Below are 57,380 nucleotides of genomic sequence, written 5' to 3' on the forward strand. Positions count from 1 at the left end.
CGCCCAGAACGGCATGATCGCCACCTCGCACCCGCAGGCCGCGCTGGCTGGGATCGAGGTGCTGCGCGCCGGCGGTACGGCTGCGGACGCGGCGGTGGCGGCCTGCGCCCTGCTCGGGGTGATCGAACCGCAATCGACCGGCATCGGCGGCGACTGCTTCGCGCTGGTGCAGCCCAAGGGCGAGGGCCGGATCATGGCCTATAACGGCTCCGGCCGGGCGCCCGCCGCGGCCACCGTCGACTGGTACCTCGAGCGCAAGATCCACTCGGTGCCGCTGACCTCCGCCCATGCGGTGTCCGTGCCCGGCGCGATCGACGCCTGGGATCGCATCCTGCGCGACCATGGCCGGCTTGGCCTCGACCGTCTGCTGCAGCCGGCGATCCGCGCCGCCGAGGACGGCTATGTGGTGGCGCCGCGCGTCGCCTTCGACTGGAACAACCAGTTCGAGAAGCTCAAGAACGGCACCAACACCGCGCGCCACTTCCTGCCGGGCGGCAAGGCGGCGGTGGCCGGCGACGTGATCCGCCAGCCGGAGCTGGCGCAGACCCTGCGCGTCATCGCCAAGGACGGACCGAAGGGCTTCTACACCGGGGCCGTCGCCGAGGACATGGTGCAGACCCTGCGCGGCATCGGCGGTCTTCATACGCTGGAGGATTTCGCCAACCACCAGACCGAGGTGACCGCCCCGATCGGCACCACCTACAAGGACCACGACGTCTGGCAGTGCCCGCCAAACGGTCCGGGCATCACCATGCTGGTCATGCTCAACATCCTCGCGCGCTTCGACCTCACGCGCATCGCGCCGCTCAGCATCGAGCGCTTCCATCTCGAGGCCGAGGCCGCGCGCATCGCCTACATGATGCGCGAGCAGCATATCGGCGATCCCGCGCACATGACCACCGAGGTTGCCAGCATCCTCGCCAAGGAATTCGCCGACGAGTACATCTCGCAGATCAGCCTCGACAAGCTGCTCGACCTGCCCAACGTCGCGCCGCCGATGAATCCCGAGACGGTCTACATCACGGTCGTCGACCGCGACCGCAACGTCTGCTCCTTCATCAACTCGATCGCGCATTCGTTCGGCTCCGCGATCGTCTCGAACGAGACCGGCGTGCTCCTGCAGAATCGCGCCGGCGGCTTCCGCATTCAGCCGGGTCATCCGAACTGCATCGGTCCGGGCAAGCGGCCGCTGCACACCATCATCCCGGCGCTGGCCACCAAGGCCGGTCGCGCCCAGATGTCGTTCGGCGTCATGGGCGGCCAGTATCAGCCCGTAGGCCAGACCCACGTGCTCACCAACATTCTCGACTATGGCTGCGACGTGCAGGAGGCCATCGATATGGCGCGCGGCCTGCACTACGAGGGCGTCTATCAGCTCGAGGACGGCGTCCCGGCCGAGGTCGTCGAGGGGCTGCAGAAGATCGGTCACAAGACTACCAAGGTGGTCTCGCCGCTCGGCGGCGGCCAGGGCATCTGGATCGACTGGGACAAGGGCACGCTCACCGGCGGCTCCGATCCGCGCAAGGACGGCTGCGCGCTGGGGTATTGAGGCGGACGCGTTCTCGCGAACTATCTCACCATCACCGCGCTTGGGCCCTGCCGTGTCCACACATTCCGCTGTCGTCCCGGCCTTGAGCCGGGACCCATACCCCCAAGGGAGTTGTTTGAGGCGCGTTTGTCATTGGCTTTTGTGCCCATCACCTCTGCTGCGGCGTATGGGTCCCGGATCGGCGCCATGCCGCGCTGTGCGCGTCATGGCTGTCCGGGACGACAGTTGTGAGTGGGCGCATTCACGGTTCAAACAGCTGCGAGAAGGATCGGGGACGTGTCATCGCGTTCTCGCAGCGCAACGCGCCCGAGCTCTGCTATCAGTTCGTCCCTCGCAAACATGCAGAGGGCGCAGGGAATGCCGGGTGAAGGCCTCACCCATGGCCCGCCTGCGGAAAAAAATGCAGGCGGCAGGTACCACAGGCAAAGCCGTTTCAACCGGCATTCCCTGCGCGACGGTCTTCACGCTTATACGCAGTCTCCCTGGTGCGCCGGGCTTGTTGGCCACCATCACCACGCGGCACGTCAGCGCCATCGCGGCTTGATACCAGCGTCGGGGTATCAGGACGCTGCGACTTCACGTCCGCAGCAAAGCCGTTCGTCGGCGCGCCCGAAGACACGCTGCGGCTTCATCGCGGCCATCGCATCCCCGCCTCGCGTGTCGTGACGATCGCGCGCAACGCCCCTCCGCAGTGAGGCGGGATGCCGGCAATCAATCATGAATTCCGATAAAGCGCAAGAGATTTATTTATTTCGGAAGTCGATGCCGGGCTGGTCACTTGCGCCGCCATGCGCTAAACCGCGGCTCCCGTGAACGAGCAGAGGCAGTCTGGAGCATGCAGCGTCCGATGAATCGAAGAGTTGCGCTGATGGCGGCGGCATCGGCCGCGGCCGGTGCCATGCTGGGCTTCCATCCGGTCTCGGCACAGACCAGTTCCGCCAAACCCACAGGAAAGACCATGACCACTCCCTCCGGATTGCAGATCATCGACACCAAGGAAGGCACCGGCGCGACGCCGTCGCGCGGTCAGACCTGCGTGATGCACTACACCGGCTGGCTCTACGAGAATGGCCAGAAGGGCAAGAAATTCGACTCCTCGGTCGACCGCAACGAACCGTTCGAATTCCCGATCGGCATGAAGCGCGTGATCGCCGGCTGGGACGAGGGGGTTGCCACCATGAAGGTCGGCGGCAAGCGCACGCTGATCATTCCGCCGGAGCTCGGCTATGGTGCTCGCGGCGCCGGCGGCGTCATCCCGCCGAACGCGACGCTGATGTTCGATGTGGAGTTGTTGGGCGTGAAGTAGGACGCCTGATCGCCAACTTCACACGTAGCACTGCGCATGGATGCGGTGCTGATGACTGCGCCCTCTCCCCTTGTGGGAGAGGGCATGTAGGACAGAGCAGCGTACTCGGTTGGGTGAGGGGTTTCTCTCCACGAGCGCATCCGGTTGAGAGAGACCCCTCACCCTTTCGTGGACGTGGATGAGCCGTACATGCCCTCTCCCACAAGGGGAGAGGGCGCTATATCAGGCAGCGCTAGGCTGTCGATCTTGCTGTCGCGTAGGGTGGGCAAGGCAGCACGCGTTCCCACCGCCGATCTGCGGGTGTGGTCAGAATGGCGGGTACGGCGCGTGAGCTTCGATGGAAGCAGCTCGGCGCCTTTGCCCACCCTACGGATCACAACTAACAAACAGGCAAAGCCGGCCCCGTCAGGAGCCGGCTTTGTGATCTCGATGTCGACGATCAGCAGCGCCGCGTCAGCGGCGCGCTGTCGCGCTTACCTCGATCAGAGGTTCTTGTTCGCCGCGCCGGCCGCAGTGTTCACGGCGTCCTTGGTGGCCTGCTTGGCATCGCCCAGCGCCTGCTGGCCCTTGCCCTTCACTTCCTGAACGGCGCCTTCGCCCTCCAGGCGGTCGTTGCCGGTGGCTTCGCCGATGCCCTGCTTGGCCTTGCCGACGGCTTCGTTGGTCGCGCCTTTGATCTTGTCCATGGTCGAACCCATAGTTCCTCTCCGTTGTTCGTGTGAACTGTGCGGGACCAACGCGGGCAGTACGAAAAGGTTCGCGGGGAACCGGAATGGCGCCGCTGCGGCATTTCGACTAGGATGCGTCGGTTCCTATCGACCATCACGAATTCGAGAAGAAGAAAAATGTCAGGTTCTCACGACCACGCGCACGGCCATTCCCACGATCACGACGACGAGCGCTGGAAGCACGACGGCGTGCGCGTCATTCCCGGCAATCAGCTCGACGGCAACGTGCCGTCGACTCCGGGCATGGACCGCAAGGCTGCGATCAACTTCGCGCGTGTCGGCGCGCAGAAGCTGTGGGCCGGGACGGTGACGATCAGGCCCGATGCCAAGACCGGCGCGCATCATCATGGCCATCTCGAGAGCGTGATCTACGTCGTGAAGGGCAAGGCGCGGATGCGCTGGGGTGAGCAGTTGCAATTCACCGCCGAAGCCGGACCGGGCGACTTCATCTTCGTGCCGCCCTATGTGCCGCATCAGGAAATCAATGCCAGCCCCGACGAGGTGCTCGAATGTGTGCTGGTGCGCAGCGACGGCGAGGCGGTCGCCATCAATATCGACATCGAGCCGGTCGAGAAGCCGGAGACGGTGCTGTGGATCGATCCGGTGCATCGCGACCCCGGTGAGACCCGATCCTAATGCCGGCGAAGATTGGCGGAGCCATCTCGCGATGGCTCCGCCGGGCAGGGAGCGGCTGTACCGCCTCTCCACACGCGAAGCAGGGGCGACTGTCGCGCGTGTGTCTCCTTGGTCGCCCGTCAGGCGGCCTCGTTGGCGCGGCGCCACACCGGAAACGGATCGGACAGCCGGGCCCAGGCGGCGACATCCATCGCCGGCTTGCCGGGCAACAGGCAGGCGTCGAGCCGTGCGCTCAATCCAGCCTCGTCCATGTTGCTGCCGATGAACACGATCTCCTGGCGGCGGTCGCCGTAAATATCGTCCCAGCGCTGCAGCATGCGGGCCTGCCAGTCCGGATTCTCGGGCCATAATTTCTGCGGCACCGAGGCCCACCAGAAGCCGAGCGCGCTGGTGCGCACGATGGCGCCCGCCTGGCTGATCTCGCCCAGCCATTGCGGCCGCGTCGCCAGCCAGAAATGACCCTTGGCGCGGATCACGCCCGGCCACGGCTCGCGCAGGAACTGATCGAAGCGGGCGGGAATGAACGGACGGCGGGCGCGATAGACGAAGCTCGTCACGCCATAGGTTTCGGTCTCGGGCGCGTGATCGGCAAAGCCGTAGAGCTCATTGTACCAGAGCGGATGCTGCTGGGCGCGTTCGAAGTCGAAACGCCCGGTTGCCAGCACGCGCTCCAACGGCACGACGCCGTGGCTGGCCTCGATCACGTCGGCATCCGGATTGAGCGACCGGATGATCTTGTGCGCGGTGTCGCGCTGGTCTGCGCTGGCATCATCGATCTTGTTCAGCACGATCACGTCGGCGAACTCGATCTGCTCGACCAGCAGATCGACCAGCGCGCGCTGGTCGCCGTCCAGCGCCTCGCCGCGCTGCGCCAGGAAATCGGACGACCCGTAGTCCTTCAGCAGGTTCACCGCGTCGACGACGGTGACCATCGTGTCGAGCCGTGCGACGTCCGACAGGCTCATGCCGTCCTCGTCGCGGAAGTCGAAGGTCGCGGCCACCGGCAGCGGCTCGGAGATGCCGGTGGACTCGATCACGAGATAATCGAAGCGGCCGCTCTCGGCGAGCGTGCGGACTTCCTTCAGCAGGTCGTCGCGCAGGGTGCAGCAGATGCAGCCATTGGTCATCTCCACCAGCTGCTCATCCGTCCGCGAAAGATTGGCGCCGCCATCGCGAACGAGATCCGCATCGATGTTCACCTCACTCATGTCGTTCACGATCACCGCCACCTTCAGAGCCTGGCGGTTGTTCAGGATGTGGTTGAGCAAAGTGGTCTTCCCAGCCCCGAGGAAGCCGGACAAGACCGTGACGGGGAGTTTGCGCATCGAGATCGAACAGCCTCTTCAGGGGGAGCGGTCGGTGCCGGCGGGCAGGCATGCGGCCTCTTTTGTGATGTTATAACATAACAATCATCCAGAACAACTCGTGCTGTCAAGGGGAGGCCGGTGACGAAGGTGTGAGCGGGTGGTTGGCCGGCGCCATCGCGCTCGGCGGCGCCGAGCCGGGGGAGGTGGATGCGATGACGGAAGCGTCGGCCGACCATGGCCCGGCCGACGGGGGGCTTCACGAACGATCAGCGAGAGACGACGCGCCTTCGCCTCGAGCGACGCTGCGCCCCCTCTCCCCGTTCTTCACGGGGAGAGGGTCGGGGTGAGGGGCAGCCGCACGAGCGGTCTCAATTCCATGGACGTGGAGCTGAAGCAGATCGCATCAAAGATGAAATCACGCGACGAACAGGTCTGATGGACTCATGAGATCTGCCGTGCATCATGGAAGGGTTGCCCGTGGGGCTGCCCCTCACCCCAGCCCTCTCCCCGTGAAGAACGGGGAGAGGGAGTGCACCGTCTGCGTGGCATCGCTTGGAGATCATGTCTCAAAGCAGCAAGCGGGAGCATGACTCCCGGCAGCAACTACTTCGACAGATAGGCCGTTCCCGCCGGGCCGTTGGCAACCGACATCGATAGTGCACCCGGGGCGATGGACCAGTTGGTGGCGTTCAGGATCAGGGTGTTGAACACCATGGTGACGCTGTTGCTGCTGACGTTGGAGACCGAGTTGATGGTGACGTTGCGGCTCGGCAGATACATCAGGCCGGTGTAGGAGGAGCCGCTGGTGCCGTTGATCGGCAGGTTGGTCGGCGACAGGCCGTTCGGCTCGTACATCAGGATGTTGGCATAGGTGCCGGTGGTCGGCGCCGACAGCGTCGCGCTGACGTTACCGTTGAAGGTGAGCGTGGCATTCTGATCGACGAGATAGAACGTCACGCCGTTGCCGGTGACGGTCCAGCCCGAGTTGAAGGTCATCGTGCCCTTGATGACGTACAGGCCCGGGTTGAGCGTCAGCGTGCCGGAGCCGTTGAAATTGGTCGAGCCGCAATAGACGCCCGGATTGAGCGTGACCGAGCCGGGATCGTACACCTTGTTGTTGGTGGTGCACGATCCGACCGTCACCGCTGGCAGCGTGCCGGCGAACGGATCGGAGATCGCCGCGCAATTGGTTTCGGCCGGCGGGGTGACGCCGCCGTTCTTGATGATGGTCGAGCCCTTGATGCAGATGCGCTTGGCGTTCAAGGTCGCGTTGAAGATGGCGGCCGGGCTCTGCGTCGACAGCACGTGCACCTCGCAGGTCGGCGCCTTGAGCTGAGCGCCGGAATTGACCAGCAGCGATTGCGAGTTGAGCGTGCTGACGAGCAGGATGCACACCGGCGTCTTGCTCTGCGCGCCTGCCTTGGCGGTCGCCGAGGCCGTGACCCCGAGCGACGAGGTGCCCATCACGTTCAGGAACGACGTCTTCACCGTGGCCGTCGCGGTGCCGGTGAGCGTGCCATCATTGTTCGAGGTGAAGGCGGCCGAGGCGGACGAGCCGAAGCGCCCGCCGAAATCGCCCTTGAACACCGCGGTCGCCGTCGAAATCTGCTGTGCGCTGGGCTGGATCACGCCGGCCAACACGGCCGCATCCACCGCCTTCTGCAGCTGGGTCTTGGTGTCGCTCGACTTGGAGAAGTCGACGGCGGCGCCGATCGAGATCACGATCGGAATGATGGCGATGGCGAAGATCATGCTGATCTGGCCGTCCCGGGCGCGCCAGAACCGGCGGCACCGGGCATGGAGACTCTCGGATGAAATCGATGCGGTCATCTACGACGTTTCCCCTGCTGGCTGCTCAGGGCTCGCCGCCGCCACATCGGAGCCCCCTCAGTCCACGACATGGGCCGGAGACATTACCGCGAGCTGAATCCGGTTCCCGAAACGGAACCTGTGTGCGGGGCGCGGGAACTCAGGGTTATCAGTCCATTGGAGCGATCGTCGACAGAAGGGTGATGTTACCTCTCGGGGGTGGTGATTGCACAGAACACCTGCTCTGGAGGGTGGTCTCCAAGTCTCGCTTGTTAGTTGTGAAACGGTGACGCTCGCTTGTTCGTCGACGTGCGGTTAGCGCCGGGCCGAGAGCCAGATCCGGTCCGACGGGAGGACCAGGCTGCAGACCAGCGCGTAGGCGACCAGCGATACCGCGACCGTTGCGGCGAGCGAGGCCATGCCGCCGCCCAGCGTCACGACGGCGATGGCGCCGCCGCCGGCGGCGATCAGGATGCGCAAAACGGAGCCGACGAAAGGCCACAGCACGTGCCCGGCGCCCTGGCCGGCAAAGGACAGCACGAAGCCGAAGCCGAGCGCGGCATAGGCCGGCGCCACGGTGCGCAGATAGATCGCGCCGTCCCGCAGCACGTCGGGGTCATGGCTGAACAGCGTCAGCCAGAGCGGCGGATGCAGCGCCACGACCAGCCCGATGGTGCCCACCAGCACCGCGCCGGTCAGCGCGCTGACCCAGGCGATGCGGCGGGCGCGTCCGCCCTGGCCGGCGCCGACATTGATGCCGACCATGGTCAAGGCCGCCGTGCACAGACCGAACAGGATCGGGATCATGATGTAGTCGAGCCGCGAGGCGATGCCGTAGGCGGCGAGCTCCGAAGTGCCGAAGCGGCCGGCCAGCGCGGTCACCAGGATCACGGTGAGGTTGACGAGCACGGCGTTGAGCGCGGTGGGCAGGCCGACCCCGAGGATGTCGGCGAACAGCCGGAGCTGCAGCGGCGCGACGCGGACATGCAGGCTGGAGCGGCCGCTCGCCATATAACGCAGCAGCACCAGCATGGCGCCGCAATAATACAGTCCGAAGGCGATGCCGGCGCCTGCGATGCCGAGGCCCGGCAGCGGACCGAGGCCGAAGATCAGGATCGGCGACGCGGGGATCATGACCAGCGCGCCGACCAGCGTGACCAGCGCGGGCACCCGCACATTGCCGGCGCCGCGCAGTGCCGCCGCTTGCAGATTGACGATCCACACGGCGATCGCGCCCGCGAACAGATAATTCGAATAGCGCAGCGCCGCCTCCAGCGCGCCGGCGCGGCCGCCGAGCGCGTGATACAGCGCCGGACCGAACAGCGCGGTCGTGACTGTGAACAGGCCGCCGACGATCACCGCGAGCACGATGGCGTGGAAGGCGATGGCATCGGCATCGGCGTTGCGGCCGGCGCCGACGGCGCGCGCGACCGCCGAGGAGACGCCGCTGCCGATGCCGCCATTCGACATCATCGTCATCAGCATGAAGATCGGGAACACCATCGCCACGCCGGCGAGCGCGTCGGTGCCGAGGAAGCCCACATAGTACGCCTCGGCGACGTTGACCGCGGTCTGCGCCACCAGCACGGTCATGGTGGGAAGCGCGAGCCGGATGAGCGTGGGCAGCACCGGGCCGGTCAGCAAGGCCGCGCGCGCGGCCGCAGCTTTCGTCCGCTGGGCGTCCGGAGGCGGCGGGCAGGGCGTCGCTTCGGACGCAGCGGATTGTGCGGCCGTGCGCGGCTCCGTCGATACGTCCATTTTGCCTCCGCGCGCGCCGGCCGGCGGCGTTGCATTTGAATGATGATCGTCATCCAATAGGACCGCGGCCATTGGCGGGTCAAGCAGGCCCGGGCGCAGACCGGTCATGATTTCTTGAACGGGGACGGCAGCCGAGTGGCGGGGCGTCTAGATCATGATGCGTTTCGGCGGAAACGCATCATGATCTTATCTCTTTGTTTGAGCATGATCTTCTCGGAAAACCGGTCTTCACTTTTCCGGATCATGCTCTAGTAATGGATGCGCAGGCCGATGCCGCCATGGATGGTGTTGCCGACCGGCTGCGGGCCGAGCGTGCCGTTGACGAACAGATCGGCGATCCAGCCCTTCTGGAGACGGAAGCCGAGCCGGCCGCCATACTCGAACCAGCCCTGGTTGCCCATGGTCGGCGTCACCGTGCCGTTGCCGGTCACGGTAGCGACGAGGCCGGATCTGCTCGCGAACGACTGCACATAGCCGCCATTGACGTTGGCTTCGATGCTGGAGCCGAACAGATGCGTCCACTGGCCGCCGATCTTGACCAGGCTGGTGCGGTCGGTGCCGCCGGCGATCGAGGCGTCGAACGGGTTGAAGGCGGCAGCCGGATCGCGATAGCCGGCCACGCGCTGCCACAGCTGCCACAGCTCGACGGAGGCGGCGACCTCGTCGCGCGGCGACATCCGGCTGATCCAGCCGGCGCGGCCATAGACCGCGTAGTTCGAAGCCGTGGTGGTGCCGTCCACGGTGACGTTGCCGAGGCTGGTCGCGTAGCTGCGGCCGTAGCGCACCTTCTCATAGGGCGTCAGGATCGTGCCTATGTCGAAGAACGGCCGCGACGAGCCCCAATCGGCGAAGTCGTAGCGCAGCGCGAACGCGCCGATCGGCGCCGAGGTCACGTGATAGCCGTTCTCGTTGTAGTGCGTGTAGGCGAGGCCGGCGAGCAGCGCGAGATTGCCGGTGAGCTGCTTGCGGCCGTGGATGCCGGCCGAGAACGAGCCGGCCGAGCCGAACGCGCTGATGCAGTCGTTGCAGTTGACCTGCTCGTTGACGCCGAGCAGCACCAGGCCGAGCACGCGGTTGGTGATCATCTGGTTGAAGCGCTGGTCGGCGAGGCCGGTGATCGAGTTTGCGCTGCTTCCCGCGCCGGTCGGCGCGGGCGTCGGTGTCGGGGTGATCGAGGGCGTCGGGGTCGGCGTCGGAGTTGCGGTCGGCGTGGGCGTTGCGCTGGGTGACGAGGTCGGTGACGGCGTCGGGGTCGGACACAGCGCTGCGGCGACATTCTCCACGCCGCAGCTGCTCTGCGCCGTGGCCGGTGCCGCCTGCACCGCGAGCGCAAGCAGCCCGCCTGCGATGGTGGCCGTCAATGCAGCGAGCTGATTGCGGCGCGCGTGCATCGTCATCGCCCGCACAGGATGCCGGTGAAGTCCTGCGGCGGCGCGCTGCTGGCGAGATCGGTGACCGTGCAAAGGCCCGAGGTCGATGTGCAGGTCGCCGCGAAGCTCCAGGACGGATTTGAGGTCTTCCTGATCGCGCTGCGGCCCTGGCCGGTCGAGGTGATGATCGCGGTATCGCCGGGCTGGGTCAGCTCGAGGCATTGAAAGGTGAGCGTGCAGACCCGCGAAGCGCCTTCCTGCAGCACCACCATGGTCTCGCCGCGCCTGGAGCGGATGTCGAGGATGGTGCCGCGGACGCCGATGGTCGCGAGCGGCGTGTTGATCTTGTAGGCCGTCTTCTCGGAATGGCCGGTGACGAAGCGGAACGCGCCGGTGCCGAGCCGGATCGCGATGTCGCGATAGCTGGTCTCGTCGTTGAACACGGTGCGATCGAGCGTCAGGCTCGCATTGGCCCCGAGCGAAAGATTGGTGCTGTCGATCATGACGAGACGCGCGGCGCTGTCGGTGCCGGTGCGCACCGTCTCGTTGCGCACCACGCCGTCGCCGACATTGATCGGGCTGGTCGACGCGCCGGCGATGCGGAGCACGTCCTTCTGCACCAGCACGGCTTCGCCGATGCGATTGTCGGCGCGGGCCGGTCCCGCGACGCCCAAGAGGGCGGCGGCCGACAGCGCAGCAACGCATGTTCGGCGACGCAGATTCATATCCACACCGAAGATTGTTCCCCGTCCAATCTAGCCGAGGACCCTGCGCGAGGTTGTTGTAAAATGGACACAAGTTTGCCTCGATGCGTCGACGATGTTTAGTTGCGCTCACCCTGAGGTCAGTTCAATCGCATGCCCATGAAGTCAGCTGCGGCTCGCCGTGACGAGGATGAAGACGACGGCGACGTCGCGCAGGACGGCGCCTTGCCGGCGCGCCGCTGTGCGCTCACGGCGTTCATCATCTTCGTGATCACGCACGTCATCTTGATGATCGGCCTCGCCTCGCCGCCCAAATTCGTGTTCGACGAGGTGCACTACGTGCCCGCTGCGCGGCAGATGCTCGGGCTGGCGCCGGCATCGCCGCAGCTCAACCCGATGCATCCGCCGCTCGCCAAGGAGCTCATTGCGCTGTCGATCAGGACGTTCGGCGACAATGCGTTCGCGTGGCGCTATCCCGGTACCGTGCTGGGCGGCCTCGCCGTCGCCGCGATCTATCTGTGCGGCCTTGCGCTGTTTGCGGCGCAGTCGCCTGCGATCGCCGCCGCGCTGCTCGCCTTCTTCAACCAGATGCTGTTCGTGCAGGCGCGCATCGCGATGCTCGACATCGGCGCGCTCGCCTTCGGCCTGCTCGGGATCGCGGCGTTCCTGTTCGCGTTCAGGCTGCGGCGGCCGCAATTCGTCCTGGCGCTCGCGGGGGCGATGTTCGGTCTTGCGATCGCCTGCAAATGGAGCGGGCTGTTTCCGTTGCTGACGACGCTTCTCATCGTCGGCCTGATCAAGCTGCTGCAGCACTGGCAGACCTCGTTCGGCGATCCCCAGCCGACCGACTGGTACCAGCCGGAGCAATGGCCGCAACTGCGATGGGCGTCCATCGCGCTCTGCCTCGTCGCTGCTCCCACGCTCTGCTATCTCGCGACCTTCGTGCCGCTGCACGGCCTGTCCATCGGCGCGATCGCCGAAGCACAGCGGCGCATCTTCGCCGACAGCGTGACCACGGCGATTGCCGGCCATACCTATATGAGCGCTTGGCCGACCTGGCCTCTGCTGGTGCGTCCCGTCTGGTTCCTGTTCGACAAGGCGAGCGAGACCGACATTGCCGCGGTGGTGCTGCTCGGCAATCCGCTGGTGCTGTGGCCGGCGCTGCCGGCGCTCGCTGTCTGTGTCAGGGATTTCGTCGCACAGCGCAGCGCGACGGCGTTCCTGATCCTGACGTTCTATCTCGGCTGCTATCTGCCCTGGGCGCTGCTGCCGCGCGCGCTGAGCTTTCTCTACTACTATCTGCCGTCGGCAACGCTCGCGAGCCTCGCGCTCGTGCATGTGTTGATGCGGTGGCCGCGCCGGGTGATGTGGGCCTATGTCGCGATCGCGATGCTCGGCTTCGCCCTGATGCTGCCGATCAGCGCCGCCTTCATCGGCACGACGATGCGGACCTTCACCCGGCTGATGCTGTTCCAGAGCTGGATCTGACAGGGCAAAAAGCGCCCCACCTGCCGGGGACCGTCGGCAAGCGGGGCGATACGCGCGGCGGAGCGCTCACTTCGCCGCGGTCTTGGTGTCCATGTTGACGACCTGCACACGCCGGTTGAGCGGATCGGCCGGGTTGGCGGCGTCCTTCAGCTTGGTCTTGCCATAGCCGACGGTCACGAGGTCCTGACCGGTCAGGCCGAACTTCTCGACCAGATAACGCTTGATGGTGTCGGCGCGGCGCTCGGACAGATCCTGGTTGAAGCCATCGCCGCCGATGCCGTCGGTATGGCCGGCGACCACGAAGGTCGAGCCCTTCAGGTTGGGATCGGACAAGGCCTTGCCGAGTTCCTGCACCGCAGGCATCGAGGCCTTGCTGATCTCGGCCGAGTTGTAGTCGAACTGGATCTCGAGATCGATCTTCGGCTTGGTCGCCGCCAGCTCTGCGATCTGCTCGCGCTCGCCGAGCGACAGCGAGCGGGTCTTGCGGTTGCGCATGCTGTCGATGAAGGCGGATTGCTTGGCCTGCGTCGCCGCGTCGACCTGCGGGGCCGTCTGCGGTCCGACCGAGATGCCGCGGGTGGCGGATTTCGGCTTCAGCGCGTTCAGGATCTGATCGGCGGACACCGCCTCGCCGGCGAGCGCGGCGCCGGCGCTCATCGTCAGCATGGCGGTCAATGCCGCCGCTCGAACTGCAATACGTCCAAAATATGCGGTCATCGTCGTCATCCTCGGGTGGTCATGGCTCATAGCCATTGGATGCTTGGACGATAGAACGGGTTCAAAGCGTTCGAATGTGATCGATGTCACGCATGGCCGGTCTCGCGCTCCACTGCTGCGAGGTTGTCGCAAAGCCATCGGCGCGTGGCCGGTCTGCGAACAACAAATCGGCCAGATGCGGTTCTACCGGATATCTCTCGCCGGAAAAAAATCGCAAACCGTGGGAAGCGAGGCGGGCAACAAACGATTGAAGTCAAGAAACGCCAACGGAAAAGCATAGCCGTGTTCAACTCATCCCCCAGGCGCGATTACCAGTCCCATCGGGCCAGCAGCCAGGACTCGTCGGGATCGACGAGTTCCATGTCGACGCTGATCGGCGCCGGCATCATCGCTGCGGCGATCCTGCTGTCGACGCTGATCACCGCGGTCGGCAACCGCTATGTCGGGCTGGAAAGTCCCTCGGAGGACACGGCCTGGCTGGTCGACCGCCTCACCGGACGGATCTACAAATGCCGCGCGCCGGATCCGGGCCGCGCCAGCTGCAAGGCCGAGATCGCCACCGGCAGTATCCCGGAAAAGAGCAAGCCATAGGTTCCCGAACCGGATCTGTCAGGCATGATTGGCGTTGCGGGAGCACCGCCGAATCTCGCACGATCGCGCCGTCATGGCCGCCGTTCCTGCTCCCATTCCGTTGTCGAAGATCACCGCACGTCGTCTCTGGCTGCGCGCCCAGCGCCTCGACACCGAGGCGCCGTTCGGCGCCGGCCCGCAAGCCGTCGCGGCGGCGATCGCGCATCTCGGCTATGTGCAGATCGACACCATCAACGTGATCGAGCGCTGCCACCACCACATCCTGTTCAGCCGCATTCCGGCGTATCGGCGCGCCGATCTCAGGCAGGCGCAGAGCAGCGACAAGACCGTCTTCGAATATTGGACCCATGCGCTGTCCTACGTGCCGGTGCAGGACTTCCGCTTTTTCGTGCCGGCGATGCGGCGCTATCGCCGCGAAGGACATCGCTGGCTGCAGACCGTCAAGCCTGAGGATTCGCGCAAGGTGATGCGGCTGATCCGCCAGGGCGGCGCGCTGACCATCCGCGACATCGACGACGACGAACTGCGCGAGAAGGATCACGCCTGGGCCAGCCGCAAGCCGTCGAAACGGGCGCTGCAGCTCGGCTTCTACGAGGGCACGCTGACGGTCGCCGGCCGCGACGGCATGCTCAAGACCTACGATCTCACCACCCGCCATTTCGGCTGGGACCGGCTGCCGAAGGGCGCGACCGAGCGCGAGATCGCAGCCTATCTGCTCGACCGCGGCCTGCGATCCCAAGGTGTCGTCAGCCTGGACTCGCTGTGCCATCTCAATGCGCCGCGCAAGGCGGATGTGCGACGGGTCATCGACGCGCGGGTCCGCCGTGGCGAACTTGTGCCGGTCGCGCTGGAGGGCGCCGGCAGGCACGAGCATTGGGCGATGCCGGCCGCGCTGGAGGAGGCGATCGCGATCGACCCTGCGCGTGTGCACATCCTGTCACCGTTCGATCCGCTGATCATCCAGCGCAAGCGGACGCAGGCGATCTTCGACTACGACCATCGCTTCGAGGCCTATGTTCCGAAGGACAAGCGGCTGTTCGGCTACTTTGCGCTACCCGTTCTGGTCGGCGAGGAGATCGTCGCGGCGATCGATTTGAAGACCGACCGGCAGAACGGCAAGCTGCTGATGCAGAAATGGAGCTGGGTCGGCCAGGGCAAGGCGGCGCGCGGCGACCATCGCAAGGCGCTGAAGCGGACCATCGAGGACGAGCTGCACCGGTTCCAGCGGTTTCAGCTCGGCGATTGACCTTCCGCCAGACCGAGTGCTCATCCGGCTTGATTTGGAAACAAATGTTCCCTAAAAGGGGGCATGACGAAGCCGCAGACGAATTCATCCGAGCGCCGCGGGCCAGGCCGGCCGCGCGAGTTCGACATGGACACCGCCCTCGGCAGGGCGCTGGTGGTGTTCAGCGAGCGTGGCTACCACGGCGCATCGCTGGCGGAATTGCGGGCTGCGATGAAGCTTGCCACCGGCAGCCTGTACAAGGCCTTCGCGGACAAGAGCGCGATTTTCCTGGCGACGCTGGACTACTACATCGCGCGCCGCGACCGGCAGCTGCGCGAGCGGCTCGATGCGCAACAACGCGGCCGCGACAAGCTGGAGGCCTTGCTGGCATTCTATGCGGAGTCCGCCAGCGACAGCGAGGGTCGGCGCGGCTGCCTGGTCGTCACCAGCGCCACCGAGCTCGCCACCTTGGATGCGGAGGCCGCGGCCAAGGTCCGCAATTCGTTGCGCCGGGTCGAGACCCTGTTGCGCGACCTGATCAGGCTGGGCCAGGCCGACGGATCGATCCGGCCGGATCTCGATGCGGAGGTCGCGGCTGGGGCTCTGTTCTGCGTCATCCAGGGCTTGCGGGTGGTCGGCAAAACGGGACGCACCAAGGGCGAGATGATGACCATCGCAAAACAAGCTTCGGTCTTGTTCGCGTGATGTTGCGCGAAATTAGGAAACGTTTGTTCTATAATAACGAGGATGATCCATGTCGGAATTGATGAACGCCGTTTCTCCCCAAACTCCGTCGCGGCTGGTCCCGGCGGAGCCATTCGCGCGCGATGACGCCGCGCTGTCCGGCTTCATGCACCGGTTCGAGACCATCGACGGCCTCAGGCTGCACTCTGTCAGCGGAGGCCGGCCTGACGGCGAGGTCGTCGTGCTGCTTGCCGGCTTTCCGCAGAGCTGGTTCGCCTGGCGCAAGGTCATGCCGCTGCTGGACGCGCGTTATCGCGTCATCGCGATCGATTTCCCGGGGCAGGGCGACTCGGACCGGCCGGCGGATGGCTACGACACCCAGACGCTCGCCACATCAGTGCATCGTCTGCTGCAGCAGCTTGGCGTCACCAGCCATCATCTCGTCGGCCACGACATCGGCGCTTGGGTGGCCTATCCCTACGCGGCACTGTTCGGAGATGCCGTGCAAAGCCTGGCGCTGCTGGATGCCGGGATTCCCGGCGTGACCTTGCCCGAGGCTTTGCCCTACGCGCCGGACCGCGCGTGGCGCACCTGGCACTTCGCGTTCCACGTCGTCGCGGACCTTCCGGAGATGCTGATCCAGGGCCGCGAGCGCGACTATCTCGCCTGGTTCCTGCGCCGCAAGGGTGCCAATCCCGAAGCATTCTCCGAGAGCGATCTCGACGAATACGCGCGCGTGCTGACCAAGGCCGGCGGCCTGCGCGCGGGACTTGGCTATTATCGTGCGGCCGTAGTGTCGGCGGATCAGAACCGCGAGCTGAAAGCCAAAGGCAAACTGAAGCCGCCGGTGCTGGCGGTCGGTGCCGATCAGGGATCGATCGTCGACATGGCCGCGCCGCTCAGGGAGGTCGCCGAGCACGTCGATGGAATCACGATCGGCTCGTGCGGACACTACATCCCGGAGGAGCAGCCGGCCGTCCTGGCGGAGGAACTGATGGCTTTCTTCAGCCGCGCCGGTGCCAATTCGAACTGAGATCTCAGCCGGCATGGAGCCTCGCCCCAGGCAACCTAAGCCGTGCTGGGCGATCGCATTTGGACGGCAGTTTTGCGCTCGTCCATCTCCACGTCGTCATGGCCGGGCTTGTCCCGGCCATCCACGTCATCCGGCATATTGGGAACGACGTGGATGCCCGGGACAAGCCCGGGCATGACGGAGTTACAAATTGGCAGCATCTTTCGCCGTGCTGTTAGGCCGAGGAGACCGCATTGCGATCCGATCGATCGCCATGCCGATGAGGATGCCGATCGCATAGGCGACGATGTTCCACAGCGAAAAAATGCGACCGAGCAGCAGCGCGCCGGCCAGCGTCAGGCGGAAGCTGTCGAGCCAGGGCGTATGGATCAGCCGGCTCGCCTCGACGGTCACGGCGACGGCGAGCGCAAGCCCGCCGATCTGCCGCCATGATCTCAGCGGCAGCAGCGCGACCAGCAGCATGTACACCATCGTCGCCCAGAGGATGGAACCGCCGTATTTGACGATGAAGGCGGGAAGGCCGAGGCCCAGACCGTAGAAGCGCAAGGCGAGGCCGAGCGCGATCACGATCAACGCTGTCGCCAGGGCCAACGCACGGCGGTGCTCATTCAGTCCCGTCATGCTCGGCCACCCTCCACTGTCGTCCCGGACAAGCTGAGACGCGCGCCCGCGCGGCGCAGCGCCGATCCGGGATCCAGACGCCGCGGCCGATGTGAGTTGCGAAAAAGCCAATCACCAGCGTGCCTCAAACTGCACCCTGGGGGTATGGGTCCCGGCTTTCGCCGGGACGACAATGGGGCGTGTCGTGACGGCGATGCGTGTCGAGCCGGCGCGGCCGGGAGCATCAGGCCCTGAGGTCGTCATGCGCACGCCGCGCGCCCGCGATGCACCGACATGCGGTGGGATTGCTTGTTTTCCAATTGACTTGCCACCGTTGATGCTCAACACCGCCATCAACTATCAAACTCTGCAATGCTCCCGGGAGGAGATCGATGAGCTTGTCAACCATTCGTCCCGCCGCGTCTGGCCGGTCCGACATCGAGGCCGCAACCATCCGCGCCATTTCGTGGCGGCTGATTCCGTTCCTGGTGCTCGCTTATTTCTTCTCCTATCTCGACCGCGTCAATCTCGGCTTCGCCGCGCTGACCATGAACGCCGAGCTGAAATTCTCGCCGCTGGTGTTCGCCTGGGGGGCGGGCATCTTCTTCATCGGCTATTTCATCTTCGAGGTGCCGAGCAATCTGGCGCTGGAGAAATTCGGCGCCAGCCGGTGGATCGCGCGCATCATGGTGACCTGGGGCATCATCTCGGCGCTGATGGCGCTGGTCTCGGGTCCCTGGAGCTTCTACGCGCTGCGCTTCCTGCTCGGCGTCGCCGAGGCGGGCTTCTTCCCCGGCATCATCCTCTATCTCACTTATTGGTACCCGGCGCAGTATCGCGCCCGTTTCCTCGCAGCCTTTGCCGTCGCCGTGCCGATCTCGACCGTGATCGGCGCCCCTGTGTCCGGCCTGCTGCTCGGCATGCACGGCTTGATGGGCCTGCAGGGCTGGCAGTGGCTGTTCATCATCGAGGGCATTCCATCGATCATCCTCGGCGTCGTCACCTGGTTCTATCTGACCGACCGGCCCGAGCATGCGAGCTGGCTGTCGGCCGAGCAGAAGGCCTGGCTCGCGGCCAAGCTCGAGGCGGAGACCGCGGCGAAGCAGGCGGCCGGTCACATGACGCTCGGCGAGGCGTTGTCCTCGCCGAAGGTGATCGTGCTCAGCCTGATCTATTTCGGTTTCGTCGGCGCGCTCTATGGCATGCAGTTCTGGCTGCCGCAGATCGTCAAGGCGTTCGGCCTGACCAACACGCAGACCGGCCTCGTCACCGCCATCCCCTACGCATTCGGCACCGTCGCGATGATCCTGTGGGCGCGGCATTCCGATGCGACGCGCGAGCGCGTGGTGCATGTCGGTGCGCCGATGATCCTGATCGCTATTGCGCTGGCGGCATCGAGCATGATCGGCGATCCCACGCTGACGATGGTCGCGCTGACCTTCGCCGCGATCGGCGTGTTCTGCGTGTTCGGGGTGTTCTGGACGTTGCCAACGGCCTGGCTGTCGGGCACGGCTGCCGCAGGCGCGATCGCGCTGATCAATTCGATCGGCAATCTCGCCGGCTTCGGCGGTCCGTATCTGGTCGGCTGGATCAAGGACACGACGGGATCGACCACGCATGGCCTGCTCGCGCTGTCGGCGCTGCCGCTCATTGCAGGTCTGCTGGTGTTCTTCGGCGGACATGAAAGCAAGGTCGAATTCGCGGGCCAGGCTCCGGCGGAATAGCGACTGCAGGTCGTGTGACAGCCGCGATCGGCTGACGATTGCAGGCACCTGAGATCTTTCATCGACGACGTGAGATGAACGGCCCGGTCGTCGAAAGGGCCGTTCGTTGTCGCTTGCCAAGCAAAGCAAGGTGCGCTCCGCGAGGTGAGGCCGACGCGATCCGCAGCGGCCCTGCGGACGTTAGTTCAGCGGCCGCATCAGAACCGTCATTCCGGAGCGGTCGCGCAGCGACCGAATCCCGAGATGAGGATGGTGGAGCAAACCAAGCTGGAGATTCCGGGTTCGACCGCTGGCGCGGTCGCCGCGGAATGACGGGGAGCGGTGGAGCGCCGAGCGTCCCCGAAGAGACGGCCTGCCGATCGATTGAGCACCTGCGGCAACATGTCTTAACGTTCACGAAGTCATGATCACTGACGATTATTGACAATCGTCAGTCAACAATCGACACTTCATCGCAATCGCAGCAAGGGGTGTCCGATGTTGATCCGCCTGATTTTCGCGAGCTATTCCAAGCTGTTGACCGGCATCGCGCTGGCCACCATGGCCGCCGCTTTGGCCGGGTGCAACGAGACCGTCGCTCAGAAGGCCGAGCCAATCCGGCCGGTTCTGGTCGCCTCGGTTCATTACGAAGCCGAGACGCCGGAGCGCAGCTTCGTCGGCACCATCCGGCCGCGGATCGAGGCCGACATCGGTTTCCGCGTCGCCGGCAAGGTCGCCAAGCGCCTGGTCGAGGTCGGCCAGACGGTGGAGGTCGGTCAGCCGCTCGCCACGCTCGACGAGGTCGACCTGAAGCTGCAGGCGGAGCAGGCCGAGGCCGAATTCCGCGCCGCCACCGGCGTGCTGGCGCAAGCCTCCGCGGCCGAGACCCGCGCCAAGGAATTGCGCGCCAAGGGCTGGACCACGGATGCGCAGATGGACCAGGCCAAGGCGTCCGCTGACGAGGCCCGCGCGCGGCTGAACCGTGCGGAGCGCTCGGTGGAGCTGACGCGCAATTCACTGTCCTATGCGACGCTGATGTCGGATGCGCGCGGCGTCGTCACCGCTTCGATGATCGAGCCCGGCGTTGTCGTCGCCGCTGGCCAGGCCGCGATCCGCGTCGCACGCTTCGCCGAGAAGGAGGCCGTCGTTGCGATCCCCGAGACCTTGCTGGACCGCGCCAAGAACGGCGCCGCGACGGTGTCGCTTTGGTCGGAGACCGGCAAGACCTACGCGGCGCGGCTGCGCGAGATCGCGCCCGCCGCCGATCCCGCGACCCGCACCTATCTCGCAAAATTCTCGCTGCCGGACGCCAAGGACAGCGTCTCGCTCGGCATGACCGCGACGCTCACGCTGTCCGACCCCGCCACCACGCGCGTCGCGCGGCTGCCGCTCTCGGCGCTGTTCAGCGACGGCCGCGATCCCTCGCTCTACGTCGTCAACGACAACGGCGAGGTGACGCTGAAGCCGGTCAAGGTGAAGGCCTACGACAGCAAGGACGTGCTGGTCACGTCAGGTGTCGACGAGGGCGAGAAGGTGGTGGCGCTCGGCGTGCAGAAGATCGACCCCGCGCAGAAGGTGCGCGTGGTCTCGGCGCTGACGTTCTGACGATCGTCGTTCCGGGGCGATGCGCAGCATCGAACCCGGAACCTCGAGATTCCGGGTTCGCTCGCTGATGCGAGCGCCCCGGAATGACGAGACCAAACCCGGTCGTCATTGCGAGGAGCAGCAGCGACGAAGCAATCCAGGGCTACGCGTGCGACTCTGGATTGCTTCGCTTCGCTCGCAATGACGGTCACTGAGACTGTTGGCCTGAACTAACGACTTCGGATCATCGGGGAGCGTGCCATGAAGCGGTTCAATCTGTCGGCCTGGGCGGTCAGCCATCCGCCGCTGGTGCTGTTCCTGATCGTCGCGCTCGGCCTGTTCGGCTTCATCTCGTATGAACGGCTGGGCCGCGCCGAGGATCCGTTCTTCACCGTCAAGGTCGTCAACGTCTCGGTGATGTGGCCCGGCGCCACCGCCACGGAGATGCAGAGCCAGGTCGCCGATCCTATCGAGAAGAAGCTGCAGGAGCTGCCGTATTTCGAGAAGGTGCAGACCTATTCGAAGCCGGCCTTCGCGGCGATGCAGGTCACCTTCCGCGATTCGACGCCGCCGAAGGACGTGCCATATCTATTCTATCTGCTGCGCAAGAAGCTCGCCGACGTGCAGGGCTCGCTGCCCTCGGGCGTGCTCGGACCATTCGTCAACGACGAGTTCTCCGACGTCGATTCGATCCTGTTCATGATGACCGGCGACGGCGCCGACTATGCGCAATTGAAGAAGGTCGCCGAGGGCCTGCGCCAGCGCCTGCTGAAGGTCAACGGCGTCACCAAGGTCAATCTCTACGGCACCCAGGACGAGCGCATCTATGTCGAGTTCAGCCACGCCAAGCTGGCGACGCTCGGCCTCACCGCGCAGGCGCTGTTCGATTCGCTTGCCAAGCAGAACAACGTGACTCCCGCCGGTACGGTCGAGACGTCGTCGCAGCGTGTGCCGCTGCGCGTCACCGGCGCGCTCGACGGCGCCAAGGCGGTCGCAGAGACTCCGGTGGAGAGCAATGGCCGCGTGTTCCGGCTCGGCGACATCGCCACCGTCACGCACGGCTTCGTGGATCCGCCGACCTACAAGGTGCATCAGGAAGGCAAGCCTGCGCTCGGCATCGGCGTCGTCACCGCCAAGGGCGCCAACATCCTTGAGCTCGGCAAGGACGTTCACGCCGCTTCCGCCGACTTCATGAAGGCGGTGCCGCAGGGCATCGAGCTGAAGCAGATCGCCGATCAGCCCAAGGTCGTCGAGACCGCGGTCGGCGAGTTCGTGCACTCCTTCGTCGAAGCGCTCATCATCGTGCTGTTCGTCTCGTTCCTGGCGCTGGGCTGGCGCACCGGCATCGTGGTGGCGCTGTCGGTGCCGCTGGTGCTCGGCATCGTGTTCATCGCGATGAGCGCCATGGGGCTCGATCTGCATCGCATCTCGCTCGGCGCGCTGATCATCGCGCTCGGTCTTCTGGTCGACGATGCCATCATCGCGGTCGAGATGATGGTGGTGAAGATGGAGCAGGGCTGGGACCGCGTCCGCGCGGCGTCCTATGCCTGGGAATCCACCGCATTCCCGATGCTGACCGGCACGCTGGTCACGGCGGCCGGCTTTCTGCCGATCGGCTTCGCCAATTCGGCGGTCGGCGAATACACCGGCAGCATCTTCTGGATCGTCGCCATCGCGCTGGTCGCGTCGTGGTTCGTCGCGGTCATCTTCACCCCCTATATCGGCGTGAAGCTGCTGCCGGACATGAAGGCGCATCATGGCCATGACGAGCATGCCGTCTACAACACGCGCATGTATCGCGGCCTGCGCGCCGTGGTGCGCTGGTGCGTGACGCATCGCATCACCACGGTCGCTGCGACAGTGGGCGTGTTTGCCGCCTCGATCGTCGCCTTCGGCCACGTCCAGCAGCAGTTCTTCCCGCTGTCGGAGCGGCCGGAGCTGTTCCTGCAACTGCGTCTGCCGGAAGGCACCGCCTTCAACGTCACCGAGAAGGCCGCGCGCAAGGCCGAAGCGCTGTTGAAGGACGACAAGGACATCGAGACCTTCACATCCTATGTCGGGCAGGGTTCGCCGCGGTTCTGGCTCGGCCTGTCGCCGCAGCTGCCGAACGAGGCGTTCGCCGAAATCGTGATCGTCGCCAAGGACGTCGCCGCGCGCGAGCGCATCAAGGCGAAGATCGAGAACGCGGCGGCCAATGGCGAGATCAACGAGGCGCGGGTGCGTGTCGACCGCTTCAATTTCGGCCCGCCGGTCGGCTTCCCCGTGCAGTTTCGCGTGATCGGTCCTGACACCGCTCAGGTTCGCGAGATCGCGCGGCAGGTGCGCGACGTCGTCCGGCAGAATCCGAACGTGCGCGATCCGCAGCTCGACTGGAACGAGCAGTCGCCGTACCTCAAGCTCGTCGTCGACCAGGACCGCGCCCGCGCGCTGGGCCTCACGCCGCAGGACGTGTCGCAGTCGCTGGCGATGCTGATCTCCGGCGTGCAGGTGACGACGATCCGGGACGGCATCGAGAAGGTCGGCGTCATCGCCCGCGCGGTGCCGTCCGAGCGGCTCGATCTCGCTGGCGTCGGCGACCTCACCATCACCTCGCGCAACGGCGTCGCGGTGCCCCTGCAGCAGATCGCCAAGATCGAGTATGCCCATGAGGAGCCGATCCTGTGGCGCCGCAACCGCGACATGGCGATCACCGTGCGCGCCGACGTCGCCGACGGCGTGCAGGCGCCTGACGTGACCAACCAGATCTGGCCGAAGCTCGCCGACATCAGAGCCAAGCTCGACCCGGCCTATCGGATCGAGATGGGCGGCGCGATCGAAGAGTCCGCCAAGGGGAATGCCTCGATCTTCGCATTGTTTCCGCTGATGACGATCGTCATGCTGACCCTGCTGATGATCCAGCTGCAGAGCTTCTCGCGGCTGTTCCTGGTGTTCCTGACCGCCCCGCTCGGCATCATCGGCGCCTCGCTGGGACTGAACGTCGCCAATGCGCCGTTCGGCTTCGTGGCGCTGCTCGGCCTGATCGCGCTGGCCGGCATGATCATGCGCAACACCGTGATTCTGGTCGATCAGATCGAGCACGATGTCGCCTCCGGCCTGACCCGGCGCGAGGCGATCATCGAGGCCACGGTGCGCCGCGCCCGGCCGGTGGTGCTGACCGCGCTGGCGGCGATCCTGGCGATGATCCCGCTGTCGCGCTCGGCGTTCTGGGGACCGATGGCGATCACCATCATGGGCGGCTTGTTCGTTGCAACCTTTCTGACGCTGCTGTACTTGCCGGGCCTGTATGCCCTATGGTTCCGCAAGAGTCTGGACGAGCGCGGGGCGGGTGCGACGGATCATTCTGCAGCGCAGCACGTTGATGGACCAGCCCCGGCGCTTCCGCTCGCCGAGGCCGCCGAATAAGGGATCAACAAGATCGCAGGCATGATGACGCTGGTTTCCGAACACATCGAACCCGATACGCGCGAACGCATCCTCGTCGTGGCGGAGCGCCTGTTTCGACAGATCGGCTACCAGAAGACGACCGTCGCCGACATCGCCAGGGAGCTCCGCATGAGCCCGGCGAACGTCTACCGGTTCTTCGACTCGAAGAAGGCGATCCACGAGGGCGTCGCGCGGACGCTGATGGGGCAGGTCGAGGCGGCGGCGATGGCGATCGCCGAGCGCCCCGGCCCGGTCGCGCCGCGGCTGCGCGAACTGCTCCGCACCATCCATCGCATGAACACCGAGCGCTATGTCGGCGACAATAAGCTGCACGAGATGGTCGCTGTGGCGATGGAGCAGAGCTGGGAGGTCTGCGAGTGTCACATGCTGCTGATCACAGAGATCATCGGCCGCGTGATCGGGCAGGGCGCCGCGTCGGGCGAGTTCGCCATTTCCGACCTTCCGCTGGCGGCAAAATGTGCCTGCACGGCGATGATGCGCTTCTTCCATCCCCAGATGATCGCGCAATGCGCCACCAAGCCGGGACCGACCATCGACGAGATGATCGATTTCGTCCTGGTGGGGCTTGGTTCGAAGGGCGCCGCAAGCTAAGTTCTCCGTCGTTGCCAGCAATGACGGAAGGGACGACGGCGTGACCGAACGGGATCTGCATTTCTACGAACCGAAGAACGGCCACGGCCTCCGCCACGATCCCTTCAACGCCATCATCGCGCCGCGCCCGATCGGCTGGATCTCCTCGCGCGACGGCAAGGGAAACGCCAATCTGGCCCCCTACAGCTTCTTCAACGCCTTCAACTATACGCCGCCGATCATCGGCTTTTCCTCGACCCAGTGGAAGGACTCGGTCGCCAACATCCAGGACACGGGCGAGTTCGTCTGGAATCTGGTGACGCGCGATCTCGCCAAGCACATGAACGCCTCGGCCGCGCACGTCGCGCGCGACGTCGACGAGTTCGAGCTCGCCGGCGTCACGCCGGTACCGTGCAAGTTCGTCGACGTGCCCCGCGTCGGTGAGAGCCCGGTCGCGTTCGAGTGCAAGGTCACGCAGATCATTCAGCTGCAGGGCATCGACGGCACCAAGGCCCAGGCCTGGCTGACGCTCGGCGAGGTCGTGGCCGTGCACATCGACAAGGCGCTGATCAAGGACGGCGTCTACCAGACCGCGCTGGCGCATCCGATCGTGCGCGCCGGCCGCCGCGGCGACTATTTCGAGATCAAGGCCGAAGACATGTTCGAGATGATCCGGCCGGACTGAGCGGACCGGTCATCTTCACGAGAGCCGGCTTCATGGGAGACCCCTGACGTGACCGAATCTGCCGCCCATGCCGCGCCGACCGAGCCGCGCGGCGATCTCTGCATCCGCACCCTGGCGATGCCGGCCGACACCAACGCCAATGGCGACATCTTCGGCGGCTGGCTGCTCAGCCAGATGGATGTGGGCGGCGGCGTGTTCGCGGCTAAGGTCGCGAAGTCGCGCACCGTGACGGTGGCGATCGAGGCGATGAACTTCCGCAAGGCCGTGTATGTCGGCGATCTCGTCTCGGTCTATGCGCATCTCGTGCGCATCGGCCGCACGTCGATGACGGTGCGGCTCGAGGCCTGGGTGCTGCGCCGGAAGGAGGAGCAGCCGATCCTGGTTACAGACGGCAACTTCACCTACGTCTCGATCGACGATGACGGCCGCCCGCAGCCGATCAAGCGCGACGGCGTGATTGCGACCTGATCACGCGAATGGTTCTGCTGCGGCGTCAATAACCTTCGTTAATACGTGAAGCTCCTGACGCGACCTTGATCGGGGAACCGCGCTCCGGCGGCTCGCGTTCACCGAGATCGCATGCGCGAAAGCCCGCAAGCATGCATTCGCTACCCGGGGAAAGCGGACCGAGGCCGGGCACGTTTACGATGATTGCAAGTTGAGGTTGCGTGATGGCGCGGCGCCGCGTGTCTGCCGCATTGCGAGTCTCCGTAGAGCGTTCGCACGCGTGATCGAATGCTCGCTTGGGGCGGCGACAAACAGGCCGGAAGAAATGGCCGATGCGCGGGAAACGATCGGGGGCATCTTGCGCGAACAGGGTGGGAGAGAATCCATGTCGGATGTCGAAGAGAAGCTGACCTTGGAGGTGCTCAAGAAGTTGCAGCAGCGCCTTCTCCATGCTGAACGGAAGATCGGGGTCTATGAGATTCAGCTCAGTGCGTTCCGCCAGCATCACGTCGAGGTGCTGCAGGATCTTCGCACGATCTATCAACTGCTCGGCCATCACCACGACCGCTTGAGCGGCGCCGAGGCGTCGCATCGCAAGGCCACTCTGGTCCCGGATGATCCGCACTGATGTGGCGATGCCCCAGGCCGGTGCCGCCGATGGCAAGGTCACGATCCGCATGTCGGTCGCTTCGTTCGCGCCGTTCTCTGCAATTCGTTTGCGCTGCGGCACAATGCAAACGACAACACCTCATCATCAACCGGGCATCGGTCAAACACACCATGGACAAAATCGCCTGCTGACATTCCGCATGGACCGAAGCTGCGGGCGCCGCAGGGAACATTCCTCTCGGCGCTCGGTTATACGCCCCGGAATGAACGACGGGATTTCGCAATGTCCGACACCTACATCATCGAGGTCAGCTCCCAGGCGGCGGGAATCGTCGTGCGCGACCGCGGCGGCTTCCGCTTCTTCGCGGCGTCGCATCGCTTCAATGCGCTCGAGGGCCAGGTGTTTCGCAACGCCCGCGAGGCCGAGCGCGCCGCGCTTCGGATCGTCACGGGCGAGCTGAGCGCAGCGGCCTGAGCCGATCTCGGGACGATGGCGACCGCCTGCGCGACCGCCTCTGCCGCAAGATGTGGTGCTGCCTCTCTGACGGTCGGTGATTGCTGCGGTGCGTTCAGGCGCCTCGTGCATTGACCCTTGACTCGATCAGCATCACCATGGTGCAGCTCGTTTCGAAAGCTTGCCATGGCCGTCCTCTCTCAACGTCAGACCGACATTCTCAACATCGCCCGCGCCTCCGGCCGCGTCATGGTCGAGGATCTTGCGCGCCGATTCGAAGTGTCGGCCCAGACGATCCGCAAGGACCTCAACGACCTGTGCGAGCAGCGCGCGCTGACGCGCATTCACGGCGGTGCGATCATCGCCTCGGGAGTCGAGAATCTGGCCTATGAGGCGCGGCGCTTCGTCGCTGCCGACGAGAAGAAGGCGATCGGCGCGACCGCGGCCGCGCGCATCCCGAACGGCTCCTCGCTGTTCATCAATATCGGCACCACGACCGAGGAGGTGGCGAGCGCACTGACCTCGCATCAGGACCTGCTGGTCATCACCAACAATCTCAATGTCGCGATGCTGCTCTATCCGCATCCGCGCATCGAAGTGATCGTTGCCGGCGGCAGCGTGCGGCGCTCCGACGGCGGCGTCGTCGGCTCGACGGCGACGCAGCTGATCGGCCAGTTCAAGGTCGACTATGCCATCATCGGCGCCTCCGCGATCGATGAGGAGGGCGCGCTGCTCGACTTCGACTACCGCGAGGTGCAGGTGGCCCAGGCGATCATCGCCAATGCCCGCAGCGTGATGCTGGTCGCCGATTCCACCAAGCTCCACCGCAGCGCGCCGGTGCGCATTGCCCATCTCAGCCAGATCCAGACCTTCGTCACCGACCGTCCCCTGCCGGACGGGCTCGCTGCCCTCTGCCATAGCCGCGGCATCGAGGTGGTCTCGGCCATGCCCGCGGACGAGGCGGATGACTCCGCAGAGCCAACTGAAACCAGCTCGTCGGCTGCGCTTCGCCGCGCCTGACTTTCCGACACCCTGAAAGGCTGTTTGATCCCCGATTGGGCAGATTCTGCCCAATGTCGGCCCAACATGCGAATTTCGATTTGCTTTCACTTTCGTTTGTGTTTAACTCGAAACCGAAAGTGAAATCGCTACGGTCAAGGCGATTGCCGGGGGATGCGTCTGTTGGAGCGAATCTACGACCTCGCCATCATCGGAGGCGGCGTGAATGGCTGCGGCATCGCACGCGATGCGGCCGGACGCGGAAACTCCGTTTTTCTGTGCGAAATGAACGATCTGGCGAGCGGAACCTCGTCCTGGTCGACCAAGCTCGTTCACGGCGGCTTGCGCTATCTCGAGTATTACGAGTTCCGGCTGGTCCGCGAGGCGCTGATCGAGCGCGAGATCCTCTGGCAGATCGCGCCCCACATCATCCGCCCGCTGCGCTTCGTGCTGCCGCATCACTCCGGCCTGCGCCCGGCCTGGCTGCTGCGCCTCGGCCTGTTTCTCTATGACCATCTTGGCGGCCGCAAGCTGCTGCCGCCGACGCGATCGGTCAACCTGCGCAGCGACGAGGTCGGCCGGCCGCTGATCCCGGGGCGCTACGCCACCGGCTTCGAATATTCCGACTGCTTCGTCGATGATGCCCGTCTGGTCGTGCTGACCGCGCGCGACGCCGCCGATCGAGGGGCCGTGATCCGCACCCGCACCCGTGCGACCGAGATCCGCCAGGACGGCAGCCATTGGCTGGTCACCACCGAGAACACCCGGACAGGCGAGCGCGAGACGATCAAGGCGCGCGCGCTGGTCAATGCCGCCGGTCCCTGGGTCGAGCAGGTCCTGGCGACCGGCGCCGGCGTCAATGCGAAAGCGAAAGTGCGGCTGGTGCAGGGGTCGCATATCGTGGTGCGCAAGCTCTACGACCATGATCGCGCCTACATCTTCCAGAACGCCGACGGCCGCATCATCTTCGCGATTCCCTATCAGCAGGATTTCACGCTGATCGGAACCACCGATCGCGACTATCAGGGCGACCCTGCCAAGGTGAAGGCGACCGACGAGGAGATCGCCTATCTCTGCGCCGCGGTCGGCGAGTACATTGCCAAGCCGGTGGCGCCTGCCGACGTCGTGTGGAGTTATTCGGGCGTACGTCCGCTGTATGATGACGGCGCCAGCGAGGCCAAGGCGGCAACGCGCGACTACGTGTTCGAGCTCGACACGCCGGGCGGCCTGCCGCTGCTGTCGATCTATGGCGGCAAGATCACCACCTATCGGCGGTTGTCGGAAGAGGCGCTGGAGCGGCTTGCGCCCTATCTGAACGGTGCCAAGGCGGAGGAAGGCTGGACCGGCAAGGCATCGCTGCCTGGCGGCGACATGAAGGTCTCGGCCGTAGCGCCGCTGATCGCCGATCTCCGCAAGGCCTGCCCGTTCCTGTCGGATGCACATGCGAAGCGGATCGCGCATGCCTATGGCACGCGGGCCAAGACCATGCTGGCGGGTGCGACATCTTCGGCCGATCTCGGCCAGGATTTTGGTGGCACCTTGACGGAGCGCGAAGTCAGGTACCTGATGACGAATGAGTGGGCGTTCACGGCCGAGGACATCGTGTGGCGGCGATCGAAGCTGGGGTTGCGGATGTCGGCGGCTGAGATTGCCGCGCTGGAGGCGTGGATCATCGCCAACGGCGAGCACAAGGCCGTGACGCCGCGTGAAGCCGGGGGACGCGCATGAGCGTGACGCTCGATCACGTCTCGCGCATCGTCGACGGCGTCACGACCATTCGCGACGTGTCGCTGACCTTGCAGCGCGGCACGCTGAGCGTGCTGCTCGGGCCCACGCTGTCCGGCAAGACCTCGATCATGCGGCTGCTCGCCGGCTTGGACAAGCCGACCGCCGGCCGCGTGCTTGTCGACGGCAAGGATGTCACCGGGGCCGACGTGCGCAAGCGCTCCGTGGCGATGGTCTATCAGCAGTTCATCAATTATCCCTCGCTTTCGGTCTATGAGAACATCGCCTCGCCGCTGCGCGTGCAGGGCAAGCCGCGCGAGGAGATCGAGAAGCGCGTCGCCGAAGCCGCCCGGCTGCTGCGGCTCGAGCCCTATCTGAAGCGCACGCCGCTGCAACTGTCCGGCGGACAGCAGCAGCGCACGGCGATTGCGCGCGCGCTGGTCAAGGGCGCCGATCTCGTGCTGCTCGATGAGCCCCTGGCCAATCTCGACTACAAGCTGCGTGAGGAGCTGCGCACCGAGCTGCCGCGGATCTTCGAGGCCTCCGGCGCGATCTTCGTCTATGCGACGACCGAGCCGTCGGAAGCGCTGCTGCTCGGCGGCCGCACCATCTGCATGTGGGAAGGGCAGGTGCTGCAGGCCGGCGACACCGCGGCCGTGTACCGCCGTCCCGACACGCTGCGCGTCGGCCAAGTGTTTTCGGACCCGCCGATGAATACGGTCGATATCGAGAAGCGCGGCGACAGCGTGCACTATGCGGGTGGCGTGAGCGCGCCGGCGGTCGGTCTCTATGCTGGCCTGCCGGACGGCACCTACCGTGCCGGCTTTCGTCCGCATCAGCTCGGGCTCGCCAAAGGCGATGGAAGCCGCGACGGCAGCCATGCCGGCAGCAATGGCAGCCACGCGTTCCGGGCGACGGTCTCCGTCACCGAGATCACCGGATCGGAGAGTTTCGTGCATCTGACGCGCGACGGCATGAACTGGGTCGCCGTGCTGCACGGCGTGCACGAATACGAGCCGGGCGACGTGCTCGACGCCATGCTCGATCCCGCCAACGTCTTCGTGTTCGACGCCAGCGACCGACTGGTCGCGGCGCCGAGCAGCATGTGAGGGAGATGCCGCATGGCCCGCATTGACCTCGTCGACCTCGCCCAGTCCTATCATGGCAACGATGCCGACATCGAAAGCTTTGCGCTGAAGCCGGTCACGATGACCTGGCGCCAGGGTGGTGCCTATGCCCTGCTCGGGCCCTCCGGCTGCGGCAAGACCACTCTGCTCAACCTGATCTCCGGCATCCTGACGCCCTCGCGCGGAAAGATCCTGTTCGACGGCAAGGACATCACGCAGGCTTCGACGCGCGAGCGCAACATCGCCCAGGTGTTCCAGTTCCCGGTGATCTACGACACCATGACGGTCGGCGAGAATCTCGCCTTCCCGCTCAAGAACCGCGGCGTGCCCCGGGCGGAGATCGACAAGCGCGTCGCCGAGATCGCGCGGCTGCTGGATCTCACGCCGGACCTCAACCGCAAGGCCACCCGGCTCACCGCGGACGCCAAGCAGAAGATCTCGCTCGGCCGCGGTCTCGTCCGCTCCGACGTCGCCGCCGTGCTGTTCGACGAGCCGCTGACCGTGATCGATCCCGAGCTGAAATGGCAGCTGCGCTCGAAGCTGAAAGCGCTGCATCGCGAGCTCGATCTGACGATGATCTATGTCACCCACGACCAGACCGAGGCGCTGACCTTCGCCGACACCGTCGTCGTGATGCATGACGGCCGCGTCGTGCAGAGCGGCACGCCGGCGGAGCTGTTCGACAAGCCGGCCCACACCTTCGTCGGCTATTTCATCGGCTCGCCCGGCATGAACATCCTCTCGGCCGAGGTGAAGGGCCGCGAAGCCCGCATCGACGGCCACACGCTGACGCTGGCGCGCAGCTACGATGCGCTGCCGGCGGGTGCGAAGATCGAGATCGGCGTGCGGCCCGAATTCGTCGATGTCGCGGCGCCCGGACCCGGCCTGCTCGACGCCAATATCGAGCGCATCGACGATCTCGGCCGCATCCGCTTCGCGCGCGTCCGCGTCGGCGATGCCAAGTTCGCCGCGCGCCTGCCGTCGGGCTTCTCGCCGTCCGGCTCGGCGATCGGGCTGAAGTTCAATCCGGCCTATGTCCACGTCTATGCCGACAGCCGCCTGGTCGAGGGAGCCTGAGGGATGGACAAGACCATCAACAACAAGGCCTGGTTCCTGGTCCTGCCGGTGTTCCTGCTGGTCGCGTTCTCCGCGATCCTGCCACTGATGACGGTGGTGAACTATTCGATGCAGGACACCTTCGGTAACAACCAGTTCTTCTGGAACGGCGTCGGCTGGTTCAAGGAGCTGCTCGATCCCTCCACCGATCTGGGCGGTCGCTTCCTGGCCTCGCTCGGCCGCAACCTGATCTTCTCGCTCGCGATCCTCGCCATCGAGGTGCCGCTCGGCATCGTCGTGGCGCTGTCGATGCCGCGGGCGGGGTGGACCGTCGCGTTCTGCCTCGTCGTGCTGGCGCTGCCGCTGCTGATTCCGTGGAACGTGGTCGGCACCATCTGGCAGATCTTCGGCCGGCCCGACATCGGATTGCTCGGCTACACGCTGACGAGCATGGGGATCGACTACAATTACGTCTCCAACGATCTCGACGCCTGGTTCACCGTCATCATCATGGATGTCTGGCACTGGACCAGCCTGGTGGCGCTGCTGTGCTATGCCGGCCTGAAGTCGATTCCGGACGCCTATTACCAGGCGGCGCAGATCGACGGCGCCTCGCGCTGGGCGGTGTTCACCGCGATCCAGCTGCCGAAGATGCACCGCGTGCTGCTGATCGCGGTGCTCTTGCGCTTCATGGACAGCTTCATGATCTACACCGAGCCGTTCGTGGTCACCGGCGGCGGGCCGGGCAACTCCACCACCTTCATCTCGATCGAGCTCGTCAAGATCGCGCTCGGCCAGTTCGACCTCGGCAAGGCGGCCGCGCTGTCGCTGGTCTACAACCTGATCATCCTGATCGTCTGCTGGGTGTTCTACACCATCATGACCAATGCCGGCGCCGAGCGCCGGCCGACGGAAGGAGGCGCGTGATGAACACGATTCCGGGCCGTCGCATCATCATCTCGCTGTTCCTGGTCTTCCTGCTGTTGCCGATCTACTGGCTCGTCAACATGAGCTTCAAGACCAACAACGAGATCGTCACGACGATGACGCTGTGGCCGCATCAGCCGACCATCGCCAACTACATGCGGATCTTCACCGACGAGAGCTGGTATTCCGGCTATATCAACTCGCTGAAATACGTGATCCTCAACACGGTGATCTCGATCCTGGTGGCGCTGCCGGCGGCCTACGCGTTCTCGCGCTACCGCTTCCTCGGCGACAAGCACCTGTTCTTCTGGCTGCTGTCCAACCGGATGGCACCGGCCGCGGTCTATGCGCTGCCGTTCTTCAACCTCTATTCGGCGATCGGCCTGTTCGATACGCCCTGGGCGGTGGCGCTGGCGCATTGCATCTTCAACATTCCCTTGGCGGTGTGGATCCTCGAGGGCTTCGTGTCCTCGGTGCCGCGCGAGATCGACGAGACGGCGTTCCTCGACGGCTATTCGTTCCCGCGGTTCTTCGCGAAGATCCTGGTGCCGCTGATCGCAAGCGGCATCGGCGTCGCCGCCTTCTTCTGCTTCATGTTCTCCTGGGTCGAATTGCTGCTCGCGCGCACCTTGACCTCGGTCGATGCCAAGCCGATTTCGGCGGTGATGACCCGCACCGTCTCGGCATCGGGCATGGACTGGGGCCTGCTGGCCGCCGCCGGCGTGCTCACGATCATCCCGGGCGCGCTCGTCATCTGGTTCGTCCGCAACTACATCGCGCGCGGCTTCGCGCTGGGGCGGGTGTGATGATGGGGCAAGCCGATAGCTCCAAGCTCGCTGCGCTCCCTCCCCCCTTGTGGGGGAGGGTCGGGGAGGGGGGTACCCCACGGGAAGTCTTCGTGTGGACCCCCACCCCCGGCCCCTCCCCGCAAGGGGGAGGGGAGCGCACCGTCTTGGGCGCAGCAGCTTGGTCCTCATTCTGCACTTGTGAAGCCTGGAGCTGATAGCCATGGACAGCATCGCATGGATGGCCTGGACCGCGCCGACGGCGATCTTCTTTGCCGCGCTGGCCTGCACGCTCGGCGTCATGACTGCGCTTGCCGCGCGGTATCCGGAGGCCGAGCGGGTCGGCGTGCTGCGCATTCCGACCACGCGCGGCGACCGGCTGTTCATCTCGCTGATAACTGCCGCCGTTATCCATCTGGCATGGATTGGTCTGGTCGGCACCGACACGATTGCGTCCTTGCCGATTGGCGAGGAAGGATTTGAGGTTTCGAGCCTGTGGCTCGCGACCGCAATTTCGCTTGCGTCTGCCGTTGCGATCTTTCGCACCGTCTGACGCGAGCGAAGAAGGGCAGATCCGGGGCCAACCCGGACCTGGAATATATCCGTCGCTGCTAGGAGGAAACCATGCGACACTTGAAACGTAGGAAGCAACACCTGAACAAGGCCGGCTATCTTGCGATGACCAGCGCGGTAGCGCTGTTTGCCGCGACCATGACGTTGTCCCTTCCGGCGCGCGCCGACGACGCGACGATCCAGAAGTGGATCGACAGCGAGTTCCAGCCGTCGACCCTCTCGAAGGAAGAGCAGCTGAAGGAGCTGCAGTGGTTCGCGAAAGCCGCTGAGCCCTTCAAGGGCATGGAGATCAACGTCGTCTCCGAGACCATCACCACCCACGAGTACGAAGCCAAGACCCTGGCCAAGGCCTTCAGCGAGATCACCGGCATCAAGCTGAAGCACGACCTGATCCAGGAAGGCGACGTGGTCGAGAAGCTGCAGACGCAGATGCAGTCCGGCAAGAACGTCTATGACGGCTGGATCAACGACTCCGACCTGATCGGCACCCACTTCCGCTACGGCCAGACCGTGGCGCTGTCGGACTACATGAAGGGCGAGGGCAAGGACGTCACCAATCCCGGTCTCGACGTCAACGACTTCATCGGCAAGTCGTTCACGACCGGCCCGGACGGCAAGCTCTATCAGCTGCCCGTCCAGCAGTTCGCCAACCTGTATTGGTTCCGCTACGACTGGTTCACCAACCCGGACTACAAGGCCAAGTTCAAGGCCAAGTATGGCTACGACCTCGGCGTGCCCGTGAACTGGTCCGCCTATGAGGACATCGCGGAGTTCTTCACCAACGACGTCAAGGAGATCAACGGCGTCAAGGTCTATGGCCACATGGACTACGGCAAGAAGGATCCCTCGCTCGGCTGGCGCTTCACCGACGCCTGGCTGTCGATGGCCGGCAACGGCGACAAGGGCATCCCGAACGGCCTGCCGGTCGACGAATGGGGCATCCGCATGGAAGGCTGCCGTCCGGTCGGCTCCTCGGTCGAGCGCGGCGGCGACACCAACGGTCCGGCCGCGGTCTACTCGATCGCGAAGTACCTCGACTGGATGAAGAAGTATGCGCCACCGCAGGCGCAAGGCATGACCTTCTCCGAGGCCGGCCCGGTGCCGGCGCAGGGCAACGTTGCCCAGCAGATCTTCTGGTACACCGCCTTCACCGCCGACATGGTGAAGCCCGGCCTGCCGGTCGTGAATGCGGACGGCACGCCGAAGTGGCGCATGGCTCCGTCGCCGCACGGCTCCTACTGGAAGGAGGGCATGAAGCTCGGCTACCAGGACGCCGGTTCTGCGACGCTTCTGAAGTCGACCCCGCCGGATCGCCGCAAGGCCGCCTGGCTGTATCTGCAGTTCATCGTGTCGAAGTCGGTGTCTCTCAAGAAGAGCCATGTCGGCCTTACCTTCATCCGTGAATCCGACATCTGGGACAAGTCGTTCACCGAGCGTGCGCCGAAGCTCGGCGGCCTGATCGAGTTCTACCGCTCGCCCGCGCGCGTGCAGTGGACCCCGACCGGGAACAACGTGCCCGACTATCCGAAGCTGGCGCAGCTGTGGTGGCAGAACATCGGCGATGCGTCGTCCGGTGCGAAGACCCCGCAGCAGGCGATGGACGCGCTCGCGGCCGCTCAGGACTCCGTCCTCGAGCGTCTGGAGAAGTCCAAGGTGCAGGGTGAGTGCGGTCCGAAGCTGAACAAGAAGGAATCAGCCGAGTTCTGGTTCAACAAGTCGGCCAAGGACGGCAACATCGCTCCGCAGCGCAAGCTCGCGAACGAGAAGCCGAAGGGCGAGACCGTCGACTACGACACGCTGATCAAGTCGTGGCCGGCGACCCCGCCGAAGCGCGCCGAGGCCAAGTAACCGCCTGACAACAGCGATCGCCCGCTCGACCGGGCGATCCAGTCACCTGAGGCCGGGAGCAATCCCGGCCTTTTCTATTGCCGGCGATTTGAGCGGCGCGCCCGTCTCGTCCGGGAATTATTCCCGGATCACATGGGACATATTCCACGCGCCAAGTGCCTTGAAGGCGATGACCACAGGCGGCACTCTTTCTTCACCGGCATCGTTGCCATTTCGCCGCGACTTTGCCCCAACGACGCGAAACAACAAGGCCTCGACACGATCCGGCGTTGCTTTATGCGATCAGGCGCCGGCATCGCGATCAGCAATCACGGGGCCATCGAGGGAGTACGGCCATGGATCAGGCGCACATCGCCAATATCGCGAGCACGCTGCCGGAAGCGTTGTCGCCCTGGACCATGTTCATGCAGGCCGACGTCGTCGTGAAGGCCGTCATGATCGGGCTTGCGCTGGCGTCGGTGGCGACCTGGACCGTGCTGGTGGTGAAGACCATTCAGCTTCGCTCGGCGTTGCGCGCGGCCCGCAATGCGCTCGGCACCGCGATGGCGGCGCGCGCCTTGTCCGATGCGTCGGGCCGGATTTCCGCCGAGGATGGTGTCGTCGGCCGGCTGCTGGCCGTGGCCGACGACGAGATCGACAAGTCGCGCGGACTGCCCGCCGACGGCATCAAGGAGCGCGTCTCCTGGCAGTTCGAGCGGATCGAGGCGGCAGCGGTCGCGCGGATCGGGCGCGGCATCGGCATTCTCGCGACCGTGGGTGCCGTTGGACCGTTCGTCGGCCTGTTCGGCACCGTCTGGGGCATCATGAACAGCTTCATCGGCATCTCACATGCCCACACGACCAATCTCGCGGTGGTCGCACCGGGCATTGCGGAGGCGCTGCTCGCCACCGCCTTCGGCCTCGCCGCAGCTATTCCTGCCGTCGTCATCTACAACCTGTTCGCGCGCGCGACCGGCGGTTATCGCGCTGTGATCGCCGATGCCTCCGTGGCGGTGATGCGCCTGCTCAGCCGCGATCTCGACCGGCAGCATTCCGGGCCTGCCGAGGCGCGGCGCAGCGCCATCCGCGCCGTGGACGCGCCGATGCTGTCGATCGCCAATCCCGCGGAGTGAGCCATGGCCGTCAAGCTTGCCCGGCGCACCGATGAGTTCGAGGAGACGCACGACATCAACGTGACGCCGTTCATCGATGTCATGCTGGTGCTCCTGATCATCTTCATGGTGGCCGCGCCGCTCGCCACCGTCGACATCCCCGTCAACCTGCCGGCGATTTCGGCCGAGCCGCAGCCGCGCGCGGAGACGCCCGTCTTCGTGACCTTCAAGGCCGACCGCTCGCTCGCGGTCGGCGATCAGGGCGTCGCGCAGGCCGACATCGCGGCCTCCCTCGACGCCGCGACCAAGTCCGATCATGGCCAGCGCGTGCTGCTGCGTGCCGACCAGACGCTGCCCTATGGCGAGGTGATGGCGCTGATGAACACGCTGCGCCGCGCCGGCTACACGAAGGTGGCGCTGGTCGCCTTGGAAGACCGGGGCGCGCAGTGAGCGTCCTGACGCTCGATCCGTTCGACCATGAGGAGCGCCGCGAGCGGACGCTGTGGACCGTCGCTGCACTGGTGGTGGCTGGGCTGCATGTCGGGGTCGCCGCCGGCTATTTGTTGCTGCGTGCCGCACCGCTTGGACGTGCCGAGGCGCCGGCGTTCGATGTGGTGTTCACCCCGGCAGTCGTGAGCGAGCCGGCGGCCCCGGCGCAGGAAGCACCGGCGGCGGATCCGACCCCTCCGGTGGAGCCGCCGCAGGAAGAGCCGCTCAAGGAGGAGCCGGTTGCCCGCGAGGCCGTCGCGGATCCGGTGCCGCAACCTCAGCCTGACCCGGAGCCGCAGGTGACGGCCCAGCCGGAGCCGGTGCCGGAGGTGATTGCCTCGCCAGAGCCGATGCCGCAGGTCGCGCTTGCGCCCGAGCCGCCGCGCGCGGATGACGTCGTGCTGCCGCCCCCGCCGCCGCCCAAACCGATCGAGGCGAAGCCGCCGGAGCCGAAACCTGCTCCGGCGCCCGAGCGCGTCGAGCGCAAGCCGGTCGAGAAGAAGGAGGCGAGGGAGAAGGCCGAGAAGAAGCCCGCGCCGCCGAAGCCGGCTGCCGCGGCGCCGAGCCGGCCGTCACGCGTGGCGTCTGCGCCAAATCCCGGCGAGGACAGCGTCGGCTCGCGTGAGGGACAGGCGTCCTGGAACGCGGAAGTGGTGGCGCATATCCGCCGTTATGTTGCCTATCCATCCGACGGCAACGGCGCCAGCGGCACGGCGACGGTCAGCGTCGTCATCGATCGCAACGGCCGGCTGCTGTCGCGCCGGCTCAGCCGCAGTTCGGGCTCTCCGGCGCTGGACCGCGCGGCGCTGTCCATCATCGATCGCGCCGCGCCGTTTCCGCGCTTTCCTCCCGTCATGAGGCAGGCGCAGGAGTCGCGCACGGTGCCGCTCAACATGAGGCCGCGCTGAGCGGCCTCATCGCGTGCAGTCTACTTCGAGCATTCCGTCAGATCGGTGTCGCGCACGACGAACTGCGCGCCTTCCTTGAGCTCGATGTTCTTGGCGACGCAGGTGCGGCCGCCTTGTTCGGACAGCTTGATGTCGTAGCGGCCCGACTTCACGCCAACCAAGGTCATGCGCTCGTTGTGGTCGACCATGCCTTCGTCGTCGTTCTTGCACTGATCGGCGCCCCAGTTCTTGGTGCCGGCGGCCGCCAGATACATCTTCACGATGGTCTGGCCGGTGCGGTTGAGAAAGCGCGGACCGTCTTCGGCGTAAGCGGCAGAGCCTGCCAGTGCGAGCATGGCGCAGGCGGTGACAAGGCGACGCATGACGAGTGTCCTTTTCTTATGATTGAGGATTGAGATGAGGAGCCGGCAGCGGGGCCGAGGTCAGAAATCCTTGCCGATGCTGGTCTTGACCGCGAGGCCGCGCGAATTGTTGGTCAGGCCGTAGCCGACGCCGAAGCTGAACTCGAAACCTTTGAACCTGGTGTCGGCAACGGCGTAGAGCGTCTGCATCTGCTGATGCCACGGCAGGACGTGGCCGAGCGGTCCGAGGTTGGCGAAATGCTCGATGCCGACGGTCCAGCGGTCGTTCAGGCGCTTGACGAAACGGATCGAGGGCTCGAAGGCCGAGCCGGCACCGACGACGCCGAAGGTCATGTTGGCATTGAAGATCAGCTGATAGTCGTTGGGCAGGTTGACGCCGACGATCGGCGTGATCATCTGCGCCACGCGCGGCGTCGCCTCCTGCACGAAGCGCGGCGCACCGGGTTGGCCGGCGCCGGCCTTGTTGGCAACCCACAGATCCGGCGTGAGCCCGCCCTGCGGCGCCAGGATCGTGCGCGAGACGAGACCGACGAACACCGTGCGTTCGAGCCGGTCGCCCTGGATGAAGGTCTGGCGGATCGTGACGCCGCCGGACTGGAATGAGTAGCCGGGCACGCCGTTGTCCATCACGTTGCCCAGCGCCATCGGCACGTTGGCGCGCGCGAACGCATAAGGCGAGGTCAGGGCGATCTCGTACCATTCGGTCGGCGAGTAGCCGATCTCGGTCTCACCGGTGAGCGCGCGCTGCGGCACGCGCCGTCCGCCGTTCTGCTGCGGATTGAACGTCGTGAGATAGCCGAAGCGTTGCTCGACCTGAAAATGTCCGGGCGAGGCAGGATCGTTGCCCTGAATCTCCTCGGCCGCGGCGGCGAATGGCGACAGCAGGACGGCACAGGCGATGGCGCGGCAGACCCATCGTCCCGCCCGGCCTACCCTTGTCTGATCCGTCGACGCCATTGTCCCCGCACTCCCCTCGCTGACGAACTAACGAGTCGGCACGGCGAAAACATGCGGCGGTCCCGGCTGAAAGGTGACACAATCGGGAAACGATCAGTTGCGTATCGCCGCATTTTGTCGTCCGGTTGCAGGCGTCAGCGGCAATAGGGATGTTTTGGCAAGTCGATCGGGAGTTTTTGACCGATCGAATATGGCGCTGGAGTCGCGAGTGAATCTCAGCTCGGTGATGAATGTGGCGCGTTGCAAACACATTCAGGTCATAGAGCGATGGAAGACATGCATTGCAACTCGCGTTGCTGATTGTCGGATCAGCCAGGGATCGGATACGCCCGTGATTCACGCTAACGATCAACGTCGTCGCACGTCCGCGCGGCCCGCCCGGCGGCTTGCTGTGGTGATCACCGTGACGCTGTTCGCCTTGATGAGCCTGTCTGAACCCGGTCTTGCGCGGGAGAAGCTGCTGCGCGAAGATCTCGAAGCCTGGTGGAGCCAGTTGCAGGCCAGGAAGGACGCGGCCAGGAAAACATGTACCGAGTCCACCGCGGCGGGCTGCGGCCGCCGTCAGACCGCGCGGTCTCGGAACGGTGGCGCAGAAGCGATGACTCAAGGGGACGCCTCTGCCCACACCACGCGGCACCTTCCCCGAACGAGCAGGCGCGAACGTGGCGTGACCGCCAATGCCCGGGCCGAGGCGCGAGACAACGCCGACAACTCGGACACGAGGCCCCGCCGCGATCGCCCCGGGAGATACTTCCTACACGGTCCCAGGTTCTAGTCCCGACACGGCAGCGGTATTTTCCCGCGCGCCGGCTTCTTGCACTTGCGAAAGAGCGGAACCTCGCCTAGTTCCATGGGGTGCATGTCGTGTCGCCGGAGAACCAGCGACGCTCGCATACGTTGTTACTGCACCCCTTCATCGCCGCCCCGACCGGACGGCGGAGACAAAGGATCAATTCGATGAACTGGAAACTGATGACGACGGCCGCCGCGGTTGGCATGGCCGCGATCGTCGGCACCGCGACGGTGGCGGTCAGTGCGCCCGCTCCCTCCAAGCTGCTGACCTCGATCGATCCCGACAAGGACGGCACCGCCGACATGAACGAGATCCGCGCGGCTGCTGGTGCGCTGTTCGACAAGCTCGACCGTGACCATGACGGCACGCTCGATGCCAAGGAGTTGCGCGGCCGCGTCTCGGCCAAGGACCTGAAGGCCGCTGATCCGGACAATGACGGCACGCTGACCAAGGACGAGTATCTCGCGCTGGTGGCCGGCCGCTTCAAGGCAGCCGACCCGGACAATGACGGCACGCTCGATTCGAAAGAGCTGAAGTCGGTGGCCAAGCTGCTGAAGTGAGCGCGGGTTCCGCGCGAATTGCGACGACGGATGCCAAGGGCCTGCGAAGACGCGATCGTCGCGGGCCCTTCGACTTTCAGCGCATCCGCATCACTGCTCAGCGGATCTGGCGATCCGCGGCGGGCACGCGCTCACAGGCCCGGGCGGGACATCTCGACGGCCAAGCGAACCAGGTCGGGCAGGCTGCGCGCGCCGAGCTTCTGCCGCAACCGGTAGGTCAGGTTGATGACCGTCTTGTAGCTGATCCCGAGATGATCGGCGATCGCCTGGTAGGATTTCGCCTCGGCCAGTAGCGCGAGCGCCTGACGCTCACGCGGCGTTAGCGACGTCGCCTCCGTTCCATCGGCCTCCTTGCGCAGCAGCGCGATGCGCATGGCCAGTTGCGGATCGAGATAGGTGCCGCCGGCCCGCACCTGCTCCAGCGCTTTCGGCAGCTCCTGCGGCGGTGCATCTTTCAGCAGGTAGCCGCTGGCGCCGGCCTCGATGGCGGAGCGGACGATGCGCGGATCGCCCAGCATGCTGAAGACCAGGATCCGGGGGCGGGGATCGTGGGATCGCATTCGCTCGATCAGGCCGATGCCGCCGAGGTCATCGCCCCGCAGGCGCAAATCGACGATGGCGACGTCGGGCGGATCGCGGAGATAGGCCGCGTACGCGCTCTCGGCGTCATGCGCCGCGGTCAGCGCGCCGATCCCGGCCTCGTTCAGCAGCCAGCGGCAGGCCGTGATCACGACCGGGTGGTCGTCGACGAGCAGAACGCGATACATCCGATGAAGGTCTCGCCCTTAGCGCCGGCTGCGCCGACGTCCATTATCATGCGAGTTCCCTTGCAAACCAGAACCGAGTGCGACAATGCGGCCGAGCCGAGGAGTAAGCTTGGCGAAATCGTCGCGAGTTTCCGGATCCGGGAAAAATGTCCCTAAAGCGGGAAGAATAATCCCCATTGCGGCAGTATTGGCCGCTGTTTACGAATGTTACCGTTCATATTCTGTTGGAATTGACTGGTTTCGGCACGTGTGAGGCTCAGGGGCGTGAGCTGTTGCCGGGATCGGTCGACAAGAAACTGGGGGACGTCTTGACCAGACTCTCGGCGCTGAAGAGCGCTCTTCTCGCGACGTGCGCGTTGCTGCCTACGGCTGCCTTCGCGCAGCAGACATTGGAGACCATCGAGGTGGTCGGCGTCTCGCCCGTCCAGGGCAGCGAAATGGCGAAGGACAAGATTCCGTCCAACGTGCAGACGATCACCGCGAGGGATCTCGACCGCACCCGGACCCCGTCGCTGCTCGACGGCATCCTGCAATCGGTGCCCGGCGTCTCGCTGAGCGACCAGACCGGCAACCCGTTCCAGCGCGACCTCGATTATCGTGGGCAGACTGCCTCGCCCGTGCTCGGCACGCCGCAGGGCATCGCCGTCTACCAGAACGGCACCCGCATCAACGAGGCCTTCGGCGACATCGTCAACTGGGACCTGATCCCGGAGATGGCGATCGCGCGCATGACCCTGATGCCGAACAATCCGCTGTTCGGCCTCAACGCCACCGGCGGCGCGATGTCCATCGAGATGAAGAACGGCTTCAACTACCAGGGCGCCGAGACCCAGCTGTTCGGCGGCTCGTTCGGCCGCATCCAGTCGGGCGCGCAATATGGCTGGAACAACGGCACCTACTCGGCCTATATCGCCGCCGAAGGTGCCTATGACCGCGGCTGGCGCGACTACTCGTCGGCCTCGCAGATCCGGCGCATGTATGCCGATTTCGGCGCGCGTGGCGACACGACCGAATTCCACCTCTCCTTCACCGGCGCCGACAACAAGCTCGGCTCGGTGGCGGCCACTCCGATCGAGATGCTGAACCGGCGCTGGTCCAGCGTCTACACCTGGCCGCAGTCGCTGCATCTGCAGATGCAGATGGTGCAGGCGAGCATGAAGTGGACGCCGACCGACACGCTGTCGATCCAGGCCAACGGTTACTACCGCAACTATAAATCGAAGCGTATCGACGGCAACGGCTCCGAGGTGGAGGATGACAATGGCGAGTTCGTCCTAGAGGACGCCGCCGGCACGGCGTGGGGCATCAACCGCAACGGTCCGGTCGCCAATACGCTGGCCGCCGACGTGGCTCTCGGCCAGATCGACCGCAACACCGTCAAGACCGCCAGCTATGGCGGCTCGCTGCAGGCGACCTCGACCACGCAGCTGTTCGGTCATGACAATCATTTCGTGGTCGGCGCCAGCGTCGATCACGGCAACACCAACTTCCAGGCCACCTCCGAGCTCGGCACCATCGACCAGAACCTGTTCGTCACCGGCCTCGGCGTCTACATCGATCAGCCGAATGCTGGCCTCGCGCCGGTCAACCTGAATGCCAAGAACACCTATCTCGGCATCTATGCCACCAACACTTTCGACATCACCTCGCAACTGGCGCTGACGGCGGGCGGACGCTTCAACTGGGCCCAGATCAACCTGCGCGACCAGAGCGGTTTCGCGCCGCTTCTCAACAGCAACAACAATTTCCAGCGCTTCAATCCGGTCGTCGGCCTGACCTACAAGATCACGCCGAACATGACCGCTTACGCCGGCTACTCGGAGGCCAACCGCGCGCCGACGCCGCTCGAGCTCGGCTGCTCGGATCCGGCCAATCCCTGTCTGATCGACAACTTCCTGATCGCCGATCCGCCGCTCAAGCAGGTGGTGTCGCGCACCATCGAAGGCGGCCTGCGCGGCGAGATCTCCGGCGGCCGCTCGGCGATGGCCGCCGATCTGCCGGCCTATCGCAAGGCGCCGATCAAGGCGGTCTCCGTCGACGACGGCTGGCGGCTGCGCTGGGGCCTCAGCGTGTTCCGCACCGAGAATTCGGACGACATCATCAACGTCGTGGATCCGGCCAATCCCGTGCGCGGCTATTTCAAGAACGCCGGCACCACCCTGCGGCAGGGCGTCGAGGCCAAGGTCGATCTCGCCTGGAACCGGTGGACCGCCTATGCCAACTACACCTTCATCGACGCCACCTTCCGCAGCGCCTTCGACGTCAACGACCCGTTCCTGGGCGTGCCCGTCGGCGTGGTCTCCGGCAACCACATCCCCGGCATTCCGGCGCATCGCCTGAAGCTCGGCGCCGAATATGCGGTGACCGATGCCTGGAAGGTCGGTGCGAGCCTCAACTATGTCGGCAGCCAGTATCTGCTGCGCGACGAGACCAACGTCTATCCGAAGGTTCCGTCCTATTGGGTCGTGAATCTCAATACGTCCTATCAGGTGACGAAGAACGTCGAGGTGTTCGGGCTGGTGCAGAACCTGTTCAACCAGCGCTACTATTCGGCGGGTGCCGTGTTCGATGTCGCCGGCTTCAACACGGCCGGTGGCGGCAACGCATTCGCGTTCAACGATCCGCGCAGCATGGTGCCGGGCATGCCGCTGGCTGCCTATGCGGGCATCCGGGCGAAGTTCTGAGCGTTCGGAACGGACCGCCAATAGACGATCGGCGCATCTGCGCCATGCCACGGAAGCCCCCCGCCGTGGCAAGAGGGCCGGGAGAAATCCCGGCCCTCTTTGTTTTTGCGCATGCCTTCGGTGGACTGCATCTCTGACGCGAAATCGGCTGGTTGCAATATGATCTGTCGTCATTAGTTGTTTGTCGAAGTGATTACTAATAAGTCGGTTGGAAAATGTCCCTGGTATTTCGAGAAACTTTCGCCGCGCTGGCTCACGTCAATATTTCGATACAATTTGGAACCAACAAGAAAGTGCATGTAATGCGTAAATTTGGGGCGTCAGGTGAAATCAAAGAGCAGAAAGCGCAGCGAAGCGGCTGCCGCAAGTTTCGTCTTGTTGTCGACATGGATGGTCGCGGGCGAAGCAAGGGCCGAGTGTACGACGCCCGGCCTGATGGTGACCTGCAGCGGGGCCATCACCTCCGCGGTCACGGTGTATGACGCGGCCGCTGCAATGGCGCCGACGAACGGCAGCAATGCCTACACGCCGGCCAACCCGGCCTTTCCCGCCACTGGTTACAATCCGAATCCGCCGACGACCACCATCACCCTGGATGCGACGGCGATCCGCAATCTCACCACCAGCAATCAGACCGGTCTTGCCAACCGCGGCATGATCGTGGCCAACTTCTCCAATGATGAAGATCCGGCGGTCAACAACGTCGTCATCAACAATGCGGGCTGGCTCGGACTCACCGTCACCCAGCTCAGCGCTGGACGGCTGCACGTCATCGTCGCCGACAGCCAGGTCAACAGATTCACGGTCAACAACACCGGAACGCTCGCCGTCACCCAGAATTCGTTCGGCACCTTCAATGCGGCGAATCTGAACGTCTCGATCGGCACGACCGCGACGGGACGCTATGGCAGCACCAACCTGCCGATCATCTCGTCGCTGTTTTCGGACGACAACACCAACAGCTTCGTGGTCAACAACCGGGCCGGTGGCACGATCTCGGCAACGGGCAATTTCGCGGCGGCCTATTACGGCCGTGCCGACACGACGATTGCCAACTCGGGCACGATCGCCAACACCAGCTGGACCGCGGCGAGCCGGTTCTACGATGGCCATTGGGCCATCGCGGCCTTCGCCGGCGCCGAGTTCGAGACCATTCCCGGCAGCAACCCTGACTCGCCGCTCTACAAGTTCGACTCGAACGGAAACGTCACCGTCGCCGAAACCAAGGCGCTGACCCTGACCAACAACGCCAGCGGCGTCATCAAAGGCGATATTCTCGCGCTGGACACCAACCCGCTGACCACGGCCGCAGGTCTTGCCGCAGGCTCGACCTTCCCGCTGACGGGCAGCGGCTCGAACTCGGGCCCGCGTGACAGCGTCATCGCCAATGCCGGCCTGATCCAGGGCAACATCTATCTCGGCTCGGGCGAGCACGAGGTGACCAACAGCGGCACGATCTCGGGATCGATCTCGGTCGATCAGAGCGCCTCGCGCGGATCATTCGCCAAGGGGACGGCGGGTACGGTCGCCGGAACCTTCGCCAGCTCCGGCGCCGGGACCGACGCCAACGGCAACGCCTGTCCGGCCGCGGGCACCAACACCACCGATCCGCTGTGCGCCGCCACCACCAATGTCGCCGCCACCTTCTTCGGCGAGCGCGTCTTCAACCTGGTCAACACGGGCAAGCTCGGCGGCGACATCGTGATCAACGATCAGGATGACGCCACCAACACCATCCTGCTCAAGGGCACGGGCTTCAGCGGCAACGTCATCGCCCAGAATGGACTTGGCACGAACGCGCTGACGCTCGACGGCGTGACAAGTCTCGCCAGCGTCGTCAATTTCGGCATGCTCGATCTGATGAAGTCGCAGGTCACGGTCAATGGTGTGGCCGGAGTCCAGCTGGTCGACGGTGCGGTGCTGAGGACGACGATCTTCGGACCCGGCGGCACCGCCGTCTCGCCCTCGGCGAAGCTCGGCAGTATCACGGGTACGTTGACCTTTGCCGGCGCGGGCACGGTTGCCCCGACGCTACAGGGTATCGTGCGCAATGGCGATGTGTACCGGGTGGCGACCTCGGTGTCGGGGACGCCGCTCGACGTCGACTTCTCCAGCGCGCTCGTGGGATTCACCGCCGATACGGCCACGGGCGCTCTGCTGCTGAACGCAACGGTGCGGTCGCCGTCCACCATTGCCGGCATCTCGCCGAGCAGCCTCGCTGCGCTGAATGGCCTGTTCGGCTATGCCGGCAGCAATGCGCAGGTGCAGGCGCTGGGCGGCGCCGTCCAGAGCCTCGGCTCCGACCGCGAGCTGCGCAACGCCGGCGATCAACTCCGTCCGTTCGTGAACGGCGCGCAGGTCCAGGTGCCGCTCAGCACCGCAGCGCTGTTCCAGGGGCAGATCGACAATCGCCTCACGGCCGCAGCCGTGGGGCCGTCCGCCAATTCGCGCGTCGCCTCGGCCTTCGCGTCCGAGACCGATCCATTGACGTCGATGCTGATGGCGTATGGCGCCACCAAGGCTCGTCCGGCTCTGAAGGCGCCGGCCATCGCGCCAGAGCCCGAGCGCAGCGTATGGGGAAGCCTGATCGGCACCAACGTGTCGCAGCACGACGTGGCCGGAGTCGCCGGCTATTCGGGCAACACCGGCGGTCTCGTCGCGGGCATCGATCAGCGGATCGACAGTGCGTTCCGCGTCGGCGCCGCGTTCGGTTACGCCACCAGCAGCATGGACGATCGAACCGCTGCAGGCGATGCGGTGGGGATGCAGCACTATCAGGGCACGGTCTACGGCGCCTATGTCCAGCCGTCCTGGTACGTCAACGGCTCTGCCGGCCTCGCTCTGGTCGACTACACGACCACGCGCCGCATCAATTTCGCGGGCTTCACCGACGCCGCGTCGGGCAACCACAAGGGCTGGCTGAGCTTGGTGCGCGGCGAGTTCGGCGTTCCGGTCAAGCTCGGCGAGGCCGTGCTGACGCCGTTCGCAGGCGTGACCTACGCCCGTCTCGATCAGCAGGCCTATACGGAGACCAGCGCCGCCGGCGCAGCGCTGACGGTCGCCAAGCAGACCACCAATTCGGTGCGCTCCAATCTCGGCGTCCGCTCGACCGTGCCACTGCTGGTCACATCCACCTACGGCTTCGGACTGGAGACGCTGGCCGCCTGGCGGCACGAGTTCGGCAACACCGCCCAGAACGTGACGGCGAGCTTCGCCGGCGGCGGTGCGAGCTTCGTCGCCGCCGGTCCGTCGCCCGAACGCAACCTCGCCGAGCTCGGCGCCGCGCTGAAGCTGGTGGCCTTCGGAGAACGCCAGTCCATCTCGCTCGGCTACAATGCCGTCATGGGCAGCCAGTATCTCGAACAGTCCGCCGTGCTGAAGGTGCGCGCGGAGTTTTGATCAGCGGCGTTTGCGCCATGTGTAGATAGGCACGAGGGCCGGGAGCGATCCCGGCCCTTTGCGCGCGTGTCGCCACCGGTGACCGTGCTGCTCAGTCCGCTCTGCTGCCTGCGCTCGCAACCTGGTGCTTTGGCGCAGTACGCCACGGCCCAACGATGGGATCGCGACTGCCTCGGCGTGCTGGATCGCCCCGTTCAAGCCGGCGACGACGGCGCAAGGTGGCGCACGCAGATGACGGTCTCGTACGCCCATGCGTTCTCATGCGCGAGACGCTCTCGATGTGTGAGTCCCATCGAGATGGACGCGCGCCATCGATCGAGCACGGACGCATGAGCATGGAGATGCAGGAATACGTCCCGGCGTCCCGGTGAATGAATCTGCCCTGCATCCAGAAAATTGGGAGATCGACGCGATCGCCATGGATCGTCGTTGATGACTGCGAACTTATGCCACGAAGATCGACGAGCTATTGCCCATCTCTCGCATCGAACAATGAGGTGATGGATATGAGCGGCCAGTCATCGAGGTCCCTAGCTGTTGTTTCCGCAGCGGCGCTCGCGATCGGCCTCGCGTCGTGTTCGTGGCTGCTCCCCGCCGCGATGGCGCGCGATGTCGATGGACGCTATGCCAACTCGCCGCTCAAGAGCTGGTTCGAGAAATTGCGCTCGGCGAAGGGGCCGTGCTGCTCGGATGCCGATGGCACGGCGCTGTCGGACATGGACTGGGACATGAAGGACGGACGCTATCGCGTTCGCATCGAAGGTCAGTGGTGGATCGTTCCGGACGAAGCCGTGGTGACCGAGCCCAATCGTGCCGGGCGGACCATGGTGTGGCCGGTATATTATCGCGAGCTCAACACCGGCCTGCGCATCGATGTGCGCTGCTTCCTGCCGGGAAGCATGACGTAGTTGGAACGACAGGTCGTGAGCACGGGGGGGGGGGCAAAGGCGCGGGCGAGATATCGCGTCAGACGCGGTCTCGCCTTGCGCCGGGCCCACCACTGCCAGCGTGGACGCAGGAGGGGACACGCGCCGCCTGATGGCGGCGCTTTATCCATCCGCAAGAGCTTGACTACTCCGCCGCCTGCGCCGCGCCGAGCGTCGGATAGTCCGTGTAGCCCTTCTCGCCGCCGCCATACAGCGTGGCGCGGTCCAGCTCGTTGAGCGGGGCGCCGGTCTTGAGGCGCTCGACCAGATCGGGATTGGAGATGAACGGCTTGCCGAAGGCGATCAGGTCGGCGGAGTCGGCGTCGAGCTGCTTGTCCGCGAGGGCGCGGTCATAGCCATTGTTGGCGATATAGGTGCCCTTGAAGCGCTTGCGCAACGACGCGTAGTCGAATGGCGCATTGTCGCGCGGCCCGCCGGTGGCGCCCTCGATGACGTGGATGTAGACGAGGTTGAGTGCGTTGAGCTGGTCGACGATGTAGTCGAACAGGGCCTGCGGGTTGGAATCCGAAATGTCGTTGGCGGGAGTCACCGGCGACAGGCGGATGCCGGTCTTCTCGGCGCCGATGGCACCGGCGACGGCCCTGGCAACCTCGAGCATCAGCCGGGCCCGGTTCTCGATCGATCCGCCATAGGCGTCGGTGCGCTTGTTGGCGCCGTCCTTGGCGAACTGGTCGAGGAGATAGCCGTTGGCGCCATGGATCTCGACGCCGTCGAAGCCGGCTTCGATCGCGTTGAGTGCGGCCTGCTTGAAGGCCTCGACGATGCCCGGAATTTCGCTCAGCTCCAGCGCGCGTGGTGTCGAGACGTCGGTGAAGGCGCCGCCGACGAAGGTCTTGGTCTTGGCCGGGATGGCGGAGGGCGCAACCGGTGCGCCGCCATTCGGCTGCAGCGAGACGTGAGAGATGCGCCCGACATGCCAGAGCTGGACGTAGATGCGGCCGCCCTTCGCGTGCACGGCGTCGGTCACCTTGCGCCAGCCGGCGATCTGCTCCTTCGAATAGATGCCGGGCGTGTCCTGGTAGCCCTGGCCCTGCTGCGACACCTGGCTCGCTTCGGTGATCAACAGCCCTGCGCTGGCGCGCTGGGCATAGTAGGTGGCCGTCAGCGGGCCGGCGACAAGGCCTTCGATGGCGCGGTTGCGCGTCAGCGGCGCCATCACGACGCGATTGGCCAGGGTGATCGGACCCAGCTCGTACGGTTCGAACAGTTTCGATGTGCTCATCGGGATCTTTCCAGGAGAGAGGAGGGGGTGGTCAATTGTCCATGGCCGCGACTGGCGCAATGCCGTGAAGTACCTGCCGGACGCAGACGCGCCACGAGCCGTTCGATGCGTGCTTGGCCGGCGACGGACGGGGGATGGTCACGTCAGGCGACGCCGAGGAAGTCCCGCTTGCCGATCTCGACCCCGTTGTGGCGCAGGATGCCGTGCGCGATCGCGGCGTGAAAATAGAAGTTCGGAAACGAGACCCGGTTGACGAAGTCCTGGCCCTTCAGCGTCGTGCTGACGCCGCCCGCAGCCGGGAAGGTCACGTCGCGGCTATCAGCACCTTCGAACTGCGCCGGCGTGAACGTCTTCAGATAGTCGATGGTCTTGGCAAGCCGCTGGCGCAGCTCGGCAAAGCTCATCTCGGTGTCGGGAGTGCTCGGGATCTCGCTGTGCGTCAGCCGTGCGCAGCCCTTGGCGGCGAAGTCGCAGGCGAGCTGGATCTGCCTGGAGAGCGGCAGCATGTCCGGATACAGCCGGGCGCCGAGCATCACCTCCGGAGCAATCTTCTTGGCCTCGCAATGGGCCTCCGCCTTGCTGAGCAGGCCGGACAGGCTGCCGAGGATCTGGAGGTAGGCCGGCACGGTCGAATCGTAGAAGGACATGATGCTCTCGCTGAGGGAGGAGACGGCGCAAACGATGCGTGTTCCCGAGATGGGGTGGCATCCAAGAGAATGCAACTGCATCTTCTTGCGGTTTTGCGTCCGTCGTCCGATTCACCTCGGCGAGGTCGCGGCCGCCGCGCGCGGCGAGCCGGCCCGCATCCGCGTCAGCAGCTCTGCCGTCGGCCAGGAGTCGGCGGGCAGACCGAGCCGCAGCTGCATCGTCTTGACCGCGATGCGGCTTTGCTGGCCCAGCACGCCGTCCACCTTGCCGACATCGAAGCCGGCTTTCACCAGCAGCGTCTGCAGCTCCTTGATTTCGTTGAACGGCAGCTGCGCGACCGGGGCAGTCGGCTTGCGCATCGGCGCGGCGCCGGCGATGCGGGTGGCGAGATAGGCGGCGGTGGTCGAATAGATCAGCGAGTTGTTCCACTCGGTGTAGGCGGCGAAATTGGCGTAGGCTAGGAACGCCGGGCCGTTGCGGCCCATCGGCAGCAGCACGGAAGCTTCCAGCGCATCGTTGGGCAGCGGCCGCCCGTCGGCATAGGTCACCCCTAGGCCGGCCCATTTGCTGCGCGGCGCCTTGACGGTGAGATCGGCCTGCTCCCACGGGAACGTCTGGGGCACACGGATCTCCTCCAGCCACGGCTCGCCGCGGCGCCACTTCAGCCCGGTCGCGATGTAGTTCGCGGTGGAGCCGATCACGTCGGGCGCGCTGCGCAGCAGGTCGCGGCGGCCGTCGCCGTCATAGTCGACGGCGTAGGTGACGTAATGCGTCGGCAGGAACTGGGTCTGGCCGAGCTCGCCGGCCCAGGAGCCGATCATCTCCGACGGCGAGAGGTCGCCGCGGTCGATGACCTTGAGCGCGGCGATCGTCTCGCTTTGAAAACGCTCGCTGCGGCGGCAGTCATAGGCCAGCGACACCAGCGAGGGCAGCACTGGCAGATTGCCCATGTTGGCGCCGAAATCACTCTCCAGGCCCCAGAACGCGGCGATGACCGCCGGCGGCACGCCATACTCCTTCTCGGCGCGCGTGAACGCGGCCGCGTGCATCCTGATGTGCTGCTGACCGTTCTGCATCCGGTAGGCCGCCGCCATCCGGCCGGCGAACTCGGTGAACAGCTGGCCGAACACGCGCTGGCCGCGGTCGCGGTTGACGATGCCCTGATCATAGGTGAGGTAGGGCGAGGCGGCGGCGATCGCGCGCTGCGACACGCCCTCGGCGATCGCACGCTGCTTCAGCTCGGCGAGAAAGCGGTCGAAGCTCTGGCCGTTATGGCAGGCTGCCGCCCGCATCGACGGCGCGGGCTTCGGCCGCGGTGCTGTGGCCTCTGGCGCCATCTGCGCGGCGGCGCTGACAACCAGCATGAACGAGGTTGCAAGCGCGCTGAAGGTGACGCGCAAGGCAGTCGAAGAGCTTCGCATCCGGTCTCACCGATGGCTGTCTAATCCCTTGTGCGCCCATCGATATCCGAACCGCGGCAAAAAGGGAAACGGCGGGAACGCAACCGGCGTTGGCCGCGCGAGGCCATCCAACATGTCAAGGCCCGCAAGGCGCTTGCCGTGCGGGCCGGTCATTTCGCGTCGGCTTGTCAGGCGCCGCGCGCATCATTGTGCGGCCATCAATATTGGACGCCCGGGCGGTTCGGATAATAGCCGCGGTTGCAGGCCCGGCGCAGCTTGTCGTCCCAATAGCCACGCTGCGCGGGCGGATAGGTCATCGCCACTTTGTGCGCGTTCGTAAGGCAATTCACATACGGCTTGTTGCTCACCCAGCTGAGATCGAGCGCGGCCGACGGTGTCGCCGAACTCGCAAGCAGGCTGACGGAGAGGGCGGCAGCGGCGGCAAGCAGAGCGATCAGACGGTTCATGATTGTTGGTCCCTGTGATCTCGGCTGCCCGATGCAGCCTGTGACGGGGATCATGATGCAACGTGGCCGAAGCGTATGTGCACGTCGTCACACACGCTTCGAACCCGCATGATGGCCGTTGCTACGCGACCTTCGCCAGCGCGGCCTGCGCCTCGCTCTGGATGCGCTTGAGATGCTCGGCGTCGCGAAAACTTTCGGCGTAGAGCTTGTTGACGTCCTCGGTGCCCGAGGGACGCGCGGCAAACCAGCCGTATTCGGTCTCGACCTTGATGCCGCCGAACGACTGGCCGTTGCCGGGCGCCTTGGTGTGCACGACGCGGACGGGATCGCCGGCGAGCTCCTTGAGGTTCAGCGTCTCCGGCGTCAGCGCCTTCAGCGCCGCCTTCTGCGGCGGCGAGGCCGGCACGTCGATGCGCTCATAGACGGGAGCACCGAGCTCCGAGGTCAGTTCCTTGTACAGCTCGCTTGGGTCGCGGCCGCACTTGGCCATGATCTCGGCGGCGAGCAGGCCGAGGATGAGGCCGTCCTTGTCGGTGGTCCACACCGTGCCGTCGCGCTTGAGGAACGAGGCGCCCGCGCTCTCTTCGCCGGCGAAGCCGAAGCTGCCGGTGCCGAGGCCCTCGACGAACCATTTAAAGCCGACGGGCGTCTCGACCAGCTTGCGGCCGAGCTTCCGGGCGACGCGATCGATCAGGGAGCTCGACACGATGGTCTTGCCGATCGCGGCATCGCTGCGCCAATCCGGCCTGTGCGCGAACAGATAGGAGATCGCGGTCGCCAGATAATGGTTCGGGTTCATCAGCCCGCCCGTGCGCGTCACGATGCCATGGCGGTCGGCGTCGGTGTCGTTGGCGAAGGCGACGTCGAAGCGCTCGCGCATCGCGATCAAGCTCGCCATCGCATAGGGCGATGAGCAATCCATGCGGATCTTGCCGTCCCAATCTGCAGTCATGAAGCGAAAGGTCGGATCGACGACATCGTTGACGATCGTGGCGTTGAGGCCGTAGCGCTCGATGATCGGCGCCCAATACGCGATGGCGGCGCCGCCGAGCGGATCGATGCCGATCTTGATGCCGGCTGATTTCACTGCATCGAGATCGACTGTGTTGGCAAGGTCCGCGACATAGGGCGTGATGTAGTCGTACGGATGCACCGAGCCGCGCTGCTTCGCTTGGCCGTAGCTGATGCGCGACACGCCATCGAGATCGTTGGCCAGATAGACATTGGCCTGCCGCTCGATCTCGGCGGTCGCGTCGGTGTCGGCCGGACCGCCATGCGGCGGATTGTATTTGTAGCCCCCGTCCTCCGGGGGGTTATGTGACGGCGTGATGACAACGCCGTCGGCGAGATGCGCCGTGCGGCCCTTGTTGTAGGAGATGATGGCGTGGGAGATCACCGGCGTCGGCGTGTAGCCGCCGTCCTTGTCGACCATCACCTCGACGCCGTTGGCGCCGAACACCTCGAGCGCGCTGGCGAGCGCCGGCTCTGCCAGCGCATGGGTGTCGATGCCGACGAACAGCGGGCCGTCGAGGCCCTGCTGGCGCCGGTAGTCGCAGAGTGCCTGCGTGGTGGCGAGAATGTGGTTCTCGTTGAAGCCGGTCTTGAGCGACGAGCCGCGATGGCCCGAGGTGCCGAACGCGACGCGCTGAGTCGGCTCGTGCGGGTCGGGCTTGAGCGCATAATAGGCCGTGATCAGCCGCGGAATGTTGGCGAGCGCGGCGTTGGCGATCGGCTTGCCGGCAGCGGGGTCTGTCTTGGCCATGGAGCATCCTTCGCAAGTTCGAGAAACATCGGCGGCGGTGGATCGTTCCGCCCCGACAGCAGGCGATCCAACATGGCGGCGTGCGCTGATCCGATCAACGGAAATTCGTGCCGCCTTCGCAGGAGCGCGCGCCGGTCAATCCGCCAACTCGTAGACGAGGTGCCCAGGCCCGACCAGCCGCGCGGTGAAATTCACCGTGCGTCCGGCGAGCTCCGCGAAACGCCCCGAGGCCAGCCTGAACACGACCTTGCCGGTCGCCTCGGAGATGGCCGGCGTGCCGTCCTTCATCACCACCGAGCCCGTACCTTCGCTCAGCACGGCCACGGCATAGCCGTCCGTGCTGCGATGAATGCCGGCGCCGTACAGATATCGGCCCTTCTGGTTCTCCCATTCGGAGGCGACGTTGGCGGTGTAGGTCGCCCCCTTCATCAACCCGTCGGTGCCGATGCACGAATATTGGAAGCTGACCAGCATGTGACCGGGACGGTCGCCGATCGGCTCGAGGCCCATCGTGCCGACGATCGTGCAGTCGTAGCGGGCGATGGTGTCGGCGCTCGCGGTTCCGAGGCAGAGCCCCATGCCGACGCACGCGGCCGACGCCGTTCTGGAGAAGTACATCCGCTCGCCCCCGCCTTTCTATGCCGTGCAAACACTACCATAGATCGCGCTCGGTCCGGCTGCTGTTCCCCGCGACTTGTTTGATCGCGCTACGAAGAACCGGCTCGGCCGATGCTGCCGTTTCATGCGCTGGACATTAACCACGCCGCGCTGAGACCACCGGCCCGGACCGGCGCTTAAGCCTGAGTTTAACGCATCTCCGTGGAAATAGGAGGCCAACGAGGGGCGCGTGGGGCGCGCAGGAGAGTCGTCAGGAGCGGGAAAGTGAGAGCGCTTTGTATTGGCGCGTTGGCCGTCGTATCAGTCTTGGCTCTGGCAGGATGCAGCCGTCCGGTCATGCCGCAGGTCGCGGCGCCTTGCGTGGATCTGAGCGGCAACGCCTGCGCGGACAATCCTGCCGCCGGTCAGCCGGCGTCGCTGGCGCCCTCCGAGAAGGTGGTCAAAGCGAAGAGGACGTCCGCCGTTGCGCGTCGTGCGGCCCTGCAACGCAAGCACGCCCGCGCGGCCAAGCGACGCTTGCCTCCGCAGGTCGCCGCCGCAAGGCCGCCTGAAAAGCCGCCCGCCGCGCCGGCGCCCAGATCATTCTCCGACAAGTCACCTTCCGACAAGTCGTCACCCGAGCCGGTCCCGCCGGCCGACGGCGCCTCCGCGCCGGTCGTCAAGATTCCGTCGCCCGCGAAGGATACCCCGCCCGCCCCGGGCAAGGTCCAGAGCGAGGTCATGGTCGCAGCGGTCACGGTGGCGGCCGAGCTGGCCGAGCGCATGACCGCGCTGCGTGTCCCGGAGGGGCCTGCCGACAGCCATCTCGTGGCCGTGGTGCTGGCACGTCCGACCGTGCGCGGCCTGGCCGATCTCAGCGGCAAGGTGATCGCGATCGATGAACGTTATGCCAAATCCAATGCGAGGATCACGACGGCCATGAATGCCGCCGGTGCATCAGAGGTGCTGCTGCTTGAAGGGCAGGCGACCGCGATCACCCGGCTCAGCAACGGCGAGGTGAACGCGGCCGTGGTCGCACTGGCCTCGCCGGAAGCCGCCGAGGCGTTTCCGAAGATCGCGGGTTTCCGCCTGTTCACGGTCGCCCTGAAGCCTTAGCTGCAAGGCCAGCTCAGGTTGCCGCGGGGGTGCTCGTCGGACGCGGCAGTGCTGCCGCGCCGCGCGCAGCTGTGACGCCCTTTGGGAAGCCGCTGCGATCGAAGTAGAGCCGCTTGCGGCCGCGCCGCGCATCGTGCTGCCGTGCGACGTCCTGCGCTGCGAGATAGTCCAGCACCGTGATGCCGCCGACCATCACCAGCGCAGCCATGACGGTGCCGACGCGCGGGTTGCTCGGCCTGACCTCGCCGAGCAGCGTCGCCATGTCGAGCCCGTCGCCGGCTACGCGGCTCCACAGGCCGGCCTTCTTCTCGACCGACAGCGTCATGACGCCGGTGAGCAGCTCGCGGACGCCATAGGCGCGGACCAGGCCCTCGCGGCCCTCCATGCCGAGCGCGCGCGTCACCCGATGCGGCGCCAGCAGTTCCAGCGTGCCCAGCGCGATCGAGAACCAGCCGAGGCCACGGGCCAGCCGGTCGGCCGCAGTCAGCGAGCTCGGGCCGGTCGCGATGATCTTCGGGTCGCCCTTGGACCTGACGAGATTGGAAAAATGAAACATGCTTTGCGCTTCCCTTACGGCTTCAACACGACCTTGACGCAGCTGTCCTGCTTGTCGCGGAACGCGCGATACATCTCGGGGCCCTGCGCCAGCGGCACGGTGTGGGTGATGACGAAGGACGGGTCGATCTGGCCTTCGGCGATGCGCTGCTTCAGATCCTCGGTCCAGCGGTTGACGTGGGTCTGGCCGGTGCGGATCGTCAGCCCCTTGTTCATCAGCGCGCCCATCGGCACCATGTCCGAGAAGCCGCTATAGACGCCGGGGATCGAGACGATGCCGCCGGGCCGGCAGACATAGATGATCTCGCGCAACGCGTGCGGACGGTCGTTCTCGAGCATGAACATCTGCTTGGCGCGATCGAGCACGCTGTCGGGCTGCGCCATGCTGATATGGCTCTCGAAGCCGACGCAATCGATGCATTTCTCCGGGCCCTTGTTGTCGGTCAGCTCGTTCAGCCTTTCGACCACGCTCTCCTTGTCGAAGTTGATGGTGATGGCGCCGCCGGCCTCGGCCATTGCCAGCCGCTCCGGGATGCGGTCGATCGCGACCACCTGCTTGGCCCCGAGCAGGATGGCGCTGCGGATCGCCATCTGTCCGACCGGGCCGCAGCCCCA

51 protein-coding genes (2 of these 51 cut by a window edge) are annotated in these 57,380 nt (G+C 65.5%); 31 read left to right on the forward strand and 20 right to left on the reverse strand.

Annotation, left to right across the window (positions count from 1 at the left end; translation table 11 throughout):
• Positions 1-1,549: the 3' portion of a gamma-glutamyltransferase gene (gene ggt / locus HL666_RS12430; RefSeq protein WP_172114098.1), read on the forward strand. The gene continues 38 nt to the left of window position 1, outside the view; only the last 1,549 of its 1,587 coding nucleotides appear in the window; its start codon lies off the left edge, out of view; its stop codon occupies positions 1,547-1,549.
• Between the two features lie 898 nt (positions 1,550-2,447).
• On the forward strand, positions 2,448-2,855 hold the full coding sequence (locus tag HL666_RS12435; protein ID WP_376698592.1) for an FKBP-type peptidyl-prolyl cis-trans isomerase: 408 nt from the start codon (positions 2,448-2,450) through the stop codon (positions 2,853-2,855).
• Between the two features lie 482 nt (positions 2,856-3,337).
• Here the strand turns inward: HL666_RS12435 and HL666_RS12440 are convergent, their stop codons facing one another.
• The gene (locus HL666_RS12440; RefSeq protein WP_172114099.1) at positions 3,338-3,553 is read right to left on the reverse strand and encodes a CsbD family protein; all 216 of its coding nucleotides are present in this window, start codon (positions 3,551-3,553) and stop codon (positions 3,338-3,340) included.
• A 147-nt stretch (positions 3,554-3,700) separates the two neighbouring features.
• Between HL666_RS12440 and HL666_RS12445 the strand changes: the two genes are divergently transcribed.
• Entirely contained in the window at positions 3,701-4,219 is a 519-nt protein-coding gene (locus HL666_RS12445) for a cupin domain-containing protein (RefSeq protein WP_172114100.1), read from the forward strand.
• A 119-nt stretch (positions 4,220-4,338) separates the two neighbouring features.
• On the opposite strand, the gene zigA is transcribed toward HL666_RS12445, so the two are convergent.
• The 5 genes from zigA to HL666_RS12470 form a co-directional block, all read right to left on the reverse strand.
• Positions 4,339-5,544 (reverse strand): zinc metallochaperone GTPase ZigA, encoded by a 1,206-nt coding sequence (gene zigA, locus HL666_RS12450; protein WP_172133542.1) that lies wholly within the window; start codon positions 5,542-5,544, stop codon positions 4,339-4,341.
• Between the two features lie 585 nt (positions 5,545-6,129).
• Complete coding sequence (locus HL666_RS12455; protein ID WP_172181668.1) at positions 6,130-7,356, reverse strand: pilus assembly protein TadG-related protein; 1,227 nt, start codon at positions 7,354-7,356, stop codon at positions 6,130-6,132.
• Positions 7,357-7,650: 294 nt separating this feature from the next.
• A complete protein-coding gene (locus HL666_RS12460) occupies positions 7,651-9,093 on the reverse strand; it encodes an MATE family efflux transporter (RefSeq protein WP_172181670.1) in 1,443 nt (480 codons plus the stop codon).
• A 248-nt stretch (positions 9,094-9,341) separates the two neighbouring features.
• Positions 9,342-10,490, reverse strand: coding sequence for a hypothetical protein (locus HL666_RS12465; protein ID WP_172181672.1), 1,149 nt, complete (start codon positions 10,488-10,490; stop codon positions 9,342-9,344).
• Positions 10,487-11,188: a FecR family protein gene (locus HL666_RS12470; protein ID WP_172181674.1), complete on the reverse strand. Its 702-nt coding sequence runs from the start codon at positions 11,186-11,188 to the stop codon at positions 10,487-10,489. Before HL666_RS12470 ends, HL666_RS12465 begins: the two co-directional genes overlap by 4 nt.
• A gap of 132 nt (positions 11,189-11,320) precedes the next feature.
• Between HL666_RS12470 and HL666_RS12475 the strand changes: the two genes are divergently transcribed.
• Positions 11,321-12,655 carry a phospholipid carrier-dependent glycosyltransferase gene (locus HL666_RS12475; protein WP_172181676.1) on the forward strand — a complete coding sequence of 445 codons (1,335 nt, stop codon included), beginning with the start codon at positions 11,321-11,323 and terminating at the stop codon, positions 12,653-12,655.
• 66 nt (positions 12,656-12,721) lie between these two features.
• On the opposite strand, the gene HL666_RS12480 is transcribed toward HL666_RS12475, so the two are convergent.
• A complete protein-coding gene (locus HL666_RS12480) occupies positions 12,722-13,372 on the reverse strand; it encodes an OmpA family protein (RefSeq protein WP_172114108.1) in 651 nt (216 codons plus the stop codon).
• Positions 13,373-13,732: 360 nt separating this feature from the next.
• Here HL666_RS12480 and HL666_RS12485 point away from each other — a divergent pair, with 360 nt between their 5' ends.
• The 4 genes from HL666_RS12485 (at position 13,733) to HL666_RS12500 (ending at position 16,905) form a co-directional block, all read left to right on the forward strand.
• Positions 13,733-13,963, forward strand: coding sequence for a hypothetical protein (locus HL666_RS12485; RefSeq protein WP_172181678.1), 231 nt, complete (start codon positions 13,733-13,735; stop codon positions 13,961-13,963).
• Between the two features lie 73 nt (positions 13,964-14,036).
• Entirely contained in the window at positions 14,037-15,209 is a 1,173-nt protein-coding gene (locus HL666_RS12490) for a winged helix-turn-helix domain-containing protein (RefSeq protein ID WP_172181680.1), read from the forward strand.
• A gap of 126 nt (positions 15,210-15,335) precedes the next feature.
• Positions 15,336-15,893, forward strand: coding sequence for a TetR/AcrR family transcriptional regulator (locus HL666_RS12495; RefSeq protein ID WP_172114111.1), 558 nt, complete (start codon positions 15,336-15,338; stop codon positions 15,891-15,893).
• Between the two features lie 49 nt (positions 15,894-15,942).
• A complete protein-coding gene (locus tag HL666_RS12500; RefSeq protein ID WP_172181682.1) occupies positions 15,943-16,905 on the forward strand; it encodes an alpha/beta fold hydrolase in 963 nt (320 codons plus the stop codon).
• A gap of 183 nt (positions 16,906-17,088) precedes the next feature.
• Here HL666_RS12500 and HL666_RS12505 read toward each other — a convergent pair whose 3' ends face one another.
• The gene (locus HL666_RS12505) at positions 17,089-17,526 is read right to left on the reverse strand and encodes a ribosomal maturation YjgA family protein (protein ID WP_172181684.1); all 438 of its coding nucleotides are present in this window, start codon (positions 17,524-17,526) and stop codon (positions 17,089-17,091) included.
• Between the two features lie 371 nt (positions 17,527-17,897).
• Between HL666_RS12505 and HL666_RS12510 the strand changes: the two genes are divergently transcribed.
• The 6 genes from HL666_RS12510 (at position 17,898) to HL666_RS12535 (ending at position 25,959) form a co-directional block, all read left to right on the forward strand.
• Positions 17,898-19,229, forward strand: a complete 1,332-nt coding sequence (locus tag HL666_RS12510; protein WP_172181686.1) for an MFS transporter — start codon at positions 17,898-17,900, stop codon at positions 19,227-19,229.
• Positions 19,230-19,706: 477 nt separating this feature from the next.
• Positions 19,707-20,813 carry an efflux RND transporter periplasmic adaptor subunit gene (locus HL666_RS12515; RefSeq protein ID WP_172181688.1) on the forward strand — a complete coding sequence of 369 codons (1,107 nt, stop codon included), beginning with the start codon at positions 19,707-19,709 and terminating at the stop codon, positions 20,811-20,813.
• A gap of 240 nt (positions 20,814-21,053) precedes the next feature.
• Positions 21,054-24,194, forward strand: a complete 3,141-nt coding sequence (locus tag HL666_RS12520; protein ID WP_172114116.1) for an efflux RND transporter permease subunit — start codon at positions 21,054-21,056, stop codon at positions 24,192-24,194.
• A 24-nt stretch (positions 24,195-24,218) separates the two neighbouring features.
• A complete protein-coding gene (locus tag HL666_RS12525) occupies positions 24,219-24,827 on the forward strand; it encodes a TetR/AcrR family transcriptional regulator (RefSeq protein ID WP_172114201.1) in 609 nt (202 codons plus the stop codon).
• A 40-nt stretch (positions 24,828-24,867) separates the two neighbouring features.
• Positions 24,868-25,491, forward strand: a complete 624-nt coding sequence (locus tag HL666_RS12530; RefSeq protein WP_172114117.1) for a flavin reductase family protein — start codon at positions 24,868-24,870, stop codon at positions 25,489-25,491.
• A 117-nt stretch (positions 25,492-25,608) separates the two neighbouring features.
• Positions 25,609-25,959 (forward strand): acyl-CoA thioesterase, encoded by a 351-nt coding sequence (locus HL666_RS12535; RefSeq protein WP_210261894.1) that lies wholly within the window; start codon positions 25,609-25,611, stop codon positions 25,957-25,959.
• 25 nt (positions 25,960-25,984) lie between these two features.
• Here HL666_RS12535 and HL666_RS12540 read toward each other — a convergent pair whose 3' ends face one another.
• On the reverse strand, positions 25,985-26,617 hold the full coding sequence (locus HL666_RS12540; RefSeq protein ID WP_172181690.1) for a hypothetical protein: 633 nt from the start codon (positions 26,615-26,617) through the stop codon (positions 25,985-25,987).
• A 213-nt stretch (positions 26,618-26,830) separates the two neighbouring features.
• On the opposite strand from HL666_RS12540, the gene HL666_RS12545 reads away from it, so the two are divergent.
• From HL666_RS12545 to HL666_RS12600, 12 genes are all read left to right on the forward strand, one after another.
• Positions 26,831-27,022 (forward strand): hypothetical protein, encoded by a 192-nt coding sequence (locus HL666_RS12545; RefSeq protein ID WP_006612520.1) that lies wholly within the window; start codon positions 26,831-26,833, stop codon positions 27,020-27,022.
• A 165-nt stretch (positions 27,023-27,187) separates the two neighbouring features.
• Positions 27,188-28,021, forward strand: coding sequence for a DeoR/GlpR family DNA-binding transcription regulator (locus HL666_RS12550; protein ID WP_172114119.1), 834 nt, complete (start codon positions 27,188-27,190; stop codon positions 28,019-28,021).
• A 153-nt stretch (positions 28,022-28,174) separates the two neighbouring features.
• Positions 28,175-29,728: a glycerol-3-phosphate dehydrogenase gene (gene glpD, locus HL666_RS12555; protein WP_172181692.1), complete on the forward strand. Its 1,554-nt coding sequence runs from the start codon at positions 28,175-28,177 to the stop codon at positions 29,726-29,728.
• Positions 29,725-30,834, forward strand: a complete 1,110-nt coding sequence (locus HL666_RS12560) for an ABC transporter ATP-binding protein (RefSeq protein WP_172114121.1) — start codon at positions 29,725-29,727, stop codon at positions 30,832-30,834. Before glpD ends, HL666_RS12560 begins: the two co-directional genes overlap by 4 nt.
• Positions 30,835-30,846: 12 nt before the next feature.
• Entirely contained in the window at positions 30,847-31,929 is a 1,083-nt protein-coding gene (locus HL666_RS12565; RefSeq protein WP_172181694.1) for an ABC transporter ATP-binding protein, read from the forward strand.
• Between the two features lie 3 nt (positions 31,930-31,932).
• The gene (locus tag HL666_RS12570) at positions 31,933-32,835 is read left to right on the forward strand and encodes a carbohydrate ABC transporter permease (protein ID WP_172181696.1); all 903 of its coding nucleotides are present in this window, start codon (positions 31,933-31,935) and stop codon (positions 32,833-32,835) included.
• Positions 32,835-33,641 (forward strand): carbohydrate ABC transporter permease, encoded by an 807-nt coding sequence (locus HL666_RS12575; RefSeq protein ID WP_172181698.1) that lies wholly within the window; start codon positions 32,835-32,837, stop codon positions 33,639-33,641. The genes HL666_RS12570 and HL666_RS12575 overlap by 1 nt, the downstream gene beginning before the upstream one ends.
• Before the next feature lie 202 nt (positions 33,642-33,843).
• Positions 33,844-34,173, forward strand: a complete 330-nt coding sequence (locus HL666_RS12580; RefSeq protein WP_172114125.1) for a DUF2160 domain-containing protein — start codon at positions 33,844-33,846, stop codon at positions 34,171-34,173.
• A 125-nt stretch (positions 34,174-34,298) separates the two neighbouring features.
• Entirely contained in the window at positions 34,299-36,041 is a 1,743-nt protein-coding gene (locus tag HL666_RS12585) for an ABC transporter substrate-binding protein (RefSeq protein ID WP_172114203.1), read from the forward strand.
• Positions 36,042-36,376: 335 nt separating this feature from the next.
• Positions 36,377-37,153 carry a tonB-system energizer ExbB gene (exbB, locus tag HL666_RS12590; RefSeq protein WP_172114126.1) on the forward strand — a complete coding sequence of 259 codons (777 nt, stop codon included), beginning with the start codon at positions 36,377-36,379 and terminating at the stop codon, positions 37,151-37,153.
• A gap of 3 nt (positions 37,154-37,156) precedes the next feature.
• Positions 37,157-37,582: a TonB system transport protein ExbD gene (gene exbD / locus HL666_RS12595; RefSeq protein ID WP_172114127.1), complete on the forward strand. Its 426-nt coding sequence runs from the start codon at positions 37,157-37,159 to the stop codon at positions 37,580-37,582.
• Complete coding sequence (locus HL666_RS12600; protein WP_172181700.1) at positions 37,579-38,529, forward strand: energy transducer TonB; 951 nt, start codon at positions 37,579-37,581, stop codon at positions 38,527-38,529. The genes exbD and HL666_RS12600 overlap by 4 nt, the downstream gene beginning before the upstream one ends.
• A gap of 20 nt (positions 38,530-38,549) precedes the next feature.
• On the opposite strand, the gene HL666_RS12605 is transcribed toward HL666_RS12600, so the two are convergent.
• On the reverse strand, positions 38,550-38,891 hold the full coding sequence (locus HL666_RS12605; protein ID WP_172114129.1) for a hypothetical protein: 342 nt from the start codon (positions 38,889-38,891) through the stop codon (positions 38,550-38,552).
• Between the two features lie 60 nt (positions 38,892-38,951).
• A complete protein-coding gene (locus HL666_RS12610) occupies positions 38,952-39,848 on the reverse strand; it encodes a hypothetical protein (protein ID WP_210261852.1) in 897 nt (298 codons plus the stop codon).
• Between the two features lie 957 nt (positions 39,849-40,805).
• Between HL666_RS12610 and lanM the strand changes: the two genes are divergently transcribed.
• Positions 40,806-41,201 carry a lanmodulin LanM gene (lanM, locus tag HL666_RS12615; protein ID WP_488225957.1) on the forward strand — a complete coding sequence of 132 codons (396 nt, stop codon included), beginning with the start codon at positions 40,806-40,808 and terminating at the stop codon, positions 41,199-41,201.
• A 131-nt stretch (positions 41,202-41,332) separates the two neighbouring features.
• Here the strand turns inward: lanM and HL666_RS12620 are convergent, their stop codons facing one another.
• A complete protein-coding gene (locus HL666_RS12620; RefSeq protein WP_172114130.1) occupies positions 41,333-41,968 on the reverse strand; it encodes a response regulator transcription factor in 636 nt (211 codons plus the stop codon).
• A 308-nt stretch (positions 41,969-42,276) separates the two neighbouring features.
• On the opposite strand from HL666_RS12620, the gene HL666_RS12625 reads away from it, so the two are divergent.
• The 3 genes from HL666_RS12625 to HL666_RS12635 all read left to right on the forward strand — a co-directional run bounded on the left by HL666_RS12625 (position 42,277) and on the right by HL666_RS12635 (position 48,959).
• Positions 42,277-44,652: a TonB-dependent receptor gene (locus tag HL666_RS12625; protein ID WP_172181702.1), complete on the forward strand. Its 2,376-nt coding sequence runs from the start codon at positions 42,277-42,279 to the stop codon at positions 44,650-44,652.
• 435 nt (positions 44,653-45,087) lie between these two features.
• Positions 45,088-48,051 (forward strand): autotransporter family protein, encoded by a 2,964-nt coding sequence (locus HL666_RS12630; protein ID WP_246741527.1) that lies wholly within the window; start codon positions 45,088-45,090, stop codon positions 48,049-48,051.
• Between the two features lie 500 nt (positions 48,052-48,551).
• The gene (locus HL666_RS12635) at positions 48,552-48,959 is read left to right on the forward strand and encodes a hypothetical protein (protein WP_172114207.1); all 408 of its coding nucleotides are present in this window, start codon (positions 48,552-48,554) and stop codon (positions 48,957-48,959) included.
• A gap of 163 nt (positions 48,960-49,122) precedes the next feature.
• Here HL666_RS12635 and HL666_RS12640 read toward each other — a convergent pair whose 3' ends face one another.
• The 6 genes from HL666_RS12640 to HL666_RS12665 form a co-directional block, all read right to left on the reverse strand.
• Positions 49,123-50,220, reverse strand: a complete 1,098-nt coding sequence (locus HL666_RS12640; RefSeq protein ID WP_172133563.1) for an alkene reductase — start codon at positions 50,218-50,220, stop codon at positions 49,123-49,125.
• A gap of 143 nt (positions 50,221-50,363) precedes the next feature.
• On the reverse strand, positions 50,364-50,867 hold the full coding sequence (locus HL666_RS12645) for a DUF1993 domain-containing protein (RefSeq protein WP_172181704.1): 504 nt from the start codon (positions 50,865-50,867) through the stop codon (positions 50,364-50,366).
• 111 nt (positions 50,868-50,978) lie between these two features.
• The gene (locus tag HL666_RS12650; RefSeq protein ID WP_172181817.1) at positions 50,979-52,205 is read right to left on the reverse strand and encodes a lytic murein transglycosylase; all 1,227 of its coding nucleotides are present in this window, start codon (positions 52,203-52,205) and stop codon (positions 50,979-50,981) included.
• Positions 52,206-52,486: 281 nt separating this feature from the next.
• Positions 52,487-52,735, reverse strand: a complete 249-nt coding sequence (locus tag HL666_RS12655; RefSeq protein ID WP_172133565.1) for a hypothetical protein — start codon at positions 52,733-52,735, stop codon at positions 52,487-52,489.
• 121 nt (positions 52,736-52,856) lie between these two features.
• Complete coding sequence (gene pgm / locus HL666_RS12660; protein WP_172181706.1) at positions 52,857-54,497, reverse strand: phosphoglucomutase (alpha-D-glucose-1,6-bisphosphate-dependent); 1,641 nt, start codon at positions 54,495-54,497, stop codon at positions 52,857-52,859.
• A 135-nt stretch (positions 54,498-54,632) separates the two neighbouring features.
• A complete protein-coding gene (locus tag HL666_RS12665; protein WP_246739336.1) occupies positions 54,633-55,115 on the reverse strand; it encodes a hypothetical protein in 483 nt (160 codons plus the stop codon).
• Positions 55,116-55,451: 336 nt separating this feature from the next.
• Here HL666_RS12665 and HL666_RS12670 point away from each other — a divergent pair, with 336 nt between their 5' ends.
• The gene (locus HL666_RS12670; protein ID WP_246739337.1) at positions 55,452-56,210 is read left to right on the forward strand and encodes a hypothetical protein; all 759 of its coding nucleotides are present in this window, start codon (positions 55,452-55,454) and stop codon (positions 56,208-56,210) included.
• A 13-nt stretch (positions 56,211-56,223) separates the two neighbouring features.
• Here HL666_RS12670 and HL666_RS12675 read toward each other — a convergent pair whose 3' ends face one another.
• Positions 56,224-56,766, reverse strand: a complete 543-nt coding sequence (locus tag HL666_RS12675; RefSeq protein ID WP_172114138.1) for a hypothetical protein — start codon at positions 56,764-56,766, stop codon at positions 56,224-56,226.
• A gap of 14 nt (positions 56,767-56,780) precedes the next feature.
• Positions 56,781-57,380, reverse strand: the 3' portion of a protein-coding gene (locus HL666_RS12680; protein WP_172114139.1) for a zinc-dependent alcohol dehydrogenase. It continues 576 nt past the right edge of the window; only the last 600 of its 1,176 coding nucleotides appear in the window; its start codon lies beyond the right edge, outside the window — the gene reads right to left on this strand; it ends in the stop codon at positions 56,781-56,783.

It is taken from the genome of Bradyrhizobium aeschynomenes (assembly GCF_013178945.1).
In the GTDB taxonomy this organism is placed as follows: domain Bacteria; phylum Pseudomonadota; class Alphaproteobacteria; order Rhizobiales; family Xanthobacteraceae; genus Bradyrhizobium; species Bradyrhizobium aeschynomenes.

Coding starts and splice junctions, on each gene's coding strand:
- HL666_RS12435 (WP_376698592.1), top strand. CDS start 2,448: ATGCTGGGCTTCCATCCGGTCTCGGCACAGACCAGTTCCGCCAAACCC.
- HL666_RS12440 (WP_172114099.1), bottom strand. CDS start 3,553: ATGGGTTCGACCATGGACAAGATCAAAGGCGCGACCAACGAAGCCGTC.
- HL666_RS12445 (WP_172114100.1), top strand. CDS start 3,701: ATGTCAGGTTCTCACGACCACGCGCACGGCCATTCCCACGATCACGAC.
- zigA (WP_172133542.1), bottom strand. CDS start 5,544: ATGCGCAAACTCCCCGTCACGGTCTTGTCCGGCTTCCTCGGGGCTGGG.
- HL666_RS12455 (WP_172181668.1), bottom strand. CDS start 7,356: ATGACCGCATCGATTTCATCCGAGAGTCTCCATGCCCGGTGCCGCCGG.
- HL666_RS12460 (WP_172181670.1), bottom strand. CDS start 9,093: ATGGACGTATCGACGGAGCCGCGCACGGCCGCACAATCCGCTGCGTCC.
- HL666_RS12465 (WP_172181672.1), bottom strand. CDS start 10,490: ATGACGATGCACGCGCGCCGCAATCAGCTCGCTGCATTGACGGCCACC.
- HL666_RS12470 (WP_172181674.1), bottom strand. CDS start 11,188: ATGAATCTGCGTCGCCGAACATGCGTTGCTGCGCTGTCGGCCGCCGCC.
- HL666_RS12475 (WP_172181676.1), top strand. CDS start 11,321: ATGCCCATGAAGTCAGCTGCGGCTCGCCGTGACGAGGATGAAGACGAC.
- HL666_RS12480 (WP_172114108.1), bottom strand. CDS start 13,372: ATGACCGCATATTTTGGACGTATTGCAGTTCGAGCGGCGGCATTGACC.
- HL666_RS12485 (WP_172181678.1), top strand. CDS start 13,733: ATGTCGACGCTGATCGGCGCCGGCATCATCGCTGCGGCGATCCTGCTG.
- HL666_RS12490 (WP_172181680.1), top strand. CDS start 14,037: ATGGCCGCCGTTCCTGCTCCCATTCCGTTGTCGAAGATCACCGCACGT.
- HL666_RS12495 (WP_172114111.1), top strand. CDS start 15,336: ATGGACACCGCCCTCGGCAGGGCGCTGGTGGTGTTCAGCGAGCGTGGC.
- HL666_RS12500 (WP_172181682.1), top strand. CDS start 15,943: ATGTCGGAATTGATGAACGCCGTTTCTCCCCAAACTCCGTCGCGGCTG.
- HL666_RS12505 (WP_172181684.1), bottom strand. CDS start 17,526: ATGACGGGACTGAATGAGCACCGCCGTGCGTTGGCCCTGGCGACAGCG.
- HL666_RS12510 (WP_172181686.1), top strand. CDS start 17,898: ATGAGCTTGTCAACCATTCGTCCCGCCGCGTCTGGCCGGTCCGACATC.
- HL666_RS12515 (WP_172181688.1), top strand. CDS start 19,707: ATGTTGATCCGCCTGATTTTCGCGAGCTATTCCAAGCTGTTGACCGGC.
- HL666_RS12520 (WP_172114116.1), top strand. CDS start 21,054: ATGAAGCGGTTCAATCTGTCGGCCTGGGCGGTCAGCCATCCGCCGCTG.
- HL666_RS12525 (WP_172114201.1), top strand. CDS start 24,219: ATGACGCTGGTTTCCGAACACATCGAACCCGATACGCGCGAACGCATC.
- HL666_RS12535 (WP_210261894.1), top strand. CDS start 25,609: ATGCCGGCCGACACCAACGCCAATGGCGACATCTTCGGCGGCTGGCTG.
- HL666_RS12540 (WP_172181690.1), bottom strand. CDS start 26,617: ATGCGGATCGTGACCTTGCCATCGGCGGCACCGGCCTGGGGCATCGCC.
- HL666_RS12545 (WP_006612520.1), top strand. CDS start 26,831: ATGTCCGACACCTACATCATCGAGGTCAGCTCCCAGGCGGCGGGAATC.
- HL666_RS12550 (WP_172114119.1), top strand. CDS start 27,188: ATGGCCGTCCTCTCTCAACGTCAGACCGACATTCTCAACATCGCCCGC.
- glpD (WP_172181692.1), top strand. CDS start 28,175: ATGCGTCTGTTGGAGCGAATCTACGACCTCGCCATCATCGGAGGCGGC.
- HL666_RS12560 (WP_172114121.1), top strand. CDS start 29,725: ATGAGCGTGACGCTCGATCACGTCTCGCGCATCGTCGACGGCGTCACG.
- HL666_RS12565 (WP_172181694.1), top strand. CDS start 30,847: ATGGCCCGCATTGACCTCGTCGACCTCGCCCAGTCCTATCATGGCAAC.
- HL666_RS12570 (WP_172181696.1), top strand. CDS start 31,933: ATGGACAAGACCATCAACAACAAGGCCTGGTTCCTGGTCCTGCCGGTG.
- HL666_RS12575 (WP_172181698.1), top strand. CDS start 32,835: ATGAACACGATTCCGGGCCGTCGCATCATCATCTCGCTGTTCCTGGTC.
- HL666_RS12580 (WP_172114125.1), top strand. CDS start 33,844: ATGGACAGCATCGCATGGATGGCCTGGACCGCGCCGACGGCGATCTTC.
- HL666_RS12585 (WP_172114203.1), top strand. CDS start 34,299: ATGACCAGCGCGGTAGCGCTGTTTGCCGCGACCATGACGTTGTCCCTT.
- exbB (WP_172114126.1), top strand. CDS start 36,377: ATGGATCAGGCGCACATCGCCAATATCGCGAGCACGCTGCCGGAAGCG.
- exbD (WP_172114127.1), top strand. CDS start 37,157: ATGGCCGTCAAGCTTGCCCGGCGCACCGATGAGTTCGAGGAGACGCAC.
- HL666_RS12605 (WP_172114129.1), bottom strand. CDS start 38,891: ATGCGTCGCCTTGTCACCGCCTGCGCCATGCTCGCACTGGCAGGCTCT.
- HL666_RS12610 (WP_210261852.1), bottom strand. CDS start 39,848: ATGGCGTCGACGGATCAGACAAGGGTAGGCCGGGCGGGACGATGGGTC.
- lanM (WP_488225957.1), top strand. CDS start 40,806: ATGAACTGGAAACTGATGACGACGGCCGCCGCGGTTGGCATGGCCGCG.
- HL666_RS12620 (WP_172114130.1), bottom strand. CDS start 41,968: ATGTATCGCGTTCTGCTCGTCGACGACCACCCGGTCGTGATCACGGCC.
- HL666_RS12630 (WP_246741527.1), top strand. CDS start 45,088: ATGGTGACCTGCAGCGGGGCCATCACCTCCGCGGTCACGGTGTATGAC.
- HL666_RS12635 (WP_172114207.1), top strand. CDS start 48,552: ATGGATATGAGCGGCCAGTCATCGAGGTCCCTAGCTGTTGTTTCCGCA.
- HL666_RS12640 (WP_172133563.1), bottom strand. CDS start 50,220: ATGAGCACATCGAAACTGTTCGAACCGTACGAGCTGGGTCCGATCACC.
- HL666_RS12645 (WP_172181704.1), bottom strand. CDS start 50,867: ATGTCCTTCTACGATTCGACCGTGCCGGCCTACCTCCAGATCCTCGGC.
- HL666_RS12650 (WP_172181817.1), bottom strand. CDS start 52,205: ATGGCGCCAGAGGCCACAGCACCGCGGCCGAAGCCCGCGCCGTCGATG.
- HL666_RS12655 (WP_172133565.1), bottom strand. CDS start 52,735: ATGAACCGTCTGATCGCTCTGCTTGCCGCCGCTGCCGCCCTCTCCGTC.
- pgm (WP_172181706.1), bottom strand. CDS start 54,497: ATGGCCAAGACAGACCCCGCTGCCGGCAAGCCGATCGCCAACGCCGCG.
- HL666_RS12665 (WP_246739336.1), bottom strand. CDS start 55,115: ATGTACTTCTCCAGAACGGCGTCGGCCGCGTGCGTCGGCATGGGGCTC.
- HL666_RS12670 (WP_246739337.1), top strand. CDS start 55,452: ATGCCGCAGGTCGCGGCGCCTTGCGTGGATCTGAGCGGCAACGCCTGC.
- HL666_RS12675 (WP_172114138.1), bottom strand. CDS start 56,766: ATGTTTCATTTTTCCAATCTCGTCAGGTCCAAGGGCGACCCGAAGATC.